Source organism: Pseudomonas sp. PVC-3-1 (assembly GCF_057444315.1).
The window spans coordinates 5,984,035-6,040,258 of sequence record NZ_CM172023.1; the positions used below are offsets into that span (position 1 = coordinate 5,984,035).

Annotated in this window: 52 protein-coding genes (2 of these 52 running past the window's edge); 20 read left to right on the plus strand and 32 right to left on the minus strand. The window is 65.7% G+C overall.

What is annotated here, in order from left to right; genetic code table 11:
* The 6 genes from AC2T4A_RS27655 to ppc all read right to left on the minus strand — a co-directional run.
* A protein-coding gene (locus AC2T4A_RS27655; RefSeq protein ID WP_486742290.1) for an isocitrate lyase/PEP mutase family protein crosses the window boundary here: on the minus strand, window positions 1-538 show its 5' portion. The gene continues 305 nt to the left of window position 1, outside the view; 538 of the gene's 843 nt are visible here — the first part of the coding sequence; its start codon is at window positions 536-538; its stop codon lies off the left edge, out of view.
* Between the two features lie 74 nt (window positions 539-612).
* Window positions 613-1,473, minus strand: a complete 861-nt coding sequence (locus AC2T4A_RS27660) for a DUF72 domain-containing protein (RefSeq protein WP_486743737.1) — start codon at window positions 1,471-1,473, stop codon at window positions 613-615.
* On the minus strand, window positions 1,470-1,817 hold the full coding sequence (locus tag AC2T4A_RS27665) for a hypothetical protein (protein ID WP_486742291.1): 348 nt from the start codon (window positions 1,815-1,817) through the stop codon (window positions 1,470-1,472). The genes AC2T4A_RS27660 and AC2T4A_RS27665 overlap by 4 nt, the downstream gene beginning before the upstream one ends.
* A 66-nt stretch (window positions 1,818-1,883) precedes the next feature.
* Window positions 1,884-2,558: a tRNA (adenosine(37)-N6)-threonylcarbamoyltransferase complex dimerization subunit type 1 TsaB gene (gene tsaB / locus AC2T4A_RS27670; RefSeq protein ID WP_486742292.1), complete on the minus strand. Its 675-nt coding sequence runs from the start codon at window positions 2,556-2,558 to the stop codon at window positions 1,884-1,886.
* 100 nt (window positions 2,559-2,658) lie between these two features.
* The gene (gene adk / locus AC2T4A_RS27675) at window positions 2,659-3,306 is read right to left on the minus strand and encodes an adenylate kinase (RefSeq protein WP_416747575.1); all 648 of its coding nucleotides are present in this window, start codon (window positions 3,304-3,306) and stop codon (window positions 2,659-2,661) included.
* A gap of 247 nt (window positions 3,307-3,553) precedes the next feature.
* The gene (gene ppc, locus AC2T4A_RS27680; protein ID WP_486742293.1) at window positions 3,554-6,190 is read right to left on the minus strand and encodes a phosphoenolpyruvate carboxylase; all 2,637 of its coding nucleotides are present in this window, start codon (window positions 6,188-6,190) and stop codon (window positions 3,554-3,556) included.
* A gap of 218 nt (window positions 6,191-6,408) precedes the next feature.
* Between ppc and AC2T4A_RS27685 the strand changes: the two genes are divergently transcribed.
* Window positions 6,409-6,744, plus strand: coding sequence for a pilin assembly protein (locus AC2T4A_RS27685; RefSeq protein ID WP_416747571.1), 336 nt, complete (start codon window positions 6,409-6,411; stop codon window positions 6,742-6,744).
* Window positions 6,745-6,890: 146 nt separating this feature from the next.
* On the opposite strand, the gene cadR is transcribed toward AC2T4A_RS27685, so the two are convergent.
* Entirely contained in the window at window positions 6,891-7,358 is a 468-nt protein-coding gene (cadR, locus tag AC2T4A_RS27690; protein ID WP_088417911.1) for a Cd(II)/Pb(II)-responsive transcriptional regulator, read from the minus strand.
* An 87-nt stretch (window positions 7,359-7,445) separates the two neighbouring features.
* On the opposite strand from cadR, the gene AC2T4A_RS27695 reads away from it, so the two are divergent.
* The 3 genes from AC2T4A_RS27695 to lptF all read left to right on the plus strand — a co-directional run bounded on the left by AC2T4A_RS27695 (window position 7,446) and on the right by lptF (window position 11,216).
* The gene (locus AC2T4A_RS27695; RefSeq protein WP_486742294.1) at window positions 7,446-9,800 is read left to right on the plus strand and encodes a heavy metal translocating P-type ATPase; all 2,355 of its coding nucleotides are present in this window, start codon (window positions 7,446-7,448) and stop codon (window positions 9,798-9,800) included.
* Window positions 9,801-9,976: 176 nt separating this feature from the next.
* Window positions 9,977-10,387 carry a DUF4398 domain-containing protein gene (locus AC2T4A_RS27700; protein WP_416747566.1) on the plus strand — a complete coding sequence of 137 codons (411 nt, stop codon included), beginning with the start codon at window positions 9,977-9,979 and terminating at the stop codon, window positions 10,385-10,387.
* A gap of 37 nt (window positions 10,388-10,424) precedes the next feature.
* Window positions 10,425-11,216: a lipotoxin F family OmpA-related lipoprotein LptF gene (gene lptF, locus AC2T4A_RS27705; protein ID WP_416747564.1), complete on the plus strand. Its 792-nt coding sequence runs from the start codon at window positions 10,425-10,427 to the stop codon at window positions 11,214-11,216.
* Window positions 11,217-11,402: 186 nt separating this feature from the next.
* On the opposite strand, the gene AC2T4A_RS27710 is transcribed toward lptF, so the two are convergent.
* The 15 genes from AC2T4A_RS27710 to AC2T4A_RS27780 form a co-directional block, all read right to left on the minus strand.
* Window positions 11,403-11,912, minus strand: a complete 510-nt coding sequence (locus tag AC2T4A_RS27710; protein WP_486742295.1) for an O-acetyl-ADP-ribose deacetylase — start codon at window positions 11,910-11,912, stop codon at window positions 11,403-11,405.
* Window positions 11,913-11,950: 38 nt separating this feature from the next.
* Entirely contained in the window at window positions 11,951-12,274 is a 324-nt protein-coding gene (locus tag AC2T4A_RS27715) for a PA3694 family proteiin (RefSeq protein WP_416747560.1), read from the minus strand.
* Window positions 12,271-13,209: an alpha/beta hydrolase gene (locus tag AC2T4A_RS27720; RefSeq protein WP_416747558.1), complete on the minus strand. Its 939-nt coding sequence runs from the start codon at window positions 13,207-13,209 to the stop codon at window positions 12,271-12,273. Before AC2T4A_RS27720 ends, AC2T4A_RS27715 begins: the two co-directional genes overlap by 4 nt.
* A gap of 122 nt (window positions 13,210-13,331) precedes the next feature.
* Complete coding sequence (locus AC2T4A_RS27725; protein WP_416747556.1) at window positions 13,332-14,636, minus strand: flavohemoglobin expression-modulating QEGLA motif protein; 1,305 nt, start codon at window positions 14,634-14,636, stop codon at window positions 13,332-13,334.
* A complete protein-coding gene (locus AC2T4A_RS27730; protein ID WP_416747554.1) occupies window positions 14,633-15,196 on the minus strand; it encodes a hypothetical protein in 564 nt (187 codons plus the stop codon). The genes AC2T4A_RS27725 and AC2T4A_RS27730 overlap by 4 nt, the downstream gene beginning before the upstream one ends.
* A gap of 107 nt (window positions 15,197-15,303) precedes the next feature.
* Entirely contained in the window at window positions 15,304-16,020 is a 717-nt protein-coding gene (locus tag AC2T4A_RS27735) for a TetR/AcrR family transcriptional regulator (RefSeq protein WP_017521121.1), read from the minus strand.
* A 365-nt stretch (window positions 16,021-16,385) separates the two neighbouring features.
* A complete protein-coding gene (gene lysS, locus AC2T4A_RS27740) occupies window positions 16,386-17,891 on the minus strand; it encodes a lysine--tRNA ligase (RefSeq protein ID WP_416747552.1) in 1,506 nt (501 codons plus the stop codon).
* A 117-nt stretch (window positions 17,892-18,008) separates the two neighbouring features.
* Window positions 18,009-19,104 (minus strand): peptide chain release factor 2 gene (gene prfB, locus AC2T4A_RS27745; protein WP_100227314.1). Its coding sequence is split into 2 segments (ribosomal slippage): window positions 18,009-19,031 and window positions 19,033-19,104, totalling 1,095 coding nucleotides; the frame shifts between segments, so codons are not numbered across the junction.
* 118 nt (window positions 19,105-19,222) lie between these two features.
* A complete protein-coding gene (locus AC2T4A_RS27750; protein ID WP_486742296.1) occupies window positions 19,223-20,233 on the minus strand; it encodes a diguanylate cyclase domain-containing protein in 1,011 nt (336 codons plus the stop codon).
* A gap of 24 nt (window positions 20,234-20,257) precedes the next feature.
* On the minus strand, window positions 20,258-21,265 hold the full coding sequence (gene cheB, locus AC2T4A_RS27755) for a chemotaxis response regulator protein-glutamate methylesterase (RefSeq protein WP_416747547.1): 1,008 nt from the start codon (window positions 21,263-21,265) through the stop codon (window positions 20,258-20,260).
* Complete coding sequence (locus tag AC2T4A_RS27760; protein WP_486742297.1) at window positions 21,262-23,553, minus strand: response regulator; 2,292 nt, start codon at window positions 23,551-23,553, stop codon at window positions 21,262-21,264. The genes cheB and AC2T4A_RS27760 overlap by 4 nt, the downstream gene beginning before the upstream one ends.
* Window positions 23,550-24,236, minus strand: a complete 687-nt coding sequence (locus tag AC2T4A_RS27765) for a chemotaxis protein CheW (protein WP_416747543.1) — start codon at window positions 24,234-24,236, stop codon at window positions 23,550-23,552. The genes AC2T4A_RS27760 and AC2T4A_RS27765 overlap by 4 nt, the downstream gene beginning before the upstream one ends.
* Window positions 24,229-25,464 carry a CheR family methyltransferase gene (locus AC2T4A_RS27770; protein WP_486742298.1) on the minus strand — a complete coding sequence of 412 codons (1,236 nt, stop codon included), beginning with the start codon at window positions 25,462-25,464 and terminating at the stop codon, window positions 24,229-24,231. The genes AC2T4A_RS27765 and AC2T4A_RS27770 overlap by 8 nt, the downstream gene beginning before the upstream one ends.
* Window positions 25,461-25,973, minus strand: coding sequence for a chemotaxis protein CheW (locus AC2T4A_RS27775; RefSeq protein ID WP_416747539.1), 513 nt, complete (start codon window positions 25,971-25,973; stop codon window positions 25,461-25,463). Before AC2T4A_RS27775 ends, AC2T4A_RS27770 begins: the two co-directional genes overlap by 4 nt.
* Window positions 25,948-27,567 carry a methyl-accepting chemotaxis protein gene (locus AC2T4A_RS27780; protein WP_486742299.1) on the minus strand — a complete coding sequence of 540 codons (1,620 nt, stop codon included), beginning with the start codon at window positions 27,565-27,567 and terminating at the stop codon, window positions 25,948-25,950. The genes AC2T4A_RS27775 and AC2T4A_RS27780 overlap by 26 nt, the downstream gene beginning before the upstream one ends.
* A 203-nt stretch (window positions 27,568-27,770) precedes the next feature.
* On the opposite strand from AC2T4A_RS27780, the gene AC2T4A_RS27785 reads away from it, so the two are divergent.
* The 4 genes from AC2T4A_RS27785 (at window position 27,771) to AC2T4A_RS27800 (ending at window position 31,172) form a co-directional block, all read left to right on the plus strand.
* A complete protein-coding gene (locus AC2T4A_RS27785) occupies window positions 27,771-28,208 on the plus strand; it encodes a YqaA family protein (protein WP_486742300.1) in 438 nt (145 codons plus the stop codon).
* A 155-nt stretch (window positions 28,209-28,363) separates the two neighbouring features.
* Window positions 28,364-29,986, plus strand: coding sequence for a methyl-accepting chemotaxis protein (locus AC2T4A_RS27790; RefSeq protein ID WP_486742301.1), 1,623 nt, complete (start codon window positions 28,364-28,366; stop codon window positions 29,984-29,986).
* 118 nt (window positions 29,987-30,104) lie between these two features.
* A complete protein-coding gene (locus tag AC2T4A_RS27795) occupies window positions 30,105-30,494 on the plus strand; it encodes a hypothetical protein (protein ID WP_416747531.1) in 390 nt (129 codons plus the stop codon).
* A 303-nt stretch (window positions 30,495-30,797) separates the two neighbouring features.
* Window positions 30,798-31,172 carry a 5-carboxymethyl-2-hydroxymuconate Delta-isomerase gene (locus AC2T4A_RS27800; RefSeq protein ID WP_416747529.1) on the plus strand — a complete coding sequence of 125 codons (375 nt, stop codon included), beginning with the start codon at window positions 30,798-30,800 and terminating at the stop codon, window positions 31,170-31,172.
* A 62-nt stretch (window positions 31,173-31,234) separates the two neighbouring features.
* Here AC2T4A_RS27800 and AC2T4A_RS27805 read toward each other — a convergent pair whose 3' ends face one another.
* The 3 genes from AC2T4A_RS27805 to AC2T4A_RS27815 form a co-directional block, all read right to left on the minus strand.
* Window positions 31,235-32,629: an amino acid permease gene (locus tag AC2T4A_RS27805; RefSeq protein WP_416747527.1), complete on the minus strand. Its 1,395-nt coding sequence runs from the start codon at window positions 32,627-32,629 to the stop codon at window positions 31,235-31,237.
* Window positions 32,630-32,954: 325 nt separating this feature from the next.
* On the minus strand, window positions 32,955-33,632 hold the full coding sequence (locus tag AC2T4A_RS27810) for a class I SAM-dependent methyltransferase (protein ID WP_486742302.1): 678 nt from the start codon (window positions 33,630-33,632) through the stop codon (window positions 32,955-32,957).
* A gap of 233 nt (window positions 33,633-33,865) precedes the next feature.
* Entirely contained in the window at window positions 33,866-34,108 is a 243-nt protein-coding gene (locus AC2T4A_RS27815) for a hypothetical protein (protein WP_416748076.1), read from the minus strand.
* Window positions 34,109-34,366: 258 nt separating this feature from the next.
* Between AC2T4A_RS27815 and AC2T4A_RS27820 the strand changes: the two genes are divergently transcribed.
* Window positions 34,367-37,483 (plus strand): transglycosylase domain-containing protein, encoded by a 3,117-nt coding sequence (locus AC2T4A_RS27820; protein ID WP_486742303.1) that lies wholly within the window; start codon window positions 34,367-34,369, stop codon window positions 37,481-37,483.
* 106 nt (window positions 37,484-37,589) lie between these two features.
* Here AC2T4A_RS27820 and AC2T4A_RS27825 read toward each other — a convergent pair whose 3' ends face one another.
* Genes AC2T4A_RS27825 through AC2T4A_RS27835 form a run of 3 tightly spaced genes read right to left on the minus strand, consistent with a single transcriptional unit; the run spans window position 37,590 to window position 38,797 of the window.
* Complete coding sequence (locus AC2T4A_RS27825) at window positions 37,590-37,811, minus strand: VF530 family protein (RefSeq protein ID WP_486742304.1); 222 nt, start codon at window positions 37,809-37,811, stop codon at window positions 37,590-37,592.
* Window positions 37,812-37,850: 39 nt separating this feature from the next.
* Entirely contained in the window at window positions 37,851-38,159 is a 309-nt protein-coding gene (locus AC2T4A_RS27830; RefSeq protein WP_024765558.1) for a DMT family transporter, read from the minus strand.
* Window positions 38,159-38,797 carry an FMN-dependent NADH-azoreductase gene (locus tag AC2T4A_RS27835; protein WP_486742305.1) on the minus strand — a complete coding sequence of 213 codons (639 nt, stop codon included), beginning with the start codon at window positions 38,795-38,797 and terminating at the stop codon, window positions 38,159-38,161. The genes AC2T4A_RS27830 and AC2T4A_RS27835 overlap by 1 nt, the downstream gene beginning before the upstream one ends.
* Window positions 38,798-38,936: 139 nt before the next feature.
* Between AC2T4A_RS27835 and AC2T4A_RS27840 the strand changes: the two genes are divergently transcribed.
* A complete protein-coding gene (locus AC2T4A_RS27840) occupies window positions 38,937-39,851 on the plus strand; it encodes a LysR substrate-binding domain-containing protein (RefSeq protein WP_486742306.1) in 915 nt (304 codons plus the stop codon).
* A gap of 157 nt (window positions 39,852-40,008) precedes the next feature.
* Entirely contained in the window at window positions 40,009-41,202 is a 1,194-nt protein-coding gene (locus AC2T4A_RS27845) for a sugar transporter (protein WP_416747514.1), read from the plus strand.
* A gap of 254 nt (window positions 41,203-41,456) precedes the next feature.
* On the opposite strand, the gene putP is transcribed toward AC2T4A_RS27845, so the two are convergent.
* Entirely contained in the window at window positions 41,457-42,974 is a 1,518-nt protein-coding gene (gene putP, locus AC2T4A_RS27850) for a sodium/proline symporter PutP (RefSeq protein ID WP_478377175.1), read from the minus strand.
* Window positions 42,975-43,759: 785 nt separating this feature from the next.
* Window positions 43,760-44,509 (minus strand): helix-turn-helix transcriptional regulator, encoded by a 750-nt coding sequence (locus AC2T4A_RS27855; RefSeq protein WP_478377176.1) that lies wholly within the window; start codon window positions 44,507-44,509, stop codon window positions 43,760-43,762.
* 248 nt (window positions 44,510-44,757) lie between these two features.
* Between AC2T4A_RS27855 and AC2T4A_RS27860 the strand changes: the two genes are divergently transcribed.
* A complete protein-coding gene (locus AC2T4A_RS27860; RefSeq protein ID WP_486742307.1) occupies window positions 44,758-46,806 on the plus strand; it encodes a TonB-dependent receptor in 2,049 nt (682 codons plus the stop codon).
* Between the two features lie 3 nt (window positions 46,807-46,809).
* Here AC2T4A_RS27860 and AC2T4A_RS27865 read toward each other — a convergent pair whose 3' ends face one another.
* A complete protein-coding gene (locus AC2T4A_RS27865; protein WP_486742308.1) occupies window positions 46,810-47,688 on the minus strand; it encodes an ATP-binding protein in 879 nt (292 codons plus the stop codon).
* An 84-nt stretch (window positions 47,689-47,772) separates the two neighbouring features.
* Here AC2T4A_RS27865 and AC2T4A_RS27870 point away from each other — a divergent pair, with 84 nt between their 5' ends.
* The 8 genes from AC2T4A_RS27870 (at window position 47,773) to cmoB (ending at window position 56,035) form a co-directional block, all read left to right on the plus strand.
* Window positions 47,773-48,567: an AraC family transcriptional regulator gene (locus AC2T4A_RS27870; protein ID WP_416747504.1), complete on the plus strand. Its 795-nt coding sequence runs from the start codon at window positions 47,773-47,775 to the stop codon at window positions 48,565-48,567.
* A 129-nt stretch (window positions 48,568-48,696) separates the two neighbouring features.
* Window positions 48,697-51,096, plus strand: coding sequence for an endopeptidase La (gene lon, locus AC2T4A_RS27875; RefSeq protein ID WP_478377179.1), 2,400 nt, complete (start codon window positions 48,697-48,699; stop codon window positions 51,094-51,096).
* Between the two features lie 535 nt (window positions 51,097-51,631).
* Window positions 51,632-52,027, plus strand: a complete 396-nt coding sequence (locus AC2T4A_RS27880; protein WP_416747500.1) for a protease inhibitor I42 family protein — start codon at window positions 51,632-51,634, stop codon at window positions 52,025-52,027.
* Between the two features lie 106 nt (window positions 52,028-52,133).
* Window positions 52,134-52,808: a lysoplasmalogenase gene (locus AC2T4A_RS27885; RefSeq protein ID WP_416747498.1), complete on the plus strand. Its 675-nt coding sequence runs from the start codon at window positions 52,134-52,136 to the stop codon at window positions 52,806-52,808.
* Between the two features lies 1 nt (window position 52,809).
* Window positions 52,810-53,556, plus strand: a complete 747-nt coding sequence (locus AC2T4A_RS27890) for a substrate-binding periplasmic protein (RefSeq protein ID WP_416747496.1) — start codon at window positions 52,810-52,812, stop codon at window positions 53,554-53,556.
* An 87-nt stretch (window positions 53,557-53,643) separates the two neighbouring features.
* Window positions 53,644-54,216, plus strand: coding sequence for a hypothetical protein (locus tag AC2T4A_RS27895; RefSeq protein WP_026078837.1), 573 nt, complete (start codon window positions 53,644-53,646; stop codon window positions 54,214-54,216).
* A 113-nt stretch (window positions 54,217-54,329) separates the two neighbouring features.
* Window positions 54,330-55,070, plus strand: coding sequence for a carboxy-S-adenosyl-L-methionine synthase CmoA (cmoA, locus tag AC2T4A_RS27900; protein ID WP_486742309.1), 741 nt, complete (start codon window positions 54,330-54,332; stop codon window positions 55,068-55,070).
* Window positions 55,067-56,035: a tRNA 5-methoxyuridine(34)/uridine 5-oxyacetic acid(34) synthase CmoB gene (cmoB, locus tag AC2T4A_RS27905; protein ID WP_478377183.1), complete on the plus strand. Its 969-nt coding sequence runs from the start codon at window positions 55,067-55,069 to the stop codon at window positions 56,033-56,035. Before cmoA ends, cmoB begins: the two co-directional genes overlap by 4 nt.
* A 152-nt stretch (window positions 56,036-56,187) precedes the next feature.
* On the opposite strand, the gene pdxJ is transcribed toward cmoB, so the two are convergent.
* Window positions 56,188-56,224: the end of a pyridoxine 5'-phosphate synthase gene (gene pdxJ / locus AC2T4A_RS27910; RefSeq protein ID WP_017517398.1), read on the minus strand. Its footprint extends 707 nt past the window's final position; the window shows 37 of its 744 coding nt (coding positions 708-744); the start codon falls outside the window, past its right edge — the gene reads right to left on this strand; its stop codon occupies window positions 56,188-56,190.

The window sequence follows — 56,224 nt, forward strand, 5'->3', positions numbered from 1 at the left end:
CCACCAGGCGGCGGATGGTGTCGTCCAGGTCGACGCGACCGTGCAGGAAGTTCTCCGCCCGCGCCGCCAGGGTGAAAGTGAACGGCAGCGCACGGGCGGCCTGCACCGCGGCAGCAACGCGCTCGACCGCCAGCTCCAGCGGGTAGATCGGCGTATCCGGGCGGCCGGTGGCGTCTTCGATGGAACCGCCGACCAAGCCGCAGGCGGCGGCCAGGCGAATGGTCTCGACGCAGTCTTCTGGCGTATCGCCGTAGCCGTTCTCCAGATCGGCGGCGACCGGCAGCGGCGTGGCTTCAACTATCTCGCGCGCATTAGCCAAGGCCTCGTCGCGGCTTACCGCGCCTTCGGCGTCACGTCGGCCGAGGGCAAAGGCCAGTCCGGCGCTGGTGGTGGCCAGCGCTTCGAAGCCCAGGTGGGCAAGCATCTTCGCCGAGCCGGCATCCCAGGGGTTGGGCAGGACGAACAGGCCGTCGCGCTGGTGCAGCGCGCGGAAGGCTTCGCCGCGTTGCTGTTGAGTGCTTTTGTGCTGGGAAGACATGGCTATCTCCTTGCCGAGCGGGGAAGGAGCAGGTTAGCCCCCTCACCCGCCGGGCGCCATGCACAGTTGCGAGCTTAGAGCAGGCCTAGCTGCTCCACCTCGGGCTTATGCTCGAACAGCGGCGGCAGCCCCGGCAGGCGTTCGCTCAGCAGGGCGTGGAAGCGCTGCGCCTGTTCGGCGGCGCGGTGGTTGTCCGGGGTGTGGAGAAAGACATAGGGCGTCAGGCCCTGCTCGATCCATTCGGCGACCTTGCCGATCCAGGGCGTGAGGTGCACGAGATTGGCGTCCAGATCCGGCCCGCCGATGAAGCGTACCTGCGGGCTGGTGCTGAAGGCCGCCGGACGAACCGGCACCTTGGGTTTCTTCGACTGGGCATGCAGCACCGCCGGATCGTCGGACTGCACGGCGAACAGCGCTCGCGAATCCAGGCAAATGCGCTCGACGCCGCGCTCCAGCAGCAGGCGGTTCAATGCCCGCTCCTCCTCGCCCTTAGCGAAGAAGGCCGGGTGGCGAACTTCCACCGCAATACGTCGCTCGGCAAATGCGTCCAGCCAGGCAGCAAGCTCGTCCAGGCGATCGGGGCCGAAGCTGGCGGACACTTGCAACCACAGCGGCGCAACGCGCGCACCAAGCGGCGCCAGCAGGTCGAGGAAGTCCTGAGTGTTCTCCAACTGGCCGCGCAGGTCGCCTTCATGACTGATGTCGCGGGGCAGCTTGGCGCAGAAGCGGAATGTCTCCGGCATGGTCTTCGCCCAACGCGCGACGGTGTCGGCACTGGGACGGGCATAGAAGGTCGTATTGCCTTCCACGGCGTTGAACACCTGGGAGTAGAAACCCAGGGTATTGGCGGGGCGCAGGTCAGCAGGGTAGAAAGTGCCGCGCCAGGCCGGCTCGTTCCACGAAGGGCAGCCGAGGAAATACGGCAACTGCATCAGGCGTAGAGGTCGAGACCGAGGACTTCCTGGCCTTCGTACTGGCCGGCCATGCTGGCGGTGCTGGTGTAGCTGGCGAGCGCCTGGGCCGCGCGGGAGGTCAGCGGGCGCTGGTAGTCGAGGTTGTCGCGCAGGGTCGCCGGCACGTTGTAGCTGCTGGCGCTGGAGGACTCCACACGGCGGGTGCTGGCCTGGGAGTCGAACCCCTGGCTGGCCGAGGTCGGTGCGGGCTGCTCGCGGCGGGTCTCGACGTCACGCTGCACTTCCCGATACGGAGTGACCGCAGTGCCCGTTCGGGAACCGCGCTCCGGTGTATGGGAAATGGAAGTGAAGCCGTCGATACGCATGAAGAAAGCTCGTGGGGAATGCACTCACTCTAGCGAGCGGGCGCGACTGCGGTCAATTGGCACAGGTCAGGCTTTCTTCGGCGTCGCCACGTTGTCGCGCAGGTAGACCGGCTGGGCCTGCTCTGCGTCAACCGATTCACCGCGGGCCCAGGCGAATTCGGCCAGGGTCAGCAGGTCTTCGGCGTGCGGCAACAGGCTGGCGTCATGGGCGGCGACTTTCACCGCCAGGCGCTCCTCGAACCCCCAGCCGGTGCCGGAACCGAACCAATCGCCCTGAGCATCACGCGGTAGCTCGACACGCTCGGGCGGCAACACTGCTTCAGCGCCAGCCAGGCGCATCTCGCCCTGATCCAGGCGGTAGCAACCCCAGTACACCTCATCCATGCGCGCGTCGATGGCCGCGGCCACCTGGCTCGCGCCGTGCTCGCGATAAGCACGCTGGGCCAGCACCGCCAGATCGGAGATCGGCAGCACCGGCTTTTGCAGCGCAAAGGCCAGGCCCTGCACCACGCCGATGGCGATACGCACACCGGTGAAGGCGCCGGGGCCGCGACCGAAGGCGATGGCGTCGATGGCGGATAGCGCGATGCCGGCCTCGCCGAGGATGTCCTGCACCATGGGCAGCAGGCGCTGGGCGTGCAGGCGCGGGATCACCTCGTGGCGTACGAACCGACGGCCGTCATGCAGCAGGGCGACGGAACAGGCTTCGGTCGAGGTATCCAGGGCCAGCAGCGTGGGCATGGTGTTTTCCATAGGACGTTAAGGACAGGACAAAAAACGGGCGGGCATTATAAACGCCAAAGGCCCGCGTGTGCGGGCCTTTGGCTGTTGCGGCGATGGATCAGCTCAGAGCGCCGAGCACCTTGGAGGTGATCTGCTCGACCGAACCGACACCCTCGACGCGGGTGTACTTCGGCGTGCCTTCGGCAGCGGCCAGCTTCTGGTAGAAGTCGACCAGCGGCTTGGTCTGCGAGTGGTAGACCGACAGGCGGTGACGCACGGTGGCTTCCTTGTCGTCTTCGCGCTGGATCAGGTCTTCGCCGGTCTCGTCGTCCTTGCCTTCCACCTTCGGCGGATTGTGCTCGATGTGGTAGACGCGGCCCGAGGCGGCGTGAACGCGGCGACCGGCGATGCGGCCGACGATTTCCTCGTCGTCCACGGCGATCTCGACCACGTGGTCGATGGAAACGCCCGCTTCCTTCATGGCCTCGGCCTGGGGAATGGTGCGCGGGAAGCCGTCGAACAGGAAGCCCTTGGCGCAGTCGGGCTGAGCGATACGCTCTTTCACCAGGTTGATGATCAGGTCATCGGAGACCAGGCCGCCGGCGTCCATCACGCTCTTGGCCTGCAGGCCGAGCTCGGTGCCAGCCTTGACCGCTGCACGCAGCATGTCGCCGGTGGAAATCTGCGGAATGCCAAACTTCTCAGTGATGAAGCGAGCCTGGGTACCTTTGCCGGCACCGGGCGCCCCGAGCAGAATCACACGCATCGATATGCTCCTTAATACTTGTTAAGCGAAATCACGGATCCGCCTCGTGGGGCCAATCTCATCGTGCTGGAATGGCGCAGACATGCGCCGAAAGGTTGCTCACGATACACAGCGGTCCCCTGCCAGACAAGCCGGCCATGGGGACTGCGCACGCCGATCCCGGGCGTTTCATAGTGCCCGGAACAGCCACCAAATTAATCTCATTTGCCGGCTCGGCAATTCACCTTTGGTGGGGGATGATGGGCCCTCAACCGGTATTGCGCAGCCCCGCCGCGATTCCCGCCACCGTCACCAGCATCGCCTGCTCCAGACCGCCGCAGGCATCGCCCGTGCAGCGCCGCGAGCGCGCCAGGAGCTCGGCCTGGAGCAGATGCAGCGGATCAAGGTAGGTATTGCGTACGCCGATGGATTCGCGGGTCTCGGCCGCGTGAGCGAGCAGTTGGGACTGGCCGGTCAGACCCAGCACTACGCGCACCGACTGCGACAATAGGTCGCGTAAATGCGCACCTAATGGTCGCAGTTCCGATTGCACCAGTCGCTCGTCGTAGAGTTGGGCGATTTCCCGGTCGGCCTTGGCCAGCACCATCTCCAGCATGTCGATGCGCGTGGTGAAGAACGGCCAATCCTTGCGCATGCGTGACAGCAGCGAGCCTTCGCCGCGTTCGATGGCCTTGAACAGGGCGTCCTCCCAGCCCAGCCAGGCCGGCAGCATCAGCCGCGTCTGGGTCCAGGCGAAGATCCAGGGGATCGCCCGCAGGCTTTCCACCCCACCCTCTCGGCGTTTGGCCGGGCGACTGCCCAGTGGCAGGCGGCCCAGCTCCTGCTCGGGCGTGGCCTCGCGGAAATAGTCGACGAACTGCGGGTTCTCCCGCACCACCGCGCGATAGGCGAGCACACCGTCGGCGGCCAGGCGGTCCATCTCCTCGCGCCAGGCCGGCTCGGGCACTGGCGGTGGCTGCAGGGTCGCCTCCAGCACGGCGGCCAGGTAAAGGTTGAGATTCTGCTCGGCGATGTCCGGCAGGCCGAACTTGAAGCGGATCATCTCGCCCTGCTCGGTGGTGCGGAAACGCCCGGCCACCGAGCCCGGCGGCTGCGAGAGGATCGCCGCATGGGCCGGGCCGCCACCACGGCCGACGGTGCCGCCACGACCATGGAACAGCAGCAGCTCGACGCCACGATTGCGGCAGATGTCCACCAGCTGCTCTTGGGCTCGGTACTGCGCCCAGGCGGCGGCCAGGGTGCCGGCATCCTTGGCCGAGTCTGAGTAGCCGATCATCACTTCCTGCGGCCCGGCCAGGCGGGTGCGGTAGCTGTCCAGGCTGAGCAGTCGGTCGATGCACGGGCCGGCGTTGTCCAGGTCCTCCAGCGTCTCGAACAGCGGGACGACGCGCATCGGCCGCTCCAGCCCGCACTCCTTGAGCAGCAATTGCACGGCGAGCACATCGGACGGGTGCCCGGCCATGGAGATGACATAGGAACCCAGCGATGCCGCAGGTGCCTGCGCCACCACGCGACAGGTGGCAAGGACTTCGGCGGTCTCGGGCGAGGCCTGGTAGTTTGCCGGCAGCAGCGGGCGGCGGCTGGCCAGCTCTTCCAGGAGGAACTCCTGGCGCACGCTTTCATCCCAGTCGGCGTAGTTGCCCAGGCCCAGGTACTCGGTGATCTCGCTGATCGCCTTGGCATGGCGCGTGGAGTCCTGGCGCACGTCCAGCCGCGCCAGGAACAGCCCGAATGTGGCAGCGCGACGCAGGGTATCGAGCAGGTCGCCATCGGCAATCACGCCCATGCCGCACTCCTGCAGCGAGCGGAAGCAGAGTTGCAGGGGTTCGAGCAGCTCGCGGTTGTCCTGCAGCACGTCCGCACCCGGCTCTTCGCCGGTATGGATGGCGCGCTCGGCCCAGGCGCGGGTGGCGCGCAGGCGTTCGCGCAACTGCTTGAGCAGCGCGCGATAGGGCTCCGCAAGGTCGCCCACTTCGGCACGCAGCTCATCACTGGCCTGTTGCATGGAGAGCTCGGCGGCCAGGCTGTCGACATCGCGCAGGTAGAGATCTGCCGCCATCCAGCGCGCCAGCAGCAGGACTTCGCGGGTGATGGCGGCGGTGACATTGGGGTTGCCGTCACGGTCGCCGCCCATCCAGGAGGCGAAGCGGACCGGCGCCGCCTCCAGCGGCAGGCGCTCGCCGAGGGTTTCCTGCAAGGTGCGGTCGACGTGGCGGAGGAAGTCCGGCAGCGCGTGCCAGAGGGAATGCTCGATCACCGCGAAGCCCCATTTCGCCTCGTCCACCGGGGTCGGCCGGGTGCGGCGGATCTCGTCGGTGTGCCAGGCCTCGGCGATCAGGCGCTGGAGTTTTTCCTGCACCGCCTGGCGCTCCTCGGGCAACAGGTCGGAGTGGTCTCCAGCGGCCAGTTGAGCAGCGATGGCGTCGTATTTCTGGATCAGCGTGCGGCGCGCCACTTCCGTCGGGTGAGCGGTAAGCACCAGCTCGATCTCCAGCTCTGCCACCTGCCGCGCCAGGCCCTCGGCGCTCAGGCCGGACTTGCGCAGACGGCCCAGCAGCTCGGCCAGCACGCGATTCTCGAAGGGTTCCGGCTCCTTGGGCGTGCGGCGGCGGATGCGGTGGTACTGCTCGGCGATATTGGCCAGATTGAGAAACTGGTTGAAGGCGCGCGCCACCGGCAGCAGTTCGTCCTCGCCCAGGCCGTCGAGGGTCGCGGTGAGCTGCTTGGCGCCCTCGGCGGAGCCGCGCCGGGCAGCCTTGGCGCCAGTTCGGATCAGCTCGATCTTGTCGAGGAAGCCCTGCCCATACTGGGCGCGGATGGTCTGCCCGAGCAGCTCGCCGAGCAGGTGAACGTCCTCGCGCAGGCGCGCGTCGATATCCGGCATCACAGTCTCCTGGATAGAGAGCCCTAGTCTGAGAGTCCCTCATTGAAAAGGCGTCGCTTGGCTTCACAGTGCCGCCGGCCGGGCCGGCAGGCAAGCGCTCGACGAACGCCCGCAATCCTGCTCGGACAACGTCTAGGCTGAAAGTTATCCCCATCGACGGGAAAACCTGCGGCGACCTCACGAGGGTCGACCGCCACGTAACGACCCTAGAGGTGAACATGAAAATCCGCGAGCTGGTACGCCATTGGGAAAAGAACGCCAGGGGGCGCATGACCAACCACCAGTACAGCATTCCGCTGGACGTCGAGACCGCCGCGCGTCTGGCGGCCCTGCATGACATGTACCCCAAGCGCAGCGCCGAGGATCTGCTGGGGGAGCTGGTCAGTGCGGCCCTGGAGGAGCTGGAGGCGAGCTTCCCCTATGTGCAGGGGAACAAGGTGGTCGCCCATGATGAACAGGGTGACCCGATCTACGAGGACACAGGCCCGACGCCGCGCTTCCTGGCGCTGTCGCGCAAGTACCTGCACGAGCTGACGGAGGCCGAGCATTCCTGAATGAAAACGCCCCGGCTCAGCCGGGGCGTTTTCATTGCCTGTGGGAGCGAGCTTGCTCGCGAACAGACTCACCAGCCGCTCCAGCGTTAGGCGGGTTCGCGAGCAAACTCGCTCCTACGAAGAGCAGACGTCGCGGAACTCGATCTTCAATGCCGCCCATGGACACCGGGAACGTGCAGGTGCCCCGCCTCGGCGCAGGCCTCCGGAATCACCGAAGGCTCCGCCGGCTGCTCCAGCTCGCGCAGGATGCCGCAATCCTCGCTGCTGCCCTCCCCCTGGCACTGCGCACGCAGGTCGCGCAGTTGCTGGCTGAGGGATTGCAGCTCGGCGATGCGTACCTCGACATGGTGCAGGTGCTCGTCGATCAACCGGTTGGCGGTGCCGCAGTCGGATTCGGGGCGGTCGCGCAGGCCGAGGAGGATGCGGATTTCTTCCTGGGTCATGTCCAGCGAACGGCAATGGCGAATGAAGGACAGTCGCTCGACATGGCTGGCGTCGTACTGCCGGTAGTTACCCTCGCTGCGCGACGGCGCCGGCAGCAGGCCTTCGCGCTCGTAGTAGCGGATGGTTTCCACCGGACAGCCGGTCAGTTTCGCCAGTTCACCGATCTTCATGTGCGACTCCTCGCCAACAGACGCTTGACTCTGTAGTTGCTACAGGGTGTGCAATCAGCAGCAACTCGTCAAACAGGAACGGACGACATGACTGCCAATCGCCAGGGCCCGATCATCCAGGGCCCCGCCCCAATCCAGGAGCAGCACCGCGAACACGAAGCCGCTGGCTGCTGCGGCTGCGACAAAGGCACGCTGTTGCGCGCCCCGGCTGCCGAACCTGCACCGCACTCGCACGACCATGGCCATGCCCACGATCACGATCACGATCACGATCACGGCGAGGATCACGGCGCGCGAGCCGAAAACGCTGCCACTGCTGCAGCCGGATCGGCCAGCGGCGAACTGCGCTGGACCAGCCTGCGCATCGAAGCCATGGACTGCCCCACCGAGGAACGCCTGCTGCGCGATGCGCTGGGCCGCGTGTCCGCCGTGGAAGACCTGGACTTCAACCTGATGCAGCGCCTGCTGCGCGTACAACATCGTTTCGACAGCATCGAGCCGCTGCAGAAGCTGGTCGCCTCCCTTGGCATGCAGGCCGAGCCGCTGGACGAAAACGCCCCCGCTTCCACACAGCCCGCCCAGCAGAAGCCTTGGTGGCCGCTGGCGCTGGCCGGTGTCGCCGCAGCAGGCGCGGAGTTCTTCGAATGGTTCGCCATCGGCCCGCATTGGCTGGTGGCGGCGCTGGCCATCGCCGCGATCCTTGGCGCCGGCCTGCCGACCTACCGCAAGGGCTGGATCGCCCTGAAGAACCGCAACCTCAACATCAACGCTCTGATGAGCATCGCCGTCACCGGCGCCATGCTGATCGGCCAGTGGCCGGAAGCAGCGATGGTGGCAGTGCTGTTCGCCATCGCCGAACTGATCGAGGCCAAGTCGCTGGACCGAGCACGCAACGCCATTCGCGGCCTGCTGCAACTGGCCCCAGAACAGGCCACGGTGCAGGTCGACGGACAGTGGCAGGAAGTCTCCGCCAAGTCCGTCGCCCTCGGCGCACGGGTGCGGGTACGTCCCGGCGAGCGCATTGCGCTGGACGGCGAGGTGCTCGACGGTCGTTCCAGCGTCAACCAGGCGCCGATCACCGGCGAGAGCCTGCCAGTGGAGAAGCAGGCCGGCGATACCCTGTTCGCCGGCACCATCAACGGCGAAAGCGCGCTGGAATACCGCGTCACCCGTGTGGCCGACGACAGCACCCTGGCGCGCATCATCCACGCCGTGGAAGAGGCCCAGGGCTCGCGCGCACCGACCCAGCGCTTCGTCGACCAGTTCTCGCGCATCTACACACCGGCGGTGTTCCTCATCGCCATCGCCACTGCATTGCTGCCGCCGCTGTTCTTCGGTGGCGCCTGGCTGGACTGGGTCTACCGCGCCCTGGTGCTGCTGGTGATCGCCTGCCCGTGTGCGCTGGTGATTTCCACTCCGGTGACCATCGTCAGCGGCCTCTCGGCAGCGGCGCGAATGGGCATCCTGATCAAGGGCGGCGTGTTCCTGGAAATGGGCCGCGCGCTGGAGTGGATCGCCCTGGACAAGACCGGCACCCTCACCGAAGGCCGCCCCCGCCAGACCGATTTCACCGCCCTGCGGGAAACCGCCGCCGGCGATGTGCGCGCCCTGGCTGCCAGCCTCGCCGCGCGCTCGGATCACCCGGTATCCCAGGCCGTGGCCCAGGCCGCCGAGGCGGACAACATCGCGCTCTACAGCGTCGGTGAGCTGACCGCCCTGCCCGGCCGCGGCGTGAAAGGCGAGATCAACGGCCGCGTCTACCACCTGGGCAACCATCGCCTGGTGGAGGAGTTGGAACTGTGCTCGAAGGAGCTGGAGGCCCGTCTCGACGCCCTCGAGCAACAGGGCAAGACAGTCATCGTGCTGCTCGATGCCGAGGGCCCGCTGGCGCTGTTCGCGGTGGCCGACGGGGTCAAGCAGACCAGCCGCGAAGCCGTCGCCCAACTCCATGAACTGGGCGTGAAGACGCTGATGCTGACCGGCGACAACCCGCACACCGCCAACGCCATAGGCACCCAGGTGGGCATCGACGAGGCGTTGGGCAACCTGCTGCCCGAAGACAAGCTGCGCGAAGTGAAGCAGCGCCAGGAAGGCGGCAAGCGCGTCGGCATGGTCGGCGACGGCATCAACGATGCCCCGGCCCTGGCCCGGGCCGATATCGGCTTCGCCATGGGCGCGGCGGGTACCGACACGGCCATCGAAACCGCCGGCGTCGCGCTGATGGATGACGACCTGCGCAAGCTGCCGTCGTTCATTCGACTCTCACGCCAGACCCACCGCGTGTTGATCCAGAACATCACCCTGGCGCTGGGCATCAAGGCGGTGTTCCTGGCTCTCACTCTGGCCGGCGAAGGTACCCTGTGGATGGCGGTCTTCGCCGACATGGGCGCCAGCCTGCTGGTGGTGTTCAACGGCCTGCGGTTGCTGCGTCATCGCGGCTGATTCCCGCTGATCGTCGCCAATGCCCGCCAATATGGCGGGCATTTTTTTTGAACCCCCTGACGAAACCCTTAGTCCCCTAATCAGATGCCCAGGAAAGCGCCAATGCGCACGACAGGCATCTGCCGGCACTCGAAACGCCGAGGGAACCCCTTAGCAAACGTCAGAGGATTCACCCAATGGAACTGAAATCTCAGAGCGCTCGAACCGTCCCGACCGTCTCCACCCGCGCATCGCTGCGCCTCGGTCTGCTCGCCCTTGGCAGCGCCGTGCTGCTGGCTGGCTGCGCTGGCAACCCGCCCAGCGAACAGATGGCCGTCACCGAATCGGCGGTGAACGCCGCCGTGAGCTCCGGCGGCCCGGAATACGCCCCGGTGGAGACCAAGAACGCCCAGGACAAACTCGCTCAGGCGCGCATCGCCCTGAACGACAAGGAATACGACCAGGCCAAGCGCCTGGCCCAGCAGGCCGAATGGGACGCCCGCGTGGCCGAACGCAAGTCGCAGGCCGTGAAGGCGCAGAACAACGTCAAGGACGCCCAGCAGGGCGTGATGGAGTTGCGTCAGGAAGGCCTGCAGCAGGCCCAGTGATCCCGCCCCTACGTCCGGTCATATAAGGAATTTCGACATGAACAAGCTCATCGTACTGCCCGCCATCTCCACCCTTGCGCTGGCCCTGGCCGCATGTTCCACCCCGCCCAACGCCAACCTGGAGAAGGCCCGTGGCGACTTCCAGGCCCTGCAGGCCGAACCGCAGGCCACCCAGCAGGCCGCGCTGGAAACCAAGGATGCCGGCGACTGGCTGGCCAAGACCGACAAGGCCTACCGCGACGGCGCCGACCAGAAGGAGGTCGACCAACTGGCCTACCTGACCCAGCAACGCATCGAGCTGGCCAACCAGACGGTGGCCCTGCGCAACGCTGAGGACCAGATGAAGAACACCTCGGCCCAGCGCGCCCAGGCCCGGCTGGATGCTCGCACCGCGCAGCTCAACAAGCTCAAGGGCGAGCTGAACGCCAAACAGACCTCGCGCGGGACCATGGTGTCGTTCGGTGACGTGCTGTTCGATCTCGACCGCGCCGAGCTGAAGCCCGGCGCCATGAGCAATGTGCAGAATCTCGCTGGCTACCTGCAGCAGAATCCGGAACGCAAGGTCATCGTCGAGGGCTACACCGACAGCAGCGGCTCCTCCTCCTACAACCAGGGGCTGTCCGAGCGTCGCGCCGACGCCATCCGCCTGGCGCTGCTGAGCCAGGGCGTGACCCCGGACCGCGTCGTCGCTCGTGGCTACGGCAAGGAGTACCCGGTGTCGAGCAATACCACCGCCGCCGGGCGCGCGATGAACCGCCGCGTCGAGGTCACCATTTCCAATGACGCCAACCCGGTGCAGCCCCGCTCGTCGGTGAGCTCGACTTACTGACCGGCCTGTGACAGCTCGCTCCTGCGGGGCTGATTTTCGTAGGAGCGAGCTTGCTCGCGATCAGATTAACGCACCAAATCCCTCATCCGGCCCAAAGGGAGGGGGCTGCGGCGAGAGGATGACAGCGACTCGGAGGCGAACCTGGGTTCGCAAGCTCGCTCGCTCCTACAAGGAGCCGAGGGCCGCTCAGCCCAGCAGGCGTCGATAGAGCTCGGCCATCTCCGCCGAGAAAGGCACCAGCACCGACTCCCGCAGTGAACTTCCCTCGCGACGCGGACGACGCAGTTCGTCCACGGCAACCTGCGCTGCCGCTTCGGCGGGATAGCCGTAGATGCCGGTGCTGATGGCGGGAAAGGCGACGCTGGCGAGGCCCCTGTCCTCGGCCAGTTGCAGGCTGTTGCGGTAGCACTGGGCGAGCAGCTCAGGCTCGCCGTGGTCGCCGCCGCGCCAGACCGGCCCGACGGTGTGGATGACAAAGCGCGCCGGCAGGCGGAAGCCGGGGGTGATCTTCGCCTGGCCGGTCTTGCAGCCACCCAGCGGGCGGCAGGCGTGGACCAGGTCCGGGCCGGCGGCACGGTGAATGGCGCCGTCCACGCCACCACCGCCCAACAATGAACTGTTGGCGGCGTTGACGATGGCATCGACGTCGAGACGGGTGATATCGCCCTGCCAGACGCGGATCTCGGGATGGCTCATGTTGCTTGCTCCCTTGGCCTGCGACGACGGGCTCGCCGTCACTTGACCTCTTGCGGGGTCTGCTCACCCATGCAGCGCACGGCGCGCTTGCGGCCGTCGACCAGCACGCCGGTCAGGCCCTTCTGGCTCATGTCGAACATCACCAGCACGCCATCGATGCACTGCGCCTGCTGGTCGGCCGGGTCCAGGGACAGCTTGGTGTCCTGGCCGGGGATGCTTTTCAGCATGGTGAACTGGCTCAGTTCCAGCGCGTCCTCGGGCTTGGCGAAGTGCAGGTAGCCGTAGTACCAGAGCGTACCGACCGAGACAAAGATGGTGGCGATGACGGTGAGGATATAGGAGATCGGGTTGCGGTCGTTCATGGGGTGCCTTGTTGTTTCGGGTCCGCCTGCGATTCCTGTGGCTTCGCCGGAGAGGGATAGTTCGGGACTTCAGCCAGGCGACGCAAACCGGTGAAGTGCTGCGGATCGTCAAGGAAACGCAGCATCACTTCGCGCCACACGGGTTCGCCGAAGGTTTCCACGTGGTTGCCGCGCGTCAGCTGGAAGACTTTCGGCGGCTGCTTGGCCTTGTAGAGGCTCAGGCCGTTGTCCAGGGGCACAATGGTATCGTCGATGCTGTGGAAGAGCAGCACGGGTGCGCCAGAAAGTCGCGGCATGGAACGGATGGCGCTGTCGCCGTCGGGCACCAGCCAGGACAGCGGCACCTGCAACGGCCAGGTCAGCCAACTGGTGGAAAGGGTGTATTGCGCCACGTCGCGGTAGCTGGCTGGAACGCCGTCGAGCACCACCGCATGCAACATTTTCTGCCGCTCCGGATGCAGGCCCAGGTAGTGCACGGCCATGGCACCGCCCAGGCTTTGCCCGAGCAGGATCACCGGTTTGCCTTGCGCTTCCGGTGCCTTGTCCAGCCAGGCGAAAGCAGCATCGATGTCCTGGTAGATGGCGGGCAGGCTCGGTTCACCCTCGGACTTGCCGTAGCCACGGTAATCCACCATCAGCACCTGATAGCCCTGCTCCGGCAGCCAGTACGCCCCGCCCAGGTGCCAGGCCATGTTGCCGCCGTTGCCATGCAGGTGCAGCACGGTGCCCTTCACCGGCACGCCCGCTTTTGCCGGCAGCCACCAACCGGCGAGCTTCACGCCGTCGGCGGTGGTCAGGGTGACGTCGCGGTAGTCGAGCTTGGCCCGCGCGGGTGTGATGGCGACGTCGTCGCTGGGGTAGAACAGCAGGGAGCTGCAGCCGCCGAGTGTGAAAAGCAGCGTGAAGGCGGCGGCCTTGATACAGCGATTCAGCATGAGGTCGTCCTTGCAGGTAACCACCCGGTAGGAGCGAGCTTGCTCGCGAACCTGCCCAGCGACGGAGTCTTTGGCGAGATGTTCGCGAGCAAGCTCGCTCCTACAAAAAACCGGGCCGGCAGTCAGAGGATATTGGCGTAATCCGCCTCGATGCGGTCGAGGCTGAGATGATTGAGGAAGTTGGAGAAGCACATCCACGCCGACAGCGCATTGAGGTCACGGAATTGCGGTGGCAGGTACTTGGGCGGCACCACCAGGCCCTCGTCCACCAATTGGCGCAGGGTACGCATGTCTTCCAGGGTGGCCTTGCCGCAGAACAGCAGCGGGATCTGCTCCAGCTTGCCCTTGCGCACCGCGAGCTGGATGTAGTTGTAGATCAGGATGAAACCCTTGAGGTACGAGAGGTCCTTGGTGAAGGGCAAACCATTGGGCGTCGAGCCACGGAACACCCGGCTGGCGTTCTGGTAGCTGCTCTCCACGCTGTAGTTCTGCTCGCGGTAGAAGTGGAACACCTCGAGGAAATCCGCGCCCTCTTCCGCCATATGGATGGCGCGGGTGCGGTTGGTCAGCTTGCGCAGGCGCGTCGGGTAGGAGGCAAAGGCAATCACTTCCATCAGGATCGCCAGGCCTTCCTGGGTCACCGTGGAGGATGGCGGTCCCTTGGCGAGGAAGGTGCAGATCGGCTGGTTGAGGCCGTTGAGCGTGGTGCCGACGTGCACCAGGCCCTCATGGACCTCCAGCGCGCGCACGTCGCGCTCGTTGAACATCGCGTCCGCGCGCACCTTGATGTAGTCGGCGCCGGCCGCGGCGTCGGCGACGATGCCGTCGGACTCGAAGACGCGGATGGTGTCTTCCTTGCCGTCGAATACCTTGTTCAGGCGTTCCTGCAGCATCTTCACCGCGTCGCTGGCGGTGAGTGTCTTGGGTTCGTCCTTGAGGTCGCCACGGTCGGCGATGTTGTTCAGGTAGTCCGAAAGCATCAGGCCCAGGTCGGCCAGGGTCGGGTCGCCAGCGTGGAAGGCGTCGGAGGCCGAGCCATAGAGTTCCTGGGAAATCAGCCCGAAGTCCTGGGTACCACGCGCTTCGAGCATGCGGATGACCATGCGGTATTCCTTGCACATGCGCCGCATGATCTGCCCTACCGGGTTGAACTGCCCAAGGTGACGGGTGATATCGCGCTCGATGTTCTGGAATTCCTGCTTCTTCGCGCTGCTGTCGAAGGACAGCGGTCGGCCGTCGTAGTAGGCGCGGTCGACCTTGGGCGCGTGCTTGCCGCGGCCCTTGAGGAAATCGTCGCGGATGCCGTCGTCCCATTTGATGGCGTCGAGCACGCGGATCGGCGTCTGCGCCTCGACGATGCGGTCGGACAGGCCACGGATGATCTGCTGGTATTCGCTGGGCGTAGACTTCTTGCGCCGTGGGGTCATGGCTTTTCTCCCGGAGTCACGCGCGAAAAGCGCAGCGCTTCGACGAACACGTCGGAATTGGCAGGATCGTTCAGGTACTTGATCACATCAGCCAGCGGGCTCGTCACCAGGGCGCCGGCGCCTTGTTCGGTGTCGACCTTCTCGCCCTTGAGCGCGCCTTCCTTCATGTCCTGCAGGATGTGCTCGACATCCAGGTTATAGATCACCAGTTCGTCCTTGTCGGTGATCTCGAAGCCGGCCAGGGCGAAGTTGCCGCCCATGCTTTTCGGCAGCCCGGCGGAGAGGTACCAGCGCTTGCCGTGGTGAGCGACGGTGAAGCCGAAGTCCTCGACGCTGTCGGTGTTGTCCTTGCTATCAACATAGCTGAGGGCGCGGTAAAGATTGGAGCCGGAGCGGGTGACTTCGAGGAACTGCTCTTCGCCGTACTCGTCCACACGCGACCACTGGCCCAGCAGGTGAGCCGGCGCGGGCTCATTGGCCGGAATCGGGTCCTTGAACGTCACCAGACAGCCACTGAGCAGGCAGATGCTCAACAGCAGCAGTGCACGCCAGACTTTCATCACGCCCTCCTTAGGTCCGGATGCCTTTGCATGCGATGCGCACAGGCGTCCGGAGTTCCGACACGAAAACCCCGCCGGATGGCGGGGTTGGAATGCAGCAGCTGGAGCTACAGGCCCATCACCAGGTCGAGATAGCGGCTAAGGATGGCACGCATTTCCTCGATCTGCAGGTGGTCGGCGCCGTCCAGCAGGCCCTGATACTCCATCTGCAGGATGATGGCCGTCAACACCCGGGCATCCTGCTCGGGCTGTCTGGAGCCGAGCACTTCGAAGAAATGCACCACGCCCAGGGAGAGAATGCGCCGGTGGCGCTGCGCCAGTTCGCTGAGGCTGGGGTTGAGCAGCGCTTCCTGGCGGAAGGCCTGTTCAGCCAGCAGGTGCTCGCGTCGCTCGGTGAGCTGGACCTGCACGTACTTGATTGCCAGCTCGACGATATTCGCCGTCAGCTCGCGGCGCGCCTGCGGGTCGTCCTGGGCGAGGCCGGCGGCCATGGCCTGGAGATCGCCCTCGACGCTGCTCCAGAAGGTCGACAGGGCTTCGGCGCTGCGTTCGACGAAGAGCGCAAAGGTGTCGGTGATGAGGTCCTGGATGTCCTTGAAGTAATAGGTGGTGGCCGACAACGGCACACCAGCCTCGGCGGCCACGGCACGGTGGCGCACGGCGCGGACGCCATCGCGCACGATGATCCGCAGGGCGGCGTCGAGGATCGCCTGGCGACGCTGCTCGCTACCCTGGCGGCTGGCCTTGCGGCCCTGGTATTTGACACTTTCTGCGATGGCGCTGGCGACTTGCGCTGCGCTGTCTCGCGGGGACACTTGGGTCACTGGCATTACCTCCGGCGGCGCGGCCTGATGGCGCATTGTTCGAGCTTTTCGGTGGGAAAACAATTGCCGCCGTGCTGCTGCGACACCGGCGCATGAAACGAACCGCGAGGCAGAGCAGGCGGCTGGGAATCAGGCCTGGGAGTGAGACTTGCCACAGGCACGCCGAGCCACGGTGCGCGGGTGCACTTCGTCGGATGGTATACCGCCCAAATCCCACGTCCCTGTGGGAGCGAGCTTGCTCGCGAACGGGCTCACCGGAAGCACCTGAGTGGATCAGTTCGCGAGCAAGCTCGCTCCTACAAAAGCTGTCCGCGACCCAAACGAGAAAGGCCGCCCGAAGGCGGCCTTTTTCCCAGTTCCGACGCTTACGCCTGCGGGCGCATGTGCGGGAACAGGATGACGTCGCGGATCGACGGCGAGTTGGTCAGCAGCATCACCAGGCGGTCGATACCGATGCCTTCACCGGCGGTGGGCGGCATGCCGTACTCCAGCGCGTTGACGAAGTCGGCGTCGAAGTGCATCGCCTCGTCGTCACCGGCGTCCTTCTCCTTCACCTGCAGCATGAAGCGCTCGGCCTGGTCTTCGGCGTCGTTCAGCTCGGAGTAGGCGTTGGCGATCTCGCGGCCACCGATGAACAGCTCGAAGCGGTCGGTGACGCTCGGGTCGTTGTCGTTGCGGCGGGCCAGCGGGGACACTTCGAACGGATACTGGGTGATGAAGTGCGGCTGCTCCAGCTTGTGCTCGACCAGCTCTTCGAAAATCATCACCTGCAGCTTGCCCAGCCCTTCGTGGCCGAGGACCTTGGCGCCGGCCTTCTTGGCGATGGCGCGGGCCTTCTCGATGTCGGTCAGGTCAGCCGCGGTGAGTTCCGGGTTGTATTTCAGGATGGCGTCGAACACGGACAGACGGGCAAACGGCTCGCCGAAGTGGAAGACCTTGTCGCCGTAGGGCACGTCGGTGCTGCCGAGCACGGCTTGGGCCAGCTCGCGGAACAGCTCCTCGGTCAGGTCCATGTTGTCTTCGTAGTCGGCGTAGGCCTGGTAGAACTCGAGCATGGTGAACTCGGGGTTGTGCCGGGTCGAAACGCCTTCGTTACGGAAGTTGCGGTTGATCTCGAAGACCTTCTCGAAGCCACCGACCACCAGGCGCTTGAGGTACAGCTCCGGAGCGATACGCAGGAACATGGCCATGTCCAGTGCGTTGTGGTGGGTTTCGAAAGGCTTGGCCGCCGCGCCGCCGGGGATGGTCTGCAGCATCGGGGTTTCCACTTCGAGGAAGCCGCGATCGGACAGGAAACGACGGATGTGGGCGATAACCTGGGAACGCACGCGGAAGGTGTGGCGGGTTTCCTCGTTGACGATCAGGTCGACGTAGCGCTGGCGATAGCGCTGCTCGGTGTCGGTCAGGCCGTGGTGCTTGTCCGGCAGCGGGCGCAGCGACTTGGTCAGCAGGCGCACGTTGGTCATTTCGACGTACAGGTCGCCTTTGCCGGAACGAGCCAGGGTGCCTTCGGCGCCGATGATGTCGCCCAGGTCCCAGGTCTTGATCTCGGCCAGGGTTTCTTCCGGCAGGGTCTTGCGGTTCACGTAGACCTGCAGGCGGCCGCTGCTGTCCTGCAGGACGATGAACGAGCCGCGGTTGAGCATGATGCGACCAGCGACCTTGACCGGGATGGCGGCTGCTTCCAGCTCTTCCTTGGTCGCGGTCTCGTACTGTTTCTGCAGGTCAGCGAAGTAGTTCTCGCGGCGGAAGTCATTGGGGAAGGCAATGGCCTTGGCCTCACGCACGGCGGCAAGTTTTTCCTTGCGCTGGGCGATCAGCTTGTTTTCTTCCTGTTGCAGTTCGGTCTGGTCGAGTTGTTGGTCGCTCATGGTCGTCTATCTGCCTGGCGTCTAATTCAAATTGGGGGATACGTGTAGGAGCGAGCTTGCTCGCGAAGCTCTTGGACGGGTTCGCGAGCAAGCTCGCTCCTACAATGGGGCTCTGCGTCAGAGCCCTTGCTTGAGGCTGGCCTCGAGGTACTCGTTCAGGTCGCCGTCGAGCACCTTGTCGCAATCGCTGCGTTCCACGCCGGTACGCAGGTCCTTGATGCGCGACTGGTCGAGCACGTAGGAACGGATCTGGTGGCCCCAGCCGATATCGGACTTGGTGTCTTCCAGCGCCTGCGAGGCGGCGGTGCGTTTCTGCATCTCCTGCTCGTACAACCGGGCCCGCAGCATCTTCATGGCGGTGTCCTTGTTGGCGTGCTGGGAGCGTTCGTTCTGGCACGCCACCACGGTGTTGGTCGGCACGTGGGTGATACGCACCGCGGAGTCGGTGGTGTTCACGTGCTGACCGCCCGCGCCGGAGGAGCGGTAGGTGTCGATGCGCAGGTCGGCCGGGTTGATCTCGATCTCGATGTTGTCGTCGATTTCCGGCGAGACGAACACCGCGGTGAACGAGGTGTGGCGACGGTTGCCGGAGTCGAACGGGCTCTTGCGCACCAGGCGGTGCACGCCGATCTCGGTGCGCAGCCAGCCGAAGGCATATTCGCCCTTGATGTGCACGGTAGCGCCCTTGATGCCGGCGACTTCGCCCTCGGACAGCTCGACGATCTCGGCATCGAAGCCGTTCTTGTCCGCCCAGCGCAGGTACATGCGCAGCAGCATGTTCGCCCAGTCCTGGGCTTCGGTGCCGCCGGAGCCGGCCTGGATATCCAGGTAGGCGTTGTTGGGGTCCATCTCGCCGCTGAACATGCGGCGGAACTCGAGCTTCTCGAGAATTTCGCGCAGGCGCTGGACTTCGGCTTCGACGTCGCCGACGGCGCCTTCGTCATTCTCCTCGACCGCCATGTCGAGCAGGTCGCGGGAGTCGGCCAGACCGCCGGTGAGCTCGTCGAGGGTCTCGACGATCTGCGCCAGCATGGCGCGCTCGCGGCCCAGGTTCTGGGCGTATTCGGGCTTGTTCCAGACCGCCGGGTCTTCCAGTTCGCGGTTTACTTCGATCAGACGATCATGTTTCAGATCGTAGTCAAAGATACCCCCGAATCGAATGGGTACGGTCGGAGAGGTCCTTGATGCTGTTGAGGATCGGTTGGATTTCCATGGCGGGCATCTCTCACGGGTAAGGGCGTAGAAAAGCCGGCAAGTATACGTGAATTTTCGTCGCCTTTTCAGGCTTTACGACAAAGCACGCCCACCGTTTCCGCGCCCTCCCCGCCCGTTCAGCCGGCGATGGCCACCTGGTTGCGCCCGCCGTGCTTGGCGTTGTAGAGCGCCTGGTCGGCCAGTTCGATGAGCTGGCGGCAGGCCTGCCCGGCCTGGGGGATCAGGGTTGCCACGCCGATACTGATGGTCAGCGACGCCCCCGGAGTCGGCAGTTCGTGGCGGATGTTCAGGTCCTGCACCAGGCGCCGCAGCTTCTCCGCCAGCAGGCGTGCGCCGCCGGGCGAGGTGTTGGGCAGGACCATGACGAACTCCTCGCCGCCGTAGCGCGCCGGCAGGTCCGAGGGGCGGCTGGCGCTGGCGCGTATCGCGCCGGCCACCTGGCGCAGCGCCTCGTCGCCCTGTACGTGGCCGAAGGTGTCGTTGTAGGCCTTGAAGTGGTCCACGTCGATCAACAGGATCGACAGCTGGGTCTGCTCACGCAGGCCGCGGCGCCACTCCATTTCCAGGTATTCGTCGAAGTGCCGGCGGTTGGACAGCCCGGTGAGACCGTCGGAGTTCATCAGCCGCTGCAGCACCAGGTTGGTTTCCAGCAGCTGCTGCTGGCTCTCGCGCAGGGCGCGGTAGGCCTCGTCGCGCTGCTGCAGGGCGAGGTAGGAGCGCGAGTGGTAGCGCACCCGGGCGATCAACTCGATGGCGTCGGGCAGCTTGACCAGGTAGTCGTTGGCGCCGGCGCCGAAGGCCGCACTTTTCACCGCCGGGTCTTCCTTGGTCGACAGGACGATGATCGGCAGATCGCGGGTGGCCGGGTTGGCGCGGTACTCGCGCACCAGCGTGAGGCCGTCGGCGCCGGGCATCACCAGGTCCTGGAGGATCACCGTGGGCTTGATCTGGATCGCCAGGGCGATGGCCTGGTGCGGATCGGAGCAGAAGTGAAAGTCTATGCTGGGGTCGTCCGCCAGCGCACGGCGCACGGCCTCGCCGATCATCGGCTGGTCGTCGACCAGCAGCACCATCACAGCGGAATCGCCTGGGGTGTTCACGGGGTAGTCACTCGTCAAAAGGTTCATCTGATGGGGCTCCGTAGCCTGCACTCAGGCGCAGACTTCAGCGAGTCTTCGGGCAATGTCGCCCAGCGCGCGAATTTCCACCGCGGCGCCGATCGCCGCCGCAGCCTTGGGCATACCGTACACGGCGCTGCTGGCCTGATCCTGGGCCAGCGTCAAAAAGCCGCGTTCGCGCATGCGTTTCAATCCCTCGGCGCCGTCCCGGCCCATGCCGGTAAGCAGCACGCCGACGGCATCGCCAGACCAGTTCTCCACCACGCTGTCGAAAAACACATCGATCGATGGCCGATAGATGTGGCCGCTGGGCTCGGCGGTGTAAGCCAGCTCACCGCCCTTGACCAGGCGGATATGGTGATTGGTACCGGCCAGCAGCACGCAGCCGGGCTGCGGCGGCTCGCCGTTGCGCGCCAGGCGCACAGGAATCCTGGACTGGGTGGAAAGCCACTCGGCCATGCCGGCGGCGAACACCTCGTCGACATGCTGGACCACCACGATGGCTGCCGGGAAATCCGCCGGCAGCCGCGCGAACAGGTCCGCCAGTGCGGCCGGGCCGCCAGCCGAGGAGCCGATGGCGACCAGTTTGCGCACGCCACTGCCCTTGCGCGTGGGCACCACGCCACCCGCCGGGCGGCTGTCGCGCGGCGCGGTCAGCCAGGCCAGGTTCTGCAACTTGCGCAGCAGCGGGCGTGCAGCCTCGGCGGGGTCGCCGACGCCCATGGTCGGGGTATTCACCGCGTCCACCGCACCGTTGCCCATGGCGTCGAACACACGGCTCATGTTCTGTTCCAGGTCGACGGTGACGACGATGATCGCGCAGGGGCTCTGGGCCATGATCCGGCGGGTGGCCTCGACGCCATCCATCACCGGCATCAGCAGGTCCATGAGGATCACATCGGGCTTGTGCGCGACGCACATCTCCAGCGCTTCGGCGCCATTGGCGGCGACCCAGACGACGCGGTGCGCCGGCTCGAACGCGAGCGCGCGGCGCATCGCCTCCACCGCCAGGGGCATGTCGTTGACTATCCCTATCTTCATCCCTGCGCACTCCCGATCAGGTCGACCACCGCATCCAGCAGGGCCTCGTCGTGGAAGCTGGCCTTGGCCAGATAATAGTCGGCGCCAGCATCCAGGCCGCGCCGACGGTCTTCTTCGCGATCTTTGTAGGACACCACCATCACCGGCAGCGATTGCAGGCGGGTGTCGCGGCGGATCAGGGTCACCAGCTCGATACCGTCCATGCGCGGCATGTCGATATCGGTGATGACCAGGTCGAAATGTTCCGAGCGCAGCGCGTTCCAGCCGTCCATGCCATCCACCGCCACAGCGACGTCATAGCCACGCCCCAGCAGCAGCTTGCGCTCCAGCTCACGCACGGTGAGCGAGTCGTCCACCACCAGTACGCGCTTGCGCGCCGGGCCGGTGAGGCGGCCGGTGGGGTCGATGCGTTCCAGCCGGCCGGTAGCGAGGAGTTTCTCCACCGAGCGCAGCATGTCCTCGACGTCGAGGATCAGCACTGGCGTACCGTCATCCAGCAGCGCGCCGGCGGAGACGTCCTGCACCTTGCCCAGCCGGGCATCCAGCGGCACCACCACCAAGGTTCGCTCGCCGATGAATTTCTCCACGGCCACGCCGTAGGCGCTTTCACGGTCGCGAATCACCACCACCGGGATTTCGTCTGCCGTGGCTTCGCCGTCGGGGCGCTGCAACAACTGGCTGGCGGATACCAGGCCGACGTGGCGGCCCTCGTGCCAGAACTGCTGGCGACCTTCGAGCTGGACGATCTCGTCCGGCGCCAGGCGGCGCATGCGTTCGATATGTGCCAGCGGGAAGGCGTACGCCTCGCCGCCGATGGTGACGACCAGGCTGCGCACGACGGACAGCGTCAGTGGCACTTCCAGATGGAAGCGCGTGCCCTGCCCGCGCACCTGCTCCATGCGGATGCCGCCGCGCAGCTGGCGCACCATGTGCTGCACGGCATCCAGGCCGACGCCGCGACCGGACACTTCGGTGACCTGCTCGCGCATGCTGAAGCCGGGCAGGAACAGGAAGCTCAGCAGCTCTTCCTCGGTGAGGCGCGCCACGGTTTCCTCGGTGGACAGCTGGCGGCGGACGATGGCCGTGCGCAGACGGTCGAGATCGACGCCGCCGCCGTCATCCTGCAGCTCCAGCACCAGCATGCCGGCATGGTGGCGGGCCAGCAGTTGGATAGTCCCCTCCTCCGGCTTGCCGTTGCGCGCGCGCACGTCGGCGGATTCGATACCGTGGTCGACGGCGTTGCGCAGCAAGTGGGTGAGCGGCGCTTCGAGCTTCTCCAGCACGTCGCGATCGACCTGGGTGGTCGCGCCCTGTACGTCCAGGCGCACGGTCTTGCCCAGCGACCGGCCAAGGTCACGGACCATCCGCGCCTGTCCGGACAGCACATCGGAGAAGGGCCGCATACGGCAGGACAGCGCGGTGTCGTAGAGCGACTGGGCACGCTGGCCAGCCTTGAAGCTGAAGTCATCCAGCTCGGCGATCTGCTCGCTGAGCAGTTGCTGGCACTCGCCGACCAGACGGCGGGCGTCGGCCAGATAGGCCTGCGCCTCGGCGTCGAGGTTGGCCGTGCTGGCGGCGTCGCGGGCGCCATCCAGCACCCGGCTGGCGCTGGCCTGGACGCGCTTGAGGCGCTGTAACGAGTCGAGCAGCGGCTTCAGCCGTTGGGACTCCACCAGCGACTTGCTGGAGTAGTCGAGCAGCTGGTTCAGGCGCTCGGCAGTGACCCGCAGCACGCGCTCGCCGGCTTCATCGCTGTCGCTGGAGCGACGACGCGGTGCGCGCTCGGCGGTGGCGGCTGGAGCGGGCGCGGGTGGTTCGACAACCGGCGCAGGGTGCTCGACAGGTTCTGGAACGGGCGCCGACACGGGGGCGGCAGGCGGCGCCGGAGCCTTTCCGGAAACCAGCGCCTGCAGGCGTTCGACCATGGCCGGCACGCCCTGCTGTGCCTGTTCGGCGCGCTCGGGCTGGGCGTCGGCGATGTGCAGAAGGATATCGGTGCCGGCCAGCAGCGCGTCGATATGCCCGGAGCTCAGCAGCAGACGCCCCTCCTGGGCGCCGACCAGGCAATCCTCCATGACATGGGCGACCTGCACGCCGGCATCCAGTCCGACGATCCGCGCCGCGCCCTTGAGCGAGTGCGCCGCGCGCATGCAGGCTTCGAGCTGGTCCGCCTGGGTCGGGTTGCGCTCCAGCGCCATCAGGCCCTGCACCAATACCTGGGTCTGAGCCTCCGCCTCCAGGCGGAACAGCTCCAGCATCGACGCGTCCTTCATCTGATCCGGGGTCATGCAAGGCTCCGGGTGGCGGCATCGAGCAGGGCTTCCTGGTCGAGCAGGCGGATGCTGCGATTGCGCCACTGCATCACGCCGCGGGTGAAGCGGTCGTTGACGGCGTGGCTCTGCGACGAGGCTTCGACGATGGCGTGCTCGTTCAATTCGTGGATGCCCTCCACCTCGTCCACCGGCGAGATGATCGGCCCTCCCACTGCCGCCAGGATCAGCATGCGCGGCACGATACGGGCATCGTCGCGGGCGGCCGCGCGGCTGTCGAGGCCGAGCAGTTCGCCCAGGGAAATGCACGCCACCAGGGTGCCGCGCACGTTGGCAACGCCCAGCAGCGCTGGCGAGCGCTGGTGCGGCAGCGAATGCACCTGGCAGGAAGGCGCCACTTCGGCCAGGGCGCGGGTAGGCAAGCCCAGCCACTCCTCGCCGAGACGGAAGATCAGGTGCGGGCGGCCTTCTTCGATAGTCGCCTCGGCGGCTTCGACAGGCGCCAGCGCGGAGCCTTCACTGCCCAGCGCATAGCGGTCCAGCAGGCTGATGGCGGCAGCGGCATGCACTGGGCAATTGCGGCAATGGATGTGCTCGGCCAGCTTCGGGCAACTGCGGTCGCCGCGCACGCCGATGCGATTCCAGCAGTCGTCCACCGTCGGCAGATCACCGTCCAGGGAGCCATAGCTGCGTTCAACCATTGCGCTTCACTCCTCGCGCCGCGCGCTCTTGCAAACGACGGGCGCCAGTTGCATCGCCCTGAGCCGCGAGCAACGCGGCCAGGTGCTGCAGGCTTTCCTGGTGGTCGGGTTGCAGATACAGGGCCTTGCGGTAGAACGCCTGGGCCTCGCTGCCCTGGCCCTGGGCATCGGCCAGAAGGCCGAGCCAGTAGAAGGCTTCGGCGTCCGGGCCTTTCTCGGCCAGCAGCGCCTCGCAGCGCCGGCGCGCTTCGGCAGCCTGTCCGGAGTTGGCCAGCCGAGCGATTTCCGCCAGCGCATCTTCGGCAGGGACAGCCACCGGCAATGCGGGCTTGCTCACCTGGCGCGGGCGGACCGGCGCCGGTTTGGCAGGAGCCGCACGGGGTATCGGCGCTGGCGCGGTCCAGTTCAACGGTGCCGCGCGAGGAGCCGGCTCGGCCCCCTGCAACGGGAAGGCAAAGGACTGCGGCACACCCAGCGGGCGCAGACCGACGCGCGACATCAGACTGGCTTCGGCCGGGCCGATGAACAGCACGCCGTCCGGCCGTGCCAAGCGGCAAAGCACGTCTACCACCTGCTCCTGGGTCGGGCGATCGAAATAGATCAGCAGGTTGCGGCAGAACACATAGTCATAAGGCGCTTCGCCGGCCAGCAGTCCCGGCGCCAGCAGGTTGCCGACGCGGAAGCGGACCTTGCGACGCACCGCTTCGGCAAGCTGGTAATCGTTGCCATCGACAGTGAAATGGCGGTCGCGGAATTCGAGGCTGGAACCCCGGAAAGAATTGCGCCCGTAGCGCCCCTCTTCCGCCCGCTCCAGCACTGCGCGGCTGACGTCCAGCGCATCGACCTGGAAGGCGGACGGCGCGAGGCCCGAATCCAGCAGCGCCATGACGATGGAGTACGGCTCCTCGCCCGTGGAGCACGGCAGGCTGAGCACGCGCAGCGGCCGGGTGCCTCCCAGTTCCAGCACGCGCCGGGAGGCGAGGTCCGCCAGCGCGCCGAAGGATTCGGGGTAACGGAAGAACCAGGTCTCCGGGACAATCACCGCTTCGATCAGCGCCTGCACTTCCTCGGCGGAGCCTTGCAGTTGCATCCAGTAATGCTCGGTATTGCCACCGCTGACCTTGTTGATGCGCTGGCGCACAGCGCGCTCGATCACGGCGTCGCCGACTGACTCGGCGTCCAGGCCGATGCGTTCCTTGAGCAGTTGGGCGAAGCGCGGGTCGGTCATGCCGGCGCTCCCCCTGAGTCACGCAGAAGGCGCGCGCGGGCTTCGTCGCTGAGCAGCTGGTCGACGCTCACGCGCTGCAACAGGCCCTGCTCGTCCTCCAGCACGGGGCCGAGGTAGCGGGCGCTGCCGTTGTCCAGTTCGTAGTCACGGAAGGCCGCCGGATCACGGCGCAAGGTATGGGTGGCCTGCTCGAGAATCAGACCGAGGCGCTGCTCCGGGCCTTCGCCTTCGGCGCGGTAACGCACCAGCACCAGGCGCGTGCTGGTGCGACGCGGTGCGCTGTGGCCGAAGGCGAGCTGGTTAAGGTCCAGTACCGGCAGCAGTTCGCCGCGATGCGGAAACAACCCGGCGACCCAGCCCGGCGCCTCCGGCATCTGCTTGAGCGCCGGCACCGGCAGCACTTCGATGACGTCATGGACGTCCAGCGCATAGCGGTCCGCGCCCAGGCGGAACTGCAGGTAAAGCCTGCCCGCCGCGGCGGCGTCAGACCTTGAAGCGGGAGACGCCATTGCGCAGTCCGTTGGCCACAAGGTTCAGCTCGTCGATGGCGAAGCTGGCCTGGCGCAGGGATTCCACGGTCTGCCCGGTGGCCTCGCCGAGCTGCACCAGCGCCTGGTTGATCTGCTCGGCGCCGGTGGCCTGTGCCTGCATGCCTTCGTTGACCATCTGCACGCGCGGCGCCAGGGCCTGCACCTGCTGGATGATCTGCGAAAGCTGCTCGCCGACCTGGCCGACTTCGGAAATGCCGCGACGCACCTCCTCGGAGAACTTGTCCATGCCCATCACGCCGGCGGACACGGCGGACTGGATCTCGCGCACCATCTGCTCGATATCGTAGGTGGCTACAGCGGTCTGGTCGGCCAGGCGGCGTACTTCGGTGGCGACCACGGCGAAGCCACGGCCGTACTCGCCAGCCTTCTCTGCCTCGATGGCGGCGTTGAGCGAGAGCAGGTTGGTCTGGTCGGCCACTTTCACGATGGTGGTGACCACCTGGTTGATGTTGCCGGCGCGCTCGTTGAGGATCGCCAGCTTGGCGTTGACCAGTTCGGCGGCGCCCATCACGTGGTGCATGGTCTCTTCCATGCGCGCCAGGCCCAACTGGCCGGAGCCGGCCAGAGTGGAAGTCTGTTCGGCGGCCGAGGACACCTCGGTCATGGTGCGCACCAGGTCGCGGGAGGTGGCGGCGATTTCCCGCGAGGTGGCGCCAATCTCGGTGGTGGTGGCGGCGGTTTCGGTGGCGGTGGCCTGTTGCTGCTTGGAGGTGGCGGCAATCTCGGTCACCGAGGTGGTCACCTGGATGGCCGAGCGTTGCGCCTGCGACACCAGGCCCTTGAGCTCCTCGGCCATGCCGTTGAAGCCGGTTTCGATCACCGCGAACTCATCGTTGCGCTCCATCGCCAGGCGCGTGGTGAAGTCGCCGCTACCCATGACCTGCAAGCCTTTCACCACCTGGCGCACCGGCTCGGTGATGGCGCGCATCAGCAGCAGTCCGCACACCGCCGCGGCAACGATAGCCAGCAGTAGCGAGAGCAGCATGATCGCCTTGGCGGTGGAAACCTCGGAGACGATGTTGTCCGCGGCGGCATCGGCGATCTCCTTGTTCAGCGAGATCAGCTGGTTGAGCGTCTTGCGGCCGTCTTCCCACATCGGTTCCAGGCGCTCCAGCAGCAGCTTGCGCGCCGCCTCGCGGTCGGTGCTGTACAGCTGCAGCACCTGGGCCAGGAGGTTGTCGTACTCGGACACCTGCTGCTTGAAGTGGGCGAGCATCTCCTTGTCACGCGGGTCGTTGACGGTGCGTTCATACAGGGTGATGCGTTCCACCAGCGTGTCGTGGTTGGCGCGGAACTCCTGGCGGCGCGCATCGTCCAGCGCCTTGCCGTCGCTCAGGCCGACCAGCACCTGGGTCAGGAGGATACTGTCGGTCCACGCCGAGCGCACAGTGGTCAGGGCGTAAGTACCGGGCATAGCGTCTTCGCTGACCCGTTTGGTACTGGCCTCGACGCGTAGCAGGCGGGTATAGGAAATCACCACCATCAGCAGCATGATCGCGATGACGACGGCAAAGCTGGCCAGGATGCGTTGGCGTAGAGTCCAGTTCTTCACAGCGTTCCCCAGAAGATGTGTGGCGTGCCGACGGATGATGCATTCGGGCAAGTTAACGCGCGAATGTAAATTCCTACTAAATCCTCAGCAAGATAGGACATATAGTATCCGGAGACGCTGGAACCTTATCTCTTTATTCCGAATTTTTAGTACGCCGGTTCTGTCACTCTGACGCCTCATTTTCCTCGGCCAATTCAAGACTAATGCTCAGCCTTGCCCTGGCCGCTCACCTTGGCCTTTTCCTCTCCGCCTTTGGCGCCGCCACCCTGCTGCCGCTGCAATCGGAAGCCGTGCTGGTCGGCCTGCTGCTGGGCGGGCAATACCCGGTGTGGTCGCTGCTGCTGGCCGCCAGCCTGGGCAACGTGCTCGGCTCACTGGTGAACTGGCTGCTGGGGCGCGGGCTGGAGCGCTGGCACGGCCGCCGCTGGTTTCCGGTGAGCGACACCGCCCTGGAAAAGGCCCAGCGCCAGTACCGGCGCTTCGGCAGCTGGTCGCTGCTGCTGAGCTGGGCGCCCGTGATCGGCGACCCGTTGACGCTGATCGCCGGCGTCATGCGCGAGCCGTTGTGGCGCTTCCTGCTGCTGGTCACGCTGGCCAAGGTCGGGCGCTACGCGGTGCTGGCCTGGCTCACGCTCGTCTGAATGATCCCCTCTCCAAAGCGGACAGGTTTTTCGTCTGCTAGTCCTGTTTTGCCACTGCTGCGAAAAAATGGCGCCCAGTAATATCACTGCGCCATCACCGTGGATGGCTGGGCTTCCGAGCCCCATACAATGGATGAAGAAAAGGGAAATTCACGATGTTCAGAAGCATGAGTATTGGCCGCCGCGCGTCCCTGGGTTTTGCAGCCATGGGCCTGCTCCTGGTGTTTCTCGGGCTGTTCTCGCTGTACAAGCTGTCGACCCTGCGCACCGCGTCCGAAGAAATCGACAGCAACTGGCTGCTGAGCATCAACTACATGAACCAGCTGTCAGGCGACATTGCCCGCATCCGCCTGGAATCGATGCGCCTGCTGGTCAACCACGACGGCGCTGCGCAGCAACGCAGCCTGGGTCTCATCGCCGAAGCGCGGCAGGACAAGGACAGGGTGCTGGCCGACTATCGCCGGTTGATCCTCAGCGCCGAGGAACAGCAACGCACTGACGAACTGCGTCAGGCGCTGGACGGCTACCTCGGCTTCGTCGACCAACTGGTGGAAAACGTCCGGCAGAACGACTACGAAGGTGCGCTGCACATCCTCAACGGCAGCATCGCCCAGCAGGGTGTGGAGCTGAACAAGCGCCTCACCGCGCTGATCGACCTCAACCGCAATGGCGCTTCCGCCGCAGCCAACCGCGCCGTGGAGCAGTACCAGAGCGGTCGACTGGTGGTCAGCGCAGTCCTGTTGCTGAGCGTAGGCCTGACCCTGCTGCTGGCCTGGCAGCTCACCCGCAGCATCGTCGTGCCGCTCAACCAGGCGGTGCGCGTGGCGCAGATCATCGCCAGCGGCGACCTCAGCCAGCGCTTCACCGTTGAAGGCCGCGACGAGCCGGCGCAACTGCTCAACGCTCTGGCGGACATGCAGAACAGCCTGCGCGAGACCATTCGCGGCATCGGCAATTCGGCCAGCCAACTCGCCTCGGCCGCCGAGGAAATGCACAGCGTCATGGAAGACAGCAGCCGCGCACTGCAGCAACAGAGCGACCAGATCGAAATGGCCGCAACGGCCGTCAACCAGATGACCAGCGCCGTGGAAGAAGTGGCCAGCAACGCCGCCTCCACTTCCGCCGCCTCCCGCGAGGCCATCGACGCCGCGCGCAACGGCAGCGAGCAGGTGGACGAAACCTCCAACGCCATCGGTACCCTGGCCGGCGAAGTGGGCCAGGCCTCGCAGCAGGCCGAAGCCCTGGCCAACCAGGCGCAGGACATCGGCAAGGTGCTGGAGGTGATCCGCAGCGTCGCCGAGCAGACCAACCTGCTGGCGCTCAACGCCGCCATCGAAGCCGCCCGCGCCGGCGAGGCCGGGCGCGGCTTCGCGGTGGTCGCCGACGAGGTGCGTTCGCTGGCCCAGCGCACCCAGAGCTCCACCCGCGAGATCGAGGAATTGGTCTCGGCCATCCAGAACGGCAGCGACCGCACCGTCACCGCCCTGCTCAGCAGCACCGCCCACGCCGAGCGCACCGTCAGCCGCACCGGCGAGGCCGGCGCTTCGCTGCAGGTGATCCTGGAGCGCATGTCATTGATCAACGAGCGCAACCTGGTGATCGCCAGCGCCACGGAGGAACAGGCCCAGGTCGCCCGCGAGGTGGACCGCAACCTGCTGACCATTCGCGACCTGGCCAACCAGACCTCGGCGGGCGCCGCCCAGACCAACGCAGCGAGCCAGGAGCTGGCACGCCTGGCCGTGGGCCTGAACGGCATGGTGGCGCGCTTCGTGGTCTGATGGCCGGTATTCCTACTCCCGTTTCGCCAACTGAGTAGCGAAACGGGACGTTGAGTTAGGGAATTTTTCCGGCATTTTCCTATCCAATGGCCATCATGGAACGCCACAGGGTGGATAGATGAAACTGTTGAAATTGTCGGCCGTGCTGGCCGCCGCCGCGTTGCTCAGCGCCTGCGGGGGCAACGAGGCCAAGGTCTGCGGTTCGGACGATGTGAAGAACCAGTTGGTGAAGGTCTTCCTGTCCGGCGCGCTTTCCGCCCAGTCCGACGCGTTGAGCAAAGCCGAACTGAAAGACGTGGCGATCATCGACAAGGACCCGGACAGCGGCGTGCTCGAGTGCGTCGGCACCCTGTCGGTGCCGGTGGTCGGCCAGGTCGCCTCGGGCACCCTGAAGTACCAGATCGCCCCGGCAGCCAAGTCCGAACATGACTACCTGCTGCTGCTCGCCGATGGCCCGCTGGCGAACGCCTTCGCCAAGCGCATCGAGGGGATGATTCCTCAGCAGTGAGGATTATCCGCAGGCAATAAAGAACCGGCCCATGTGGCCGGTTTTTTATTCGCCACCGTACGTGTAGGAGCGAGCTTGCTCGCGAACAGCCCTACTCCCGAGCAGTCATTCGCGAGCAAGCTCGCTCCTGCACCGAACGGCCCCATCTCCCTGTGGGAGAGGGCTGCGGTGAGGGCCGACCCGAACGCTGATCTTCCACACAGGAGCGGACCCCGTCCGCGATGGCTCGAATACGTAGTCACTCGCATGTCCCTCGCGCCCCCATCCGCCTAGGATGGCGGCTTCCCGAAACAGGACGCCGACATGCCCCACATCGCCATCGACTACACCGCCAATCTCACCGACGACCTGCTGCCACTGGAACTACCGCGCAAGGTGCACGAGGCGGCACAAGGCCTGAGAGTATTTCCTCTGAACGGCCTGCGCACCTTCGCCCGCGCCATCGAGGAATACCAGGTGGGTGCCAACACGGCGAATGAAGCCTTCATCAACATCCATATCCGCATCGCCCCCGGGCGCCCGGAGGAGCTGCGCCAGCGCATCGTCGACACCTTGTTCGCCACCGCCGAACAGACCCTGGCTGCCCTCATCGAAAAACGCCCGGTGGGCTTGCAGCTGGAAATCACCGAGCTCGACCGCAGCCTGACGCGTATGGCCGGCAGCCTGCCCACCGCCTGAACCGGCACAGGAAAGAAAAAGGGCCTCCGAAGAGGCCCTTTATTCATTCGCTCAACCGCCCATCAGGCACGGCTGGCAACGCTGCCCTGCTCTTTGGGAGCCAGATTCTTGGGGGCAAGGTTCAGCGCGTAGTACAGCACCGTCAGCAGCACCAGGAAGGCCGGGCCGATGTACAGCGCGATGCGGGTGTCCTCGAAGAAGGCCATCAGCACCACCACCAGCACCAGGAAGGCCATGGCGAGGTAGGAGCTGAGCGGGTACAGCCACATCTTGAACTGCAGCTTTCCGGCTTCGGCGGCAGAGAGGCCGCGGCGGAATTTCAGCTGAGCCAGCAGGATCATCGCCCAGGTCCAGATCGCTCCGAAGGTGGCGATGGAGGTTACCCAGGTGAACACCTTCTCGGGCACGAGATAGTTCAGCAGAACGCCCAGCAGCAGCGCGAAGATCGACAGCAGCAGCGCATTGCGCGGCACGCCGCCCCTGGAGGTCTTGGCGAACACCGCCGGAGCCTGGCCGTGCTGGGCGAGGCTGTAAAGCATGCGGCCGGTGCTGAAGATACCGCCGTTGCAGGACGACAGCGCGGCGGTGATCACCACGAAGTTGATGATGCCGGCGGCGGTCTTGATGCCCATGCGCTCGAACGTCATGACGAAGGGGCTGCCCTGGGTGCCGATCTCGCTCCACGGGTAGATCGACATGATCACGAACAGCGCGCCCACGTAGAACAGCAGGATGCGCCAGAACACCGAGTTGATCGCGCCGGGGATGGTCTTCTGCGGGTTCTTCGCTTCACCGGCGGTGAGGCCGATCATCTCCACGCCCAGGTAGGCGAACATCACCATCTGCAGCGACATCAGCACGCCGGTGATGCCGTGGGGCATGAAGCCGCCGTTGCTCCAGAGATTGGAGATACCGGTGGCGATGCCGCCGTTGCCGAATCCGAAGAAGATCATGCCGGCGCCGACCAGGATCATGGCGACGATGGTGACGATCTTGATCAGGGCAAACCAGAACTCGAACTCGCCGAAGGCTCGCACGGCGATGAGGTTGATGGTGCCCATGCTCGCCAGTGCGGCCAGCGCCCAGATCCAGCGCGGTACATCGGGGAACCAGATGCCCATGTAGATGGCCACCGCGGTGATTTCCGCGACGCAGGTCACCAGCCAGAGGAACCAGTAGTTCCAGCCGGTCAGGTAGCCGGCCAGCGGGCCGAGGTAGTCCTGCGCGTAGCGGGCGAAGGAGCCGGCCACGGGATTGTGCACGGCCATCTCGCCGAGGGCGCGCATGATCACGAGGATGGCGAGACCGCCGATGATGTAGGACAGCATGATGGCCGGGCCGGCCATCTGGATGGCCTTGGCGGAGCCGAGGAACAGACCGACGCCGATGCAGGCGCCCAGGGCCATGAGACGGATGTGCCGCTCGTTGAGATCCCTTTGGAGATCGTGGGACGACATGGTGATGCAACCTCATTTTGTTCTTGGGAGTAATCAGCTGTGGACTCTGAGTGCGGTCGGGATGCAGGACCACCGGAAAAGCTTCGCCACCGCGCCGATCGGCACGGAGGGAGAAGTGTCTGGCAGTTCCAGGACGGCACACCGGAAGAGGCTGTCCACTCTTGTGAAGCGGACGTGGGCATTGCGGGAGGACCACGGCTGAGGTCGCGGGCGAGTGTTACACAAGTGTGTGGGAAACGTCTGCACCACCAAGGTGCAATGTGACCAAAGGAATAGCGGCGTATCGCCACATCCGCGCACCTGCACAAGCCCGGTGTAGAGCGCCTCAGCCCGCCACCGGGTGCAGCTCCAGCAACAGCGAGCAGGGCTGGCCGGTGTCCGGATGGCGCGGCTCGCGCAGCTGCCGAAGACGCCAGCCGCTGGCAGCCAGCAGCGCCAGCCAGGACTCCAGGGTGCGGAAGAACCAGGGCATCGGCGAGCTGAACTCCCCACCAAAACCGGCAAAGGTTTCCAGGCGCCAGCCGTCCGTATAGGGCTCGTCGCCGCAGGCGCTCCAGGGGTGCACGGTCTGGATCAGCAGCCGTCCGCCGGCATCGAGCCGATCACGTAGCGCGCCGAGCAAGGGCGCGATGTAGTCGTCGAGCAGGGCGAAGTTGCAGACCAGAACGTCGAACTGGCCAAGGCGGTTTCCCGACTCGATCAGCGCGGCGTAATCCATGACCTCGAAGCGCCCGCCACCCAAGGCTTTCGCCGAGTCGATCAAGGGTGAAGAGGCGTCCACACCGACGCACTCGCTGCCCCGTTCCGCCAACGCGCGACACAACCAGCCTTCGCCGCAGCCGATATCGAGCACCCGCCGCGCCGGGCCATCGGCGATGGCGCTGAGGATTGCCGCGTCCGTGACCAGCCGCCGGCTCTCGATACGCTGCTCGCGCACGGCGCGGGTCCAGGCATCGGCGTTGGCCTGCCAGCTGTGGCGAATTCGGGCGTCGTGGTCGGTCATGCTGGGCTCCGTGCGTGAGGTGAAGAGCTCGCGGATGAATCCGCTCCTGAAAGCTCAAGAGCCCCTCACCCTAACCCTCTCCCGCAAGCGGAAGAGGGAACCGTTCGGTGCAGGATGAAACAACAGCGTCAGCCGGCACGATCGGCTCCCTCTCCCCCTGGGAGAGGGCTGGGGTGAGGGGGAAGCGGCGGCACACACCATCCCATTACAAGGAATTGCCACCCGATTCCAGATCACTGCCCCTTCAATACCTTGGGCACCGCCAATCCCTTGGGCGGCGGCGTCTGCGGCAACGCTTCGCGGCAGCCGGCATCGCGGAACGGCCCGCCGATCTTCTGCCAGCCACTGCCCGGTGAGGTCTGCTGGCAGGTGTAGGCGCCATCGAGCGTGCTCTGCCAGCGGTAGAACGGCATCGGCGCCGCCTGGGCGCTCAAGGACGCCAGTAACAGGGCGGACAGCGGCAGGGCGAGTGGCAGGCTACAAGGTAGAAAAGGCGAACGCATGAGCAAGGGTTCCTGTCGAAGTCAGTACATTGCACCTGCTGGCCGTCGGCAAATCAATCCGCACGGTCATCAACGGTGCCGGGCGGCGCGCAGTTTTTTCGCCGCCGACTACGCTGGAAGTTAGGAAAGCCGCGGGGGACAGCGGCTTTCGCGGCGCCAGGAAGGCGCCGGCCATCACGTGGGCGGAGTCCGCTACCTGGGCTGTCGTACAAGCATGGGCGGGGCGTGAAGATGGGCAACTCGAAGCATTCCGGTACGCAAGTGGCAGCTCAACCGGGAAGTCTGGGGCCCGGCCTTTCCCCACAGAAAGTGCATCACCACCGCTTCCTCATCCTCTTCCTTTTTCTCCTGCCATTGCTGGCCGCCATGGGCGCGGCGCTGCTCTATGAAGCGCGCACCTCCAAGCTGCAGGCGCGTGAATTGGCACGCTATGCCACCGGGCTGACCTGGAGCCTGGAACAGGGCGGCACCGGCAATGTGGTGTACCCCCAGGGCGGCCCCTTCGATCGACGCCTGGGCTACCAGCAATTGCCAAGCTTCCTGGGACGCCTGCACGAACGCAACTTCGTCACCCTGAGTCAGGCGCGCTTCTCCGATCCGCTGATGCAGTACACCAGCCATGGCATGTTTCCGCCCTACCCGGAGAAGGCCCAGGCCGGCGTCGACATCGCCGACTGCCGCGGCCTGCCGATCTACAACTTCCGCTACCCGCAGCGGCTCTACGCCAACTTCGAAAGCATCTCGCCAGCCATCGTCAACAGCCTGCTGTTCATAGAGAACCGCGACCTGCTCGACCCCAACCGCCCCTACCTGAACCCGGCCATCGACTGGAGCCGCTTCACCCAGGCCTCGGTGGCGCAGGTGGGCAAGCTGGTCGGCCTGGGCAACCACGCGCCCGGCGGCAGCACCCTCGCCACTCAGATCGAGAAGTACCGCCATTCCGAGGATGGCCGCACCAACTCCATCACCGATAAGTTGCGACAGATGGCGTCGGCCAGCGTACGCACCTACCAGAACGGCGCGCAGAACATGGCGGCGCGGCGCAACGTCGCCCTCACCTACCTCAACTCGGTGCCACTCTCGGCGCAGCCGGGCTACGGCGAGGTCAGCGGCCTGCCGGACGGCCTGTGGATCTGGTACGGCGCCGACTACCAGCAGGTCAACAAACTGCTCAATACCCCGCCCGGTTCCGGCGCAGAACTGGCCGCCCAGGGCAAGGCGCTGCGCCAGGTGGTGTCGCTGATGATCGCCCACCGCCGGCCCTCCTGGTACCTGGCGCGTGGCCGTGACCAACTGGCCGTACTGACCGACAGCTACCTGCGCCTGCTGGCGCAGAACAATGTGATCGCCCCCGAACTGCGCGACGCCGCCCTCAAGCAGAAGCTGGTATTCCGCGACCCGCGCAGCGAACCCAGCTTCACTCCGCTGGAGAACAACAAAGGCATCGGCCTGGCGCGCACGCGCCTGGCCGGTATGCTCGATGTGCCGCTGTACGACCTCGACCGCTTCGACATGAGCTTCACCACCACCCTGCAGCATGAGTTGCAGGAGCAGGTCACCGGTTACCTGCGGCAGTTGTCCGACCCCGCATTCGCCGAGCAGATCGGGCTGTTCGGCGAGCACCTGTTGTCCAAGGACAAGACCAGGGACGTGCGCTACAGCTTCACCCTGTTCGAGCGCACCCCCAGCGGCAACCGCGTGCGCGTGCAGACCGACAGCACCGAGCAGCCCTTCGACATCAACGAGGGCAGCAAGCTGGAGCTGGGTTCCACCGCCAAGCTGCGCGTGCTCTCCACCTACCTGGAAACCATCGCCGACCTGCACCAGCAGTACGCGCCGCTGTCCGTCGCCGAACTGAAGAAGGTGCCGGTGGAGCCGCTGGACTTCCTCAGCCGCTGGTCCATCGACTACCTGATCACCGCCAAGGATCGCAACCTGCCAGACATGCTCGCTGCCGCCCTGCAGCGCAAGTATTCCGCCAGCCCCTACGAAAGCTTCTTCACCGGCGGCGGCATCCACACCTTCAGCAACTTCCGCAAGGAAGACAACGGCCGCATCCCGACCCTGCAGGACGCCCTGCGTGAGTCGATCAACCTGCCCTTCGTGCGGCTGCTGCGCGACCTGGTGCGTCATGACATCTACGCCAACGAGGGCAGCAAGGTCGCCGTGCTGGCCGACGACAAGGACCCGCGCCGGCAGGACTATCTCGACCGCTTCGTCGACAAGGAAAGCCAGGTCTACCTGCTGCGCTTCTGGCAGAAGTACAAGGGCAAGGACAACGACGAACGCCTGACCACCTTCCTCGACGGCCTGCGCGCCTGGCCGGTGCGACTGGCGGCGATCCACCGCTACCTGCAACCGCAGGCGGATGTCCCGACCTTCGCCGCCTTCCTGCAGGACCGCCTGAAACAAGGCCACTACGCCGGCGACAAGCTCACCGACAAGCGCATCGAGGACCTCTACACCCGCTACGGGCCGGGCGCCTTCAACCTCAATGACCAGGGTTACGTCGCCCGCGTGCACCCGCTGGAACTGTGGCTGCTGGGCTACCTGCAACGGCAACCGGCAGCCACATTCGCCGACGCCGTCGCTGCCAGCAGCGCCGAGCGCAAGGAAGTCTACGGCTGGTTGTTCAAGTCGCGGCACAAGTACGCCCGCGACAAGCGCATTCGCATCATGCTGGAGGTAGAAGCCTTCCTAGACCTGCATGAGCAGTGGAAGCGCCTGGGCTACCCGTTCGACCACCTGGTGCCGTCGCTGGCCACCGCGCTGGGCAGTTCCGGCGACCGCCCAGCCGCCCTGGCGGAACTGATGGGTATCATCCTCAACGACGGCGTACGCATGCCGACCCTGCGCATCGACAGCCTGCACTTCGCCGCTGCCACGCCGTACGAAGTCAGCCTCGGCCCGGAATCGGGCAATGGCCGCCAGGTGATGCGTTCGGAAGTTGCCCAGGCGTTGCGCACCGCGCTATCGCAGGTGGTGGACGCGGGCACCGCGCGGCGTTTGTCCGGCACCTTCAAGCTGGCCGACGGCAACGCGCTGGTGATGGGCGGCAAGACCGGCACCGGCGACAACCGGATCGAGAGCGTCACCCGCAGCGGCTGGGTGAAGAGTTCGAAGGCGATGAACCGCACGGCGACCTTCGTCTTTTACATCGGCCCGCGCCACTTCGGCACGCTCACCGCCTATGTGGCCGGCAGCGAGTCGGATGGATTCAAGTTCACCTCGGCGCTGCCGGTGCAGGTACTCAAGGGCATGGCGCCGCTGTTGACCAGCTATCTGGAGCCGGGGATCAGCACCGGGTGCCAGGAACGGCTGGATAATCTGCGAGTAAGTTGGCGCTGAAAAGCTGAACCTGTAGGAGCGAGATTGCTCGCGAACCTCGCCGGGCACCAATGGCATCAGGCGGTTCGCGAGCAAGCTCGCTCCTACGAAGAGCAGAACAGTCCCGCTATTTGCCCTGCACGCTCTTCACGTACAGCGCTTCGACCTGCTCCCGCGCCCAGGGCGTACGGCGCAGAAAGGTCAGGCTGGACTTGATGCTCGGGTCGTTCTTGAAGCAGCGTACGTCGATGCGCTTGGCCAACCCGTCCCAGCCGTACTGCGCCACCAGCTGGGTGAGGATGGCTTCCAGGGTCACGCCGTGCAGCAGGTTCTTCGGTTTGTCGTTCATGTCGGTGTCGTCGTGCGGAGAATGCGCGGCACCTTAGCATCAGGCCCGCAGCCCGGCCACGCCGGCGATGATCAGGGCGACCGACGCCAGCTTGGTCAAGGTCAGCGCCTCGCCCAGCAGCAGGAAGCCGAAAAACACCGTGCCCAGGGTGCCGATAGCGGTCCAGATCGGGTAGGCGATGCTCACCGGCAACTGGCGCATCGCCAGGGTCAGGAAGAAGATCCCGCCGATCACGGCGAGCACCGTCACCACGGTCGGCAGCGGCCGGGTAAAACCCTCGGCGTACTTCATCGACACCGCGAACATCACCTCGAACACCGCCGCCACCATCAGCATTGCCCAGGCCATCACGCACGCGCCCACTCGCTCTCGGCGAGATCGGCCAGGGCTTTTTCAGCCTGTTGATAAGACGCGCGGAAGGATTCGGGATTGCCCTCCTCGCCCTCGGCGGCGATCACCTGGACGTCCTCGATGCCGAGGAAACCCAGCGCCACGCGCAGCCAGGCGTCGGCATGGTTCATCCACTCCAGCTCACCGCCCGGCCCCATTCCGGCGCCACCGCGGCTGGTGATGATCAGCGCCTTGCGGCCCTTGAGCAACGGCTCGTACTCCGCCTCGCCGTCCTTGAGGTGCAGGTCGAAGGTGCGGCCGATACGAACGATCTGATCGACCCAGGCCTTCAGGCCGCTGGGCACGCTGAAGTTGTACATGGGGGTGGAGATCACCAGCAGGTCGTGGGCGAGCAACTCATCCACCAGCGTTTCGCTCAGCGCCAGCTCGGCCTGCAACTCGGCCGGGCGATGCTCACGCTGCGGGTGGAAGGCGGCGGCAATGAAACCTTCGCTGACATGCGGCAGGTCGGCGCGACCTACCTCGCGGCGGGTGATCTCCGCCTTCGGCAGTGCAGCGAGGAAGCCCTCGGCCAGGCGGCGGGAGTGAGAGCGATCGGCCCGGGGGCTGGCGTGAATGGCGAGAATCCTGTTCATCTGTCTTTCCTTGCTTAAGGTGTACACTGCGGAGGTCATGAATGACCTCCAGTTGCCGCCTAAGCTATTTCCAGCCTGCCAGCCGGACAACTGAGGGTTTTTACTTCCGGATGAGTACAACTCATCCATGGAGCACTACATGTTCGCCAACCTGCCGCTTCCCGCTCTGCGCACCTTCGAATCCGCCGCGCGCCAGCTGAGCTTCAAGTCTGCCGCCCAGGAACTGGCCGTGACGCCCACCGCGGTCTCGCACCAAGTGCGCGCGCTGGAGGACTGGCTGGGCCTGCCGCTGTTCGAGCGCCTGCCGCGCCAGGTGCGCCTGACAGAAGCTGGCGAGCGCCTGTTCCGCAGCCTGCACGGTGCGCTGCTGGAGGTGTCGCAATCGGTGGACAGCCTGCGCCCGCAACGCAGCGCCAGCAGCCTGACGATTTCCACCACGCCGGCCTTCGCCGCGCTGTGGCTGGTGCCTCGCCTGGGTCGTTTCTACGCGCGCCACCCGCACATCCGCCTGCGCCTGGACAGCCAGTGCGAGCTGCTCGACCTGCAACAGGACGCCAGCGTCGACCTCGCCATCCGTTACGGCTTCGGCGACTACCCGCGCATGCACAGCCAGTTCCTGCTGGCAGAACGCTTCGCCGTCTATGGCGCACCGGCGCTGGTGGCCACTGCCGACGTAGAGGTGCCGGAGATGATCAGCGTGCGCTGGCACAATTCCGAACTCTATGAGCGTGGCTGGAAGGCATGGTGCCGGGTGGCCGGCGAGGAATGCCTGCTGACCCAGGCGATACAGCGCGAGTACGACGAGGAGTTCTACGCCCTGCAGGCGACCATCGCCGGGCAAGGACTCGTACTGGCCAGCTCGCTGCTGGTCTCCGAGAGCGTGGAGAAAGGCCTGTTGGCGCCCTACCGGCCGGAGATCAACGTCCCCGGCGCGAGCTACACCGCGCTCTGCGTACCCGGTCGCGAGCGCCATCCGCCGGTGCGCGCGTTCCTCGACTGGCTGGCCGAGGAAGCAGCGCAAGCGGCGGACCCACTGATCGACAGCGCTGCCTGAGCCTGCCGCTGCACCCGCGCACGCGCTCCTTTGCCGTGCGCGAGCAGGGATGCGTGAGTAGAATCAGCCACCGCCGCAACAACAATTCTTCTTTGCCCGGACACGCAGCACGTGATCCCTGGGCACGGCCTGAGCCCCACTTCACCTCAGGATTCCCATGACTACCGCGCAAGAAACCCGCTCCGGCAGTTGGCTGAACGTCATCGCCCTGGCCATCGCCGCTTTCATCTTCAACACCACCGAGTTCGTCCCGGTGGGCCTGCTCAGCGACATCGGCGCGAGCTTCGACATGCGTCCGGAACAGACCGGGCTGATGCTTACGCTCTACGCCTGGGTCGTGTCGCTGGCCTCGCTGCCGCTGATGCAACTGACCCGCAACATGGAGCGCCGCCGCCTGCTGGTGGTGATCTTCTGCCTGTTCATCGTCAGCCATGTGCTCTCGGGCTTCGCCTGGAACTTCACGGTGCTGATGATCAGCCGCTTCGGCATCGCCTTCGCCCACGCCGTGTTCTGGTCGATCACCGCATCGCTGGCCGTGCGGGTAGCACCGCCGGGCCAGCAGGCGAAGGCGCTCGGCCTGCTGGCCACCGGGACCATCCTGGCGATGGTGCTGGGCATTCCGCTCGGGCGCATGCTCGGCGAGGCGCTGGGCTGGCGCACGACCTTCCTCACCATCGCCGGCGTTTCGGTGGTCGTGGTGCTCTGGCTGGCCCGTGCCCTGCCGCTGCTGCCGAGCCAGAATTCCGGCTCGCTGCGCAGCCTGCCGCTGCTGTTGCGGCGCCCGGCGCTGGTGTCGATGTACGTACTCACCGTGCTGGTGATCACCGCGCAATTCACTGCCTATAGCTACATCGAACCCTTCGCGCGGGAGATCGCCGCGCTGGACAGCCACAAGACCACGCTGCTCCTGCTGCTGTTCGGCGGCGCCGGGATGTTCGGCTCGATCCTCTTCAGCCGCTACAGCGAGCGCTTCCCACGCGCTTTCCCATGCATCGCGATTGCCGTGCTGGGGGGCTCGCTCCTGCTGCTGATGCCACTGGCCCACTCGCCGACGGCGCTGCTGGGCCTGAGCCTGTTCTGGGGCGCGGCGATCCTCTGCTTCGGCCTGGCGCTGCAGGCCAAGGTACTGCAACTGGCCCATGACGCCACCGATGTGGCCATGGCGATGTTCTCCGGCCTGTACAACGTCGGCATCGGCGGCGGCGCGCTTTTGGGCAGCCGCGTAGCGGTGGGCATGGGGCTGGAGTGGATCGGCTATGTCGGCGGCGCACTCGCCGTGGTCGGCCTGCTGCTCTGCCTGTTCGCCTGCTGGCGGTATGCGGCGACGCTGAGCGGCCACACCTCGCGTTGATCGCCCAACGCCGGATTCGCCAACCAACGCAGGAGCGGACTTTGTCCGCGATAGGTCCGCATCGCGCCGGAGGGCATCGCGGACAGGTCAGCACGGAGCCATGATCTGTAGGAGCGAGCTTGCTCGCGAACCCATCCGATACCCACAGCATCAAGGGGTTCGCGAGCAAGCTCGCTCCTACAAGAAGCCAATTCCTGCGCCACAAAAAAGGCCGCGCCCCTTCCGGGAGCGCGGCCTTTTCATTCAGCTGAGGATCAGCGGCTGGTCACGACAGTGCCTGCCGGCTGAGTAGCCTCGGCGTATTCCGCCTCGGCTTCCTCGAAGCGCTGGATCATGGCCTTCGACGGTGCCGAGCCGATCAGGCTGAACACCACGATGGAAACGCTGGAGAGGATGAAGCCCGGGATGATCTCGTACAGGCCGAGCCAACCGAACTGCTTCCACACGATCACGGTGACCGCACCGACGATGATGCCGGCCAGCGCGCCATTGCGGGTCATGCCTTTCCACAGTACGGAGAACAGCACCAGCGGACCGAAGGCGGCGCCGAAGCCGGCCCAGGCGTAGGAGACCAGGCCCAGTACGCGGTTTTCCGGGTTGGCGGCCAGGGCGATGGACACCAGCGCCACCAGCAGCACCATCGCGCGGCCGACCCACACCAGCTCGAGCTGGCTGGCGTTCTTGCGCAGGAAGGCCTTGTAGAAGTCTTCGGTGAGCGCCGAGGAGCACACCAGCAGCTGGCAGCTCAGGGTGCTCATTACCGCGGCGAGGATGGCGGACAGCAGCACGCCGGCGATCCACGGGTTGAACAGGATCTTCGCCAGTTCGATGAAGATGCGCTCGTGGTTCTCGCCCACGGCACCGGCCTGCTCCGGGTGCGCCTGGAAGTAGGCGATGCCGAAGAAGCCCACGGCGACGGCGCCGCCCAGACAGAGAATCATCCAGGCCATGGAGATGCGGCGGGCAGCCGGGATCGACTTCACCGAATCGGCGGCCATGAAGCGCGCCAGGATGTGCGGCTGGCCGAAGTAGCCCAGCCCCCAGGCCATCAGCGACAGCACGCCGACAAACGAAGCGCCCTTGAACATGTCGAAGTTGGCCGCATCCTTCAGCTCGATCGCGGCAAAGGCCGGATCGATACCGCCAGTGGCGAGCAGCACGAAGATCGGGGTAAGGATCAGCGCGAAGATCATCAGCGACGCCTGCACGGTGTCAGTCCAGCTCACCGCCAGGAAACCACCAACGAAGGTGTAGGCGATGGTCGCGGCAGCACCGGCCCACAGCGCAGTCTCGTAGGACATGCCGAAGGTGCTTTCGAACAAACGGGCGCCGGCAACGATGCCGGAGGCGCAGTAGATGGTGAAGAACACCAGGATCACCAGCGCGGAGATGACGCGCAGGATGCGGCTGTTGTCCTCGAAGCGGGTGCTGAAGTAGTCCGGCAGGGTCAGCGCGTTGCCATTGTGCTCGGTATGCACACGCAGGCGGCCGGCGACGAACAGCCAGTTCAGGTAGGCGCCGCAGATCAGGCCGATGGCGATCCAGCTTTCCGAGATGCCCGACAGGTAGATGGCGCCCGGCAGGCCCATGAGCAGCCAGCCGCTCATGTCCGAGGCGCCGGCCGACAGTGCGGTGACGAAGCTGCCGAGGCTGCGGCCACCGAGGATGTAGTCGGAGAAGTTGTTGGTCGAACGATAGGCGGCCAAGCCGATCAGAACCATGGCCGCGATGTAGATCACGAAGGTGATCAGTGTTGGCGTGTTGACGCTCATGGGGACTCCCCTACAGCTTGTTTTTATCCAGGTTCGCGGGGTATCGCGGACCCTTGACTGGCAGCCGGCGTGGTTGACGCCGACCGGTTAGCGCTTGCTCACAGGCAAACCGGGTTGCGCGTGATACCAAACAGGCACCGAACCGCTACGCATCCCGACGCAGGCACACCCTCGTCCTTGCTGGCGTCTTCCTGCAGCCACCGTCTCACCACGGCGACCTCCGTCCCGCCTTCACCGGTAAGCGAAGTGCGGGCCGTTTCCCGGGCTGGGCCCGGTGATCCTTCAAGCGCCGAGATCGGCGCCAACACCCCGGCAATGCGTGACGCACCGTCCCATGGACGGGCAGCACTGCTGGCCGAAGCGATTCGAAATTGTGTTCAGGCGCGCATGGAGATGCGGCAGGGGGTGGCCGGCGCGCGAGGGCGCGGATTGTACAGAAAGTGGGCGATGCGGTTGCACCGGCCCGACCGGTGACGGCGCAAGGCCACGGGCGGGCGCTGCAGGTCGGGCCGTGGAGAGGTGTATGCGGCCAGGTGCGGGCGCGCTACAGGCAAAGACAAAACCGGTGATGGGCATGCTGCCCCTCCCGCGTATCGAGCTGGCTGTTGTTCTTGGTCTGACCGGGTTGCACCTTGGAACACCAGCAACGCGGTGGGCGGACTCTATGGGTTGCACCCTGCGAATTTCTTGCTGAAAGCTCTGGAGTTCTTGCAAAAGACTCCGGCACCTGCAGGTCGACAATTGACCGTTCGATCAGCAATCAGGAGTGGCGCAGGCTAGCGGATTCAAGAGCGGCGCAGGCTGCCCGGGGTCAATCCCAGGTAGCGGCGCATGGCCGTGGTCAACGCGCTCTGGCTGGAGAAACCGCATTCCCCGGCGACGCCGACCAACGGCAGGTCGGTTTCGCGTAGCAGACGCGCGGCGCAATCGAGGCGCTGGCGCAGCAAATACTGGTGCGGGGTCAGGCCGACGCGATCCTTGAACTGCGCATGGAAGTGGCTGGGGCTCAGGCACGACACCTGCGCCAGCTCGGCCACGGTAATGCGCCGGGACAGGTGAGCGGCGATATAGCCATCCAGCCGCTCCAGATCCAGCGGCCCGTTGCGCGGCGCGCGATCCTCACCGAACAGCCGCAGGTGCAGCGCCCGCAGCAGCACGCCGCCCAGGGCGCGGGCCAGCAGCGGGTCATCGCCGTAGCGGGCGATCTCGGCGCCGGCGTAGCTGAGCAGGTTCTGGAAGTCCGCATCCAGGGTCGGGTAGCGCGGCGCCTCGAACAGCCGCGCCAACAGTTCGCGGTCCTGCTCGCCAGTGCCGGCCTCGTCGAGATCGACGATCAGCATGCGGTTGTCGCCCAACCCGGCGAACTCGTGCCCGACATCCCCCGGCACCAGGCACGCGCGCATGCGGCAGACCTCGCCGCCCGCGCCGCCGATCTCGAATTCCGCGCGGCCGCTGAGGGACATCACCAACTGGTGATGATCGTGGGCGTGCTGATCGGTCTGGTCGGACAGTGTGGCGAGGCGGGTATCGAACATGGCACTGGGTGATCAAATTTTGAGCATGGTACGGGATTCGGCCCAACCTGCCCAGCGCACAGGTGCAACCAGGCGCAACTCCAGCGACGTGAAAGCACCAAAGCATCTAAGCCAGAAAATATTGCTAACCGATGGATATGTTATGTTATAACAAATAACACATTCCAATTCCCCCTTCCCGCCGCCTGGCATATCCCTGACCACCTGGGAGGGGCTCGCTTTGCCAGAAGAAAAACCAGGAGTTCGTCATGCCCCCATCCCTTCCCCGCCCGCGCTGGCGTTTCGCACCGCTGGGCCTCGCCCTCTGCGCCGGTGCGCCTTCGCTGGCCGATGCCGCCCCCACCGAACTGGAGCCCCAGGTAATTACCGCGAACCCGCTGGGCGACGCATCCCCTGCCGCGCCCAGCAGCGTGTTGTCGGGCGACGAGCTGACCCTGCGGCAGAAAGGCAGCCTGGGTGAAACCCTCAACGGGACGCCAGGCGTGTCCTCCACCTGGTTCGGCCCCGGCGCCAGCCGCCCGGTGATCCGCGGCATGGACGGCGACCGCATTCGAATCCTGCGCAATGGCGTGGGCGCGCTGGACGCCTCCTCGCTGTCCTACGACCATGCCGTGCCGGAAGACCCCAATGTGGTCGAGCGCATCGAAGTGGTTCGCGGCCCGGCCGCCCTGCTCTATGGCGGCAACGCCATCGGCGGCGTGGTCAACAGCTTCGACAACCGCATCCCCAGCGAACCGGTGGATGGCATCCACGGCCAGGGCGAGCTGCGCTACGGCGGCTCGGACACCACCCGCAGCGCCGCTGGCGCGCTGGAAGCCGGTGACGGCGCCTTCGCCCTGCATCTGGACGCCGGCTCCCGCGAGTTCAACGACCTGCGCATCCCCGGCTACGCCCATTCGGCACGCCAGCGCCAGACCGATGGCGACGACTCCAAGCACCGTGTGAACAACAGTGACGGCCGCCAGGACAGCGGCGCCATCGGCGGCAGCTACCACTGGGACCACGGCTATGCCGGCCTGTCCTATAGCGGCTACGACAGCAACTACGGCTCGCCTGCCGAAGACGACGTGCGGCTGAAGATGCAGCAGGACCGCTACGCCTTCGCCTCGGAAATCCGCGACCTCGAAGGCCCCTTCAGCTCAGTGAAGCTGGACGCCGCCTACACCGAATACCAGCACAAGGAAATCGAGGACGGCGAGACCGGCACCACCTTCAAGAACGACGGCTACGAGGCGCGCATCGAAGCGCGGCATAAACCCATCGGCCCGCTGGACGGCGTGGTCGGCGCGCAGATCGCCAACAGCCGCTTCTCCGCGCTGGGCGAAGAAGCCTTCGTGCCGCACACCGAGACTGACAGCGCGGCACTGTTCTTCCTGGAGAACTGGCAGACCACCGAACGCCTGACGCTGAACCTGGGCGGCCGCGCCGAGCACACACGCATCGACCCGAACGCCAAGGACAATGAGCGCTTCGCCGAGAATGACGGTTCGCGCAGCTTCACTGCGGGCAGCCTGTCCACGGGCGCGGTGTACAAGCTGACGCCGATCTGGTCGCTGGCGGGCACCCTGGCCTACACCGAGCGGGCACCGACCTTCTACGAGCTGTATGCCAACGGCGCCCACGCCGCTACCGGCACCTATGAAGTGGGCGATGCCGACGCAAGCAAGGAAAAAGCCGTCTCCACCGACCTCGCCCTGCGCTTCGACAGCGGCCGCCACAAAGGCAGCGTCGGCGTGTTCTACAGCCGCTTCTCCAACTACATCGGCCTGCTGGCCAGCGGACGCTATCGCGACGAGGAAGGCGAGGTGGTGGCAGCCGGAGACGACGAGGCCCTGCCCGAGTACCTCTACAGCGGTGTGAAAGCGGACTTCTACGGCGTCGAGGCACAGGACCGCATCCACCTGCTGGACAGCCCCTACGGCCGCTTCGACCTGGAACTGTCCGGCGACTACACCCGCGCCAAGAACAAGGACACCGGCGAAGCGCTGCCGCGCATCGCCCCGCTACGCCTGAACAGCGCGCTGCTGTGGGAGCTGCAGCAGTGGCAGGCGCGGGTCGACGTGGAATACGCCGCCGACCAGAACCGCGTGCCGGAGAACGAACTGCGCACCGACGGCTATACCACCCTCGGCGCCAGCCTCGGCTACCGCTTCGACCTGGGCGACAGCCGCTGGTTGGCCTTCGTCAAGGGCGAGAACCTGAGCGACCAGACCGTGCGCTACGCCAGCTCGATCCTGCGCGACAGCGTGCCGGCTGGCGGGCGTGGCATCCAGGCGGGGGTAAAAGTGGCGTTCTAAAGGCTACGGCCGACGCCCGGCGAAATCCCGGGCGAACTGCGCGGCGATCCGCCCGGACCGCGACCCGCGATGGGTCGCCCAGCGGATCGCCGCCTGCTCCCACTCCTCCTGCGCTACGCCGCCCAGGCCGTGGTATTCCAGCCAGCGCGCAACCGCCTCCAGGTACTGCTCCTGGCTGAAGGCATAGAAAGATATCCACAGGCCGAAGCGCTCGGAAAGCGAGATCTTCTCCTCCACCGCTTCGCCCGGGTGCAGCTCGCCGCTCTCGCTGCGCTGGAAGGACAGGTTGTCCTCGGCGCGCTCGGCCAGCAGGTGGCGGCGATTGGACGTGGCGTAGATCAGCACGTTGCCCGACTGGCCGGCGACCGAGCCATCAAGCACGGTCTTCAGACCCTTGTAAGCGGTCTCGCCATCCTCGAAGGACAGGTCGTCGCAGAACAGCACGAAGCGCTCCGGGCGATGGCGCAGCAAGTCGATGATTTGCGGCAGATCGGCCAGGTGCTCCTTGTCCACCTCGATCAGGCGCAGCCCCTCAGCGTGGAAAGCGTGCAGGCAGGCCTTCACCAACGAACTCTTGCCGGTGCCACGGGCGCCGGTCAGCAGCACGTTGTTGGCCGGTCGGCCGGACACGAACTGGCGGGTGTTCTGCTCGATCAGCGCCTTCTGCCGGTCGACATTGCGCAGGTCATCGAAGGCAATCAGTGCCGGTTCGACCACCGGTGTCAGGCGCGGCTGGCCCTGGCGGTACTCCCAGAGGTGGGCGATGGCGCTGTCTTCCAGCGCCAGCTCGGCGCGGGTCGGCAGGGATTGTTCGAGCAACCGGGCGATACGCGCCAGTTGCTCGGTGATGGAGGCCAGTGCGTTTATGGAAAGCTCGGTCATGGCGGGATCATCGAAGCAGATGGGGACTGTTCAGCAGCCTAACGATGGAGGAAAGTGGTCGTCTAACGACAAACAGGCATCCAGATGCGCAAAAAGGACATTCCGACCCAGCCGCTGGAAAACCATGGCAATGAACGGGCCGCCAGCCCGGTAGCAGCCATCGCTCTGGACTTCCCCGATGGCCATCAGGTGCCAGCGCACAGCCATCATCGCGCGCAACTGCTCTACGCCGTGCGCGGCGTGCTGGTGGTCGGCAGCGCCAGCGGCCAGTGGGTGGTGCCGGACAACCGGGGGCTGTGGATACCCGGCGGCGTGGAACACTGGACGCGCATGGTCGGCGACGTTCAGGTGCGCACCCTTTATGTCGAACCGGGCAGCGCCCCGCATCTGCCGCCGGACTGCTGCGTGCTGGCGGTCTCGCCACTGCTGCGGGAACTGATCCTGGCGGCGCTGTCGATCAGTGGCGAGGTCACCCCGGATTCCCGCGACGGCCGCGTCCTTGGCCTGATGCTCGATGAACTGCGCGAAGACCCCATGCTGCCGCTGCACCTGCCGCTGCCCGCCCATCCGCGCCTGCGCGCACTGTGCCAGGCCATCCAGGCGCAACCCGGCGACAGTGCCGGCCTTGCCGACTGGGCGGCGCGGCTGAATGTCGACAGCAAGACGGTGCAACGCTGGTTCTGCACCGAAACCGGGCTGACCTTCGGCCAATGGCGCCAACAGGCACGCCTGCTGGCCGCGCTGGAACGCCTGGCCCTGGGCGAGAGCGTGCTGAGCGTGGCACTGGAAGTGGGCTACAGCACGCCCAGCGCCTTCAGCGCCATGTTCAGCCGCCAGTTCGGCCGGCCGCCCAGCGATTTCCTGCGCCCGCGCCGCTAATCCCCTCGTAAGCTCCGATCGTAAACAATCGGCCGCAACATCCTCGGACACATCCGCTGAAACGATGGGATTGAAACCCTGCTCCGGTTTCCCCATCTAGACTGTCATGTTCAATCAGTCAGGTGCCTCATGAGCGACCACGACGAGATTCACGATATCCACAGCGCCGAAGAGGTCAGCAATACCGGGCTGGTATTGCCGGGGCAGAACCTGCCGACCACGGTCTATGTCATCCCGATCCACAACCGCCCGTTCTTCCCGGCGCAGGTGCTGCCGGTGATCGTCAACGAGGAGCCGTGGGCGGAGACGCTCGAACTGGTCGCCAAGACCGAGCACCACAGCCTGGCGCTGTTCTTCATGGAGAACCCGCCGGAAGATCCCCGCCACTTCGACCCGGACAGCCTGCCCGAGCACGGCACGCTGGTGCGCGTGCACCACGCCAGCCGCGAGGGCGGCAAGCTGCAGTTCGTCGCCCAGGGCCTGTCGCGCGTGCGCATCCGCGGCTGGCTCAAGCGCCATCGCCCGCCCTTCCTGGTGGAAGTGGAATATCCGCACACGCCCAGCGACCCGAGCGACGAGGTGAAGGCCTACGGCATGGCCCTGATCAACGCGATCAAGGAACTGCTGCCGCTCAACCCGCTGTACAGCGAAGAGCTGAAGAACTACCTCAATCGCTTCAACCCCAACGACCCGTCGCCGCTGACCGATTTCGCCGCCGCGCTGACCACTGCGCCCGGCTCCGAGCTGCAGGGCGTGCTGGACACCGTGCCGATGCTCAAGCGCATGGAGAAAGTGCTGCCACTACTGCGCAAGGAAGTGGAAGTCGCGCGCCTGCAGAAGGAGCTGTCCGCCGAGGTCAATCGCAAGATCGGCGAGCGCCAGCGCGAGTTCTTCCTGCAGGAACAGCTGAAGATCATCCAGCAGGAACTGGGCATCACCAAGGACGACAAGAGCGCCGACTCCGACGAATTCCGCGCACGCCTGGAAGGCAAGACCCTGCCCGACCAGGCGAAGAAACGCATCGACGAAGAGCTGAACAAGCTGTCGATCCTGGAGACCGGCTCGCCGGAGTACGCCGTCACGCGCAATTACCTCGACTGGGCGACCTCGGTGCCGTGGGGCTTGATGGGCGTCGACAAGCTCGACCTCAAGCACGCGCGCAAGGTCCTCGACCGGCACCATTCCGGCCTGGAAGACGTGAAGGACCGCATCCTCGAGTTCCTCGCGGTCGGCACCTTCAAGGGCGAGATCGCCGGCTCCATCGTGCTGCTGGTGGGCCCGCCCGGCGTGGGCAAGACCAGCATCGGCAAGTCCATCGCCGAGAGCCTGGGGCGGCCGTTCTACCGCTTCAGCGTCGGCGGCATGCGTGACGAGGCGGAGATCAAGGGCCATCGCCGCACCTACATTGGCGCCCTGCCCGGCAAGCTGGTGCAGGCGCTGAAGGACGTCGAGGTTATGAACCCGGTGATCATGCTCGACGAGATCGACAAGCTCGGCAGCAGCTACCAGGGCGACCCCGCCTCGGCGCTGCTGGAGACGCTCGATCCGGAGCAGAACGTGGAGTTCCTCGACCACTATCTGGACCTGCGCCTGGATCTGTCCAAGGTGCTGTTCGTCTGCACCGCCAACACCCTGGACTCCATCCCCGGCCCGCTGCTGGACCGCATGGAAGTCATTCGCCTGTCCGGCTACATCGCCGAAGAGAAGCTGGCCATCGCCAAGCGTCACCTGTGGCCCAAGCAGCTGGAAAAGGCCGGCGTGCCGAAGAATCGCCTGTCGATCAACGATGCCGCCCTGCGCGCAGTGATCGAGGGTTACGCCCGCGAGGCCGGCGTGCGCCAGCTGGAAAAAGTGCTCGGCAAGCTGGTGCGCAAGTCGGTGATGAAGCTGCTGGAAGACCCGGATTCAGTGGTGAAGATCGGCGCCAAGGACCTGGAGGAATACCTCGGCACGCCGGTGTTCCGCACCGAGCAGGTGCTTTCCGGCGTCGGCGTGATCACCGGCCTTGCCTGGACCAGCATGGGCGGCGCGACGCTACCCATCGAGGCGACGCGCATCCATACGCTCAACCGTGGCTTCAAGCTCACCGGGCAACTGGGCGACGTGATGAAGGAATCGGCGGAGATCGCCTACAGCTACATCAGCTCGAACCTGAAGAAGTACGGCGGCGAGTCGAACTTCTTCGACCAGGCCTTCGTCCACGTGCACGTGCCGGAAGGCGCCACGCCCAAGGATGGCCCCAGCGCCGGCGTGACCATGGCCAGCGCCCTGCTGTCTCTGGCGCGCAACCAGGCGCCGAAGAAAGGCGTGGCCATGACCGGCGAGCTGACCCTCACCGGCCAGGTGCTGCCCATTGGCGGGGTGCGCGAGAAGGTCATCGCGGCGCGCCGGCAGAAGATCTTCGAGCTGATCCTGCCCGAGCCCAACCGGGGGGACTTCGAGGAGCTGCCGGAGTATCTGAAGGAAGGGCTGACGGTACATTTCGCCAAACGCTATGGGGACGTGGCGAAGGTGCTGTTCCCGAGCTGACTTGCGCCCCCCTGCGGCGCATTCGACCTGTAGGAGCGAGGGGACGCCTAGTTCTTGCTCGCGAATAACCTCCGCAGCGGGGAAGGTTCGCGAGCAAGCTCGCTCCTACATGAAAGGCATGCCCGCGCTCTGGTTCTGGCTCTGACTCTGGCTTCAGTGATTTCCAGAGAAACCACCACACACTCCGAACTGCCCCGTTTCAGGAGGCCTCGTTGAGGCGGAGCTTCAGGGATTGAGCGACATGGATGTCGCGAGAGCGGCGATGGGCCAGGGATGGCCCTTCGCCGCGCGCCCCTGAAACTTCGCTTCAACGAGGGTATTTTTCGCGCCAAGCGAAAAACCGGATGGAGGGGCAAGACCTTTGCCTACATTGGGTCGTTTGCCAAAGCAGGTCGCCTGAGGGGGCGAAACCCAATACATCCGAGCAAACCGAAGCGGCGCAGAGGCACCTAACGACACACAAGGCGAACACAGTCCGCTTGAAACCCCGATTGCGTTATCCTGCGGCCCAACCTGTCCCCACTCAGGAGCCGTCATGCCGTCGTACCGCTCATTGCTGCCCCTCTCCCTGGCCCTGCTCGCCGGCTGCGCCGGGCAGCCCAAACCCGTGGTCACCCTGGAAGACGCCAGCGACTGCAAGCCGCTGAAACTGCACACCGGCCAGGAGCTGGTGCTGATCCTGCCAAGCAACCCCACCACCGGCTTCCGCTGGGAAATGCGCAACGCCGCCAACGGCCTGCTGCGCCCGCTCGGCCCGGAGGTCTACAGCAACCCGGAAGACGCAGGCCTGGTCGGCAGCGCCGGCGAATCCACCTGGCGCTTCCGCGTGACCGCTGCCGGCGAGGACAAGCTGGAACTGGCCTACCGCCGCCCCTGGGAAGCCGAAGTCGCCCCCGCGCAGACCTTCACCTGTCCCATCGCCGTGAAGTAACCCGCCGAGCCCGGCGCCATAAGCCGCTCGCGCTGACGCCTTCGGCCTGTAGGCCAGGCGCCGGCCTGCGGCACAGTGGCCGTTCATTTCCTCGGGAGGGAACCCCATGCGCTGGGCACTCTTGGCACTGATCGGCGGTGTCGCCTACCTGTTCGCTGTCACCTTCGACCTGCCCGTCCTGCGCATGCTGTGCAAGCCGCTGCCGGTCCTGGCCATGCTTTTCTGGATTCTCGGCACGCCCGCCGACGGCTACCGCCGCTGGGTCGCCATCGGCCTGGTGCTGTCGATGCTCGGCGACATCCTGCTGGAATGGCCGATCAACGCCTTCGTGCCCGGTCTCGCCGCCTTCCTGCTGGCTCATCTCGCTTACCTGGTCGCCTACCTCGGCGACACGCGCCGCTTCGCCCCGCTCGGCCTGCTGGTCGCAGGCGCCCTGGGTGGCGGCCTGTTCGCCCTGCTCCATAGCCGCGGTCTCGGCCCGCTGCTGTTACCCATTGCGCTGTACAGCCTGACCATCAGCGCCATGCTCTGGCGTGCCATCGCCCGTCTCGGCGTGCCCTCTATCGCCAATGCCAGCCGGCTACTCGCCGCGCTGGGTGCGTTGCTGTTCGTCAGCTCCGACTCGATGATCGGCATCAGCCGCTTCGTCGCCGCCTTCGACGGCTCCTCCTACGCCATCATGCTCACCTACTGGCTCGGCCAGTTCGGCATCGCTGCGTCCGTCACATCCCGTCATATCGCTCTGCCATACTCGGAAGGACAAACCACTTCCCGGGTCTGACATGCTGCGAATTGCTTCACCGCTGCTGCTCCTGTGTTCGGCACTGGCCAGCGCCGAACCCCTGCGCCTGGCCGGCGACGACTGGTGCCCCTATCTCTGCCCGGACGATCCGGACAAGCCCGGCTACCTGCTCGAAGCCCTCGGCCAGGTGCTGCCGCAACCGCCGCTGTTCGAACCCCTGCCCTGGCCGCGCGCCCTGCAGATGGCTCGCGAGGGGCTGGTGGATGGCGTAGTCGGCGCCTACAGCGAAGAGTCCGAGGAGTTGCTGATCGGCGAAGAGCCCATCGGCTGGGTGACCATGCGTTTCTACGTGCGCAACGACAACCCCTGGACCTGGCAAGGTCCGACCTCGCTGAGCAGCCAGTCCATCGGGCTGGCTCAGGGCTATTCCTACGGCAAGGAACTGGACGCCTGGCGCGACGAGCACCTGTCCAACCATGAACAGGTTCAGGTACTCAGCGGCGAGAAAGTCCTCGAACGCAATATCCAGAAGCTGCTGCTGGGGCGCATCACGGTGCTGCTGGAGGACAGTCAGATCGTCGAGCATTACCTGCATCGCCACGGCCTGTCGGCGAGCATTCAAGCAGCCGGTGAGCTCGCCGATAAACGTCCCATGTACGTCGCCTTGAATCCTCGCCTGGATGGCGTGCAGGACCGCCTGGCCGATCTCGACGAAGGACTGCGAGAACTGCGCCGCAACGACCAGTGGAAACCCCTGATGCAGGGTTACGGAATCGCCGTTGACTAGCCCTGCGAAGGCGTGAGAAAAGTCCGGCAGAGCCCTCTGTCATCGGCTATAGATCAATTAATAAGAGACTGGGAAAAGGGGAGCTCCATGCGTGCAGTAGTTCGCTCGATGTTGTTGCTGGGAGCCTGCCTGACGCTCTCTGCCTGTGGCAGCCTGCTGCCCAGCGAACGCGCGGAAGTGCAATCACCATTCCTGGATTACCAGGATGCACAGAGCCGCTACAACCAGGTCGACCCTGGCAAGACCACCAAGTCGCAGCTCTACGCGCTGGGCTTCGATCCGCTGTCCCAGGGCAACGCCAAGATGCTTTCGTTCATCGACGTGCGCCTGCTCTTCGTGCAGCCCAACATCCCCATCGACTACCTGCCCGACGGCCTGGTGACGTGCCTGCAGGCCAAGGATCGCTGCATCGGCTACGCCTTCGACTTCAACAAGACCGACAGCCAGCGCGTGGGCAGCTTCTGGGCCGACATCTTCAACTTCCGCAAGCGCCGCCAGGTGCAAGGCTGGTCGTTCCGCCCGGTGTTCGTGCTGATCGACGACGTGGTCGTGCACAAGACCAGCAACGGCGAGCCGAACATCCGCCGCATGGAAGACAAGAAGAACCCCCTCGGCCCGCTGCAGGGCGCTGGCGAATACTTCTCCGACCAGCTCAAGTGACCCTTATCGGCTGAAGCTTGGGCGCACCCCGCGCCTCGGCTACAATGCGCGCCCCGGCAGACCGGGCGCGCCGCGCCTGGTTGCCTGTTCAGCGTAACGAGGCCCCATCCAGCGTGAGCGAATCCGACCGCATCTTCGCCCAGCCGCAACCCCAGGTTCCCGACTTCACCTTCAACGAGGACGTGGTGCGCGTCTTCCCGGACATGATCAAGCGATCGGTGCCGGGCTACCCCACCATTGTCGAGAACATCGGCGTGCTCGGCGCGCGCTTCGCCACGCCGAACAGCGTGCTCTACGACCTCGGCTGCTCGTTGGGCGCCGTGACCCAGGCGCTGCGCCGCCATGTGAAGACCGAAGGCTGCCGCGTCATCGGTGTCGACAACTCCGCACCGATGATCGAGCGCTGCGGCGAATACCTGCGCGCCCAGGACGCCATGCACCAGGAACTGCTGCCGGTCGAACTGATCGAGGCGGACATCCTGAAGCTGGACCTCAAGCCCTGCTCGCTGATCGCGCTGAACTTCACCCTGCAGTTCATCGCCCCTGAACAACGCCTGGAACTGCTCACCCGCCTGCACAGCGTCCTGCTGCCCGGCGGCGCGCTGATCCTCTCGGAAAAACTGCGCTTCGCCGACGAGCAGGAGCACGAACTGCTCACCGACCTGCATATCGACTTCAAGCGCGCCAATGGCTACAGCGAACTGGAAATCGCCCAGAAGCGCACCGCCATCGAGAACGTCATGCGCCCCGACACCCTGGAGACCCACCGCGAGCGCCTGCTGGCCGCAGGATTCTCCAAGGTCGTGCCCTGGTTCCAGTGCCTCAACTTCGCTTCCCTGATTGCCCTGCCATGATCGAACGCTTCGACCTCGACCGCCTGCGCCTTGAACTGGCCGGCACGCCACTGGAATCCTGGGCGGCCTCGCTGCCCGCGCAACTGGCCAGCAAGGTCGACGATGGCCATGGCGATCTCGATCGCTGGCTGGCCGCGGTGGATCGTCTGCCGGCGCTGCAAGCCGCTGCCGTCGAATTGCGCGAGCGCTTCAACCTGGAAGGCGCCTGCGACGAAGCGACCCGCGATCAGCTTACGCTGGCGTTGCAGGGACTGATCCCGTGGCGCAAGGGGCCGTTCAACCTGTTCGGCGTGCACATCGACACCGAATGGCGTTCGGACTGGAAATGGGATCGCGTTTCGCCGCACATCGACCTGATGGGCAAGCGCGTCCTCGATGTCGGCTGCGGAAACGGCTATTACCAGTGGCGCATGCTTGGCGCTGGCGCGCGCAGCGTGGTGGGCGTGGACCCGAACTGGCTGTTCTTCTGCCAGTTCCTCGCCATGAAGCGCTACCTGCCGGACCTGCCTGCCTGGCATCTGCCCTTCGCCCTGGAAGACCTGCCCGAGAAGCTGGAAGGCTTCGATACGGTGTTCTCCATGGGCGTGCTCTACCATCGCCGCTCGCCCATCGACCACCTGCTGGCGCTCAAGGACTGCCTGCGCCGTGGCGGTGAACTGGTGCTGGAAACCCTGGTGGTGGAAGGCGACGTGAACACCGTGCTGGTGCCCGAGGACCGCTACGCGCAGATGCGCAACGTGTGGTTCCTGCCATCGGTGCCGGCACTGGAGCTATGGCTGCGCCGTGCGGGCTTCACCGATGTGCACAGCGTGGATATCAGCCGCACCTCGGTGGAGGAACAACGCGCCACTGAGTGGATGCGCTACCAGTCGCTGCCGGACTTCCTCGATCCGAACGACCACAGCCGCACCCTCGAAGGCCTGCCGGCGCCGCTGCGCGCCACCCTGGTCGCGCGCAAGCCGTAAGTCTCGACAGGTTCGCGAGCAAGCTCGCTCCTACGAAGAGCACTGCTCCTTGTAGGACCGAGGGGGGCGCCCAGCCCTTGCTCGCGAACCACCCTCAATCAGTGGCGTAGGGCGTACAACCGCTCGCGGTTGTACGCCGTCTGGCAGCCGGATCAGCGATTGGCCGCCGCCACGATCAGCGCCTTCATC

What these genes read in the sequence shown, in the direction of transcription:
- lptF (WP_416747564.1), top strand. Translation starts at nt 10,425, where the DNA reads ATGAACAAGCTCATCGTACTGCCCGCCATCTCCACCCTTGCGCTGGCC.
- AC2T4A_RS27750 (WP_486742296.1), bottom strand. Translation starts at nt 20,233, where the DNA reads ATGAACCTTTTGACGAGTGACTACCCCGTGAACACCCCAGGCGATTCC.
- AC2T4A_RS27720 (WP_416747558.1), bottom strand. Translation starts at nt 13,209, where the DNA reads ATGCTGAATCGCTGTATCAAGGCCGCCGCCTTCACGCTGCTTTTCACA.
- AC2T4A_RS27695 (WP_486742294.1), top strand. Translation starts at nt 7,446, where the DNA reads ATGACTGCCAATCGCCAGGGCCCGATCATCCAGGGCCCCGCCCCAATC.
- ppc (WP_486742293.1), bottom strand. Translation starts at nt 6,190, where the DNA reads ATGCCGGATATCGACGCGCGCCTGCGCGAGGACGTTCACCTGCTCGGC.
- AC2T4A_RS27760 (WP_486742297.1), bottom strand. Translation starts at nt 23,553, where the DNA reads ATGACCCCGGATCAGATGAAGGACGCGTCGATGCTGGAGCTGTTCCGC.
- AC2T4A_RS27715 (WP_416747560.1), bottom strand. Translation starts at nt 12,274, where the DNA reads ATGAACGACCGCAACCCGATCTCCTATATCCTCACCGTCATCGCCACC.
- AC2T4A_RS27895 (WP_026078837.1), top strand. Translation starts at nt 53,644, where the DNA reads ATGCGTGCAGTAGTTCGCTCGATGTTGTTGCTGGGAGCCTGCCTGACG.
- AC2T4A_RS27855 (WP_478377176.1), bottom strand. Translation starts at nt 44,509, where the DNA reads ATGTTCGATACCCGCCTCGCCACACTGTCCGACCAGACCGATCAGCAC.
- AC2T4A_RS27785 (WP_486742300.1), top strand. Translation starts at nt 27,771, where the DNA reads ATGCTCAGCCTTGCCCTGGCCGCTCACCTTGGCCTTTTCCTCTCCGCC.
- adk (WP_416747575.1), bottom strand. Translation starts at nt 3,306, where the DNA reads ATGCGTGTGATTCTGCTCGGGGCGCCCGGTGCCGGCAAAGGTACCCAG.
- AC2T4A_RS27665 (WP_486742291.1), bottom strand. Translation starts at nt 1,817, where the DNA reads ATGCGTATCGACGGCTTCACTTCCATTTCCCATACACCGGAGCGCGGT.
- AC2T4A_RS27765 (WP_416747543.1), bottom strand. Translation starts at nt 24,236, where the DNA reads ATGGTTGAACGCAGCTATGGCTCCCTGGACGGTGATCTGCCGACGGTG.
- AC2T4A_RS27775 (WP_416747539.1), bottom strand. Translation starts at nt 25,973, where the DNA reads ATGGCGTCTCCCGCTTCAAGGTCTGACGCCGCCGCGGCGGGCAGGCTT.
- AC2T4A_RS27725 (WP_416747556.1), bottom strand. Translation starts at nt 14,636, where the DNA reads ATGACCCCACGGCGCAAGAAGTCTACGCCCAGCGAATACCAGCAGATC.
- AC2T4A_RS27825 (WP_486742304.1), bottom strand. Translation starts at nt 37,811, where the DNA reads ATGAACGACAAACCGAAGAACCTGCTGCACGGCGTGACCCTGGAAGCC.
- AC2T4A_RS27870 (WP_416747504.1), top strand. Translation starts at nt 47,773, where the DNA reads ATGCGCAAAAAGGACATTCCGACCCAGCCGCTGGAAAACCATGGCAAT.
- lysS (WP_416747552.1), bottom strand. Translation starts at nt 17,891, where the DNA reads ATGAGCGACCAACAACTCGACCAGACCGAACTGCAACAGGAAGAAAAC.
- AC2T4A_RS27770 (WP_486742298.1), bottom strand. Translation starts at nt 25,464, where the DNA reads ATGACCGACCCGCGCTTCGCCCAACTGCTCAAGGAACGCATCGGCCTG.
- AC2T4A_RS27835 (WP_486742305.1), bottom strand. Translation starts at nt 38,797, where the DNA reads ATGAACAGGATTCTCGCCATTCACGCCAGCCCCCGGGCCGATCGCTCT.
- AC2T4A_RS27860 (WP_486742307.1), top strand. Translation starts at nt 44,758, where the DNA reads ATGCCCCCATCCCTTCCCCGCCCGCGCTGGCGTTTCGCACCGCTGGGC.
- AC2T4A_RS27820 (WP_486742303.1), top strand. Translation starts at nt 34,367, where the DNA reads ATGGGCAACTCGAAGCATTCCGGTACGCAAGTGGCAGCTCAACCGGGA.
- AC2T4A_RS27830 (WP_024765558.1), bottom strand. Translation starts at nt 38,159, where the DNA reads ATGGCCTGGGCAATGCTGATGGTGGCGGCGGTGTTCGAGGTGATGTTC.
- AC2T4A_RS27890 (WP_416747496.1), top strand. Translation starts at nt 52,810, where the DNA reads ATGCTGCGAATTGCTTCACCGCTGCTGCTCCTGTGTTCGGCACTGGCC.
- AC2T4A_RS27840 (WP_486742306.1), top strand. Translation starts at nt 38,937, where the DNA reads ATGTTCGCCAACCTGCCGCTTCCCGCTCTGCGCACCTTCGAATCCGCC.
- tsaB (WP_486742292.1), bottom strand. Translation starts at nt 2,558, where the DNA reads ATGCCCACGCTGCTGGCCCTGGATACCTCGACCGAAGCCTGTTCCGTC.
- AC2T4A_RS27730 (WP_416747554.1), bottom strand. Translation starts at nt 15,196, where the DNA reads ATGAAAGTCTGGCGTGCACTGCTGCTGTTGAGCATCTGCCTGCTCAGT.
- cheB (WP_416747547.1), bottom strand. Translation starts at nt 21,265, where the DNA reads ATGAAGATAGGGATAGTCAACGACATGCCCCTGGCGGTGGAGGCGATG.
- AC2T4A_RS27845 (WP_416747514.1), top strand. Translation starts at nt 40,009, where the DNA reads ATGACTACCGCGCAAGAAACCCGCTCCGGCAGTTGGCTGAACGTCATC.
- AC2T4A_RS27790 (WP_486742301.1), top strand. Translation starts at nt 28,364, where the DNA reads ATGTTCAGAAGCATGAGTATTGGCCGCCGCGCGTCCCTGGGTTTTGCA.
- putP (WP_478377175.1), bottom strand. Translation starts at nt 42,974, where the DNA reads ATGAGCGTCAACACGCCAACACTGATCACCTTCGTGATCTACATCGCG.
- AC2T4A_RS27800 (WP_416747529.1), top strand. Translation starts at nt 30,798, where the DNA reads ATGCCCCACATCGCCATCGACTACACCGCCAATCTCACCGACGACCTG.
- cmoB (WP_478377183.1), top strand. Translation starts at nt 55,067, where the DNA reads ATGATCGAACGCTTCGACCTCGACCGCCTGCGCCTTGAACTGGCCGGC.
- AC2T4A_RS27795 (WP_416747531.1), top strand. Translation starts at nt 30,105, where the DNA reads ATGAAACTGTTGAAATTGTCGGCCGTGCTGGCCGCCGCCGCGTTGCTC.
- AC2T4A_RS27805 (WP_416747527.1), bottom strand. Translation starts at nt 32,629, where the DNA reads ATGTCGTCCCACGATCTCCAAAGGGATCTCAACGAGCGGCACATCCGT.
- AC2T4A_RS27880 (WP_416747500.1), top strand. Translation starts at nt 51,632, where the DNA reads ATGCCGTCGTACCGCTCATTGCTGCCCCTCTCCCTGGCCCTGCTCGCC.
- AC2T4A_RS27685 (WP_416747571.1), top strand. Translation starts at nt 6,409, where the DNA reads ATGAAAATCCGCGAGCTGGTACGCCATTGGGAAAAGAACGCCAGGGGG.
- AC2T4A_RS27865 (WP_486742308.1), bottom strand. Translation starts at nt 47,688, where the DNA reads ATGACCGAGCTTTCCATAAACGCACTGGCCTCCATCACCGAGCAACTG.
- AC2T4A_RS27700 (WP_416747566.1), top strand. Translation starts at nt 9,977, where the DNA reads ATGGAACTGAAATCTCAGAGCGCTCGAACCGTCCCGACCGTCTCCACC.
- AC2T4A_RS27885 (WP_416747498.1), top strand. Translation starts at nt 52,134, where the DNA reads ATGCGCTGGGCACTCTTGGCACTGATCGGCGGTGTCGCCTACCTGTTC.
- AC2T4A_RS27810 (WP_486742302.1), bottom strand. Translation starts at nt 33,632, where the DNA reads ATGACCGACCACGACGCCCGAATTCGCCACAGCTGGCAGGCCAACGCC.
- lon (WP_478377179.1), top strand. Translation starts at nt 48,697, where the DNA reads ATGAGCGACCACGACGAGATTCACGATATCCACAGCGCCGAAGAGGTC.
- cadR (WP_088417911.1), bottom strand. Translation starts at nt 7,358, where the DNA reads ATGAAGATCGGTGAACTGGCGAAACTGACCGGCTGTCCGGTGGAAACC.
- AC2T4A_RS27710 (WP_486742295.1), bottom strand. Translation starts at nt 11,912, where the DNA reads ATGAGCCATCCCGAGATCCGCGTCTGGCAGGGCGATATCACCCGTCTC.